Below are 55021 nucleotides of genomic sequence, written 5' to 3' on the forward strand. Positions count from 1 at the left end.
CGCGTCGGCGCTACACACTCTAACGCCTTACACGCCGCCCCTGGATGCGTCGCGAACTGCCATTCCATCTGAGAGCATGCCCAGGCCACGCAGCGGGGTGGCCGTGCCTCATCCGACATACCAGACTCCTCATCCGACATACCAGACTTAAGACATGGCCGCGGGAGCAAATACCAGGGTGAAGATGACTGGCCCGTACCGGCACATGACATTTCGTCAAATGTGACTGCAGGACGGTTCCCGCCATCAATTCAGGTGGATCATTCATTCCACAGCGCGTGTACGAGGTCGACTCGTCCGTCGCGCATGGGCGTCCCCTCGCTGCGCAGTAGGACGGCAGCTTTGTTTCCGTGACAGGAGGCGGGAGTGCCATCGGCGTAGACGACGCGGTGCCAATGTGTTTCGTCTGCCCAGTGGGTCATGACCCGGCCGACTTGACGAGGATGTGCGTCGAGGTGGGCAGCGATCAGCCCGTAGGTCATTACGCGACCTGCGGGGATACGGTCGATTGTGTCGAGGACGCGGCGCGCGAACGAAGGGGGTCCCTCGTCTGGTGTTCCCGTCGACGACTCAGGCATTGAAATACTTTGCTTCCGGGTGGTGCAGGACGAAAAAGTCAGTGGACTGCTCGGGATGTAGCTGCAGTTCCTCGGACAGTTCGACGCCGATTCGCTCGGGTTCGAGCAACACCACCAACTTGGCACGATCCTCGAGGTCCGGGCACGCGCCGTATCCTAACGAGCAACGAACGCCACGGTACTCGAGGCCGAGGAAGTCGTCCAGAGTGAGGTCCGCGGCCTGCAACATGGTGCCCATCGCTCCGTCGCCGATGACAACGCGCTATTTCAGCGCATCAAGCAGGGCAGAGTTAAATGGGGCAGACATGCCGCCGACAGCGGACTCCGAGGAATCAGTGGCGATCGGATCTTTGGTCTCGAAACGGTTCAATGCATTTACCTAACAGGACGATTGCCATCGACACATAGAAGTACCGCGAACCGTGCACGGGGGTGATGCGGGGCACAGCTCGCGACCGGAACATGGTCGATGACGAAGCAGAGTAAGAAATGACGGTCGTATCAGTGGCCGTGAAGACCTGGCCGATACTTTAGATTGTTTTAGCGACCGTCAGTAGTACGGACGAGGACTCCAGTGCTTCGAGAGAATGTCGAGCATTCGGGACGATCAACAGATCGCCGGATGATCCTTCCCACGCGTTTTCGGCTGCGCACAGGCGTATCCGGCCGGTGAGGACATAGACGGTCGCTTCCCCGGGGTTCTCGTGCTCGTCGAGTTTTTGCCCCTCTGCCAGCGCGATGACGGTTTGACGCAGGACGTGTTCATGGCCGCCGTACACGGTACGAGCGCTACGGCCACTCTTCGACCTTCCCGCCTTGTCGGCGAGTTGGCGAGTTGGCGAGCGAGCGCTGTCAATGACATCTTTTCCACGATGTTCGCCTTCTTTGCGTTTATACGGTGGCCAGGGATTTCACTCGTTCTCGACTGGTCCGGCCATGAGGAGGTTCCTCGGTTGGTTCATGGGCATTTCGGAGGGCGTTGAATCAGGGCCGCTGCGGCGGGGGTGGGGGGTGATCTCGTGCGGTGAGGAACTTGGAGGGGTCACTGCCGGCGCGGGCGCCGCTGTCTAACCATCGGGCGAATCCCCTTCGATCTCGACGTTCGATTTCGTCGAGATAAGCCTCGCGGGTACGCGCGAGGTGCAGGGCGTCCGTGGCCGAGGGCGATGTCGAGGGATCGCTCTTCAGGGCGGGAAAGCTCATTCGCCAACATCGGCACAGGGCTTCGTTCGACAGTTGACTGCAGTCGGGCAGCGGATGAAGCGGCACTTCGACGGGGCGTGGGTGGATGAGGGGACTCCTCGGCGAGCGCGGCGGTGACTGTGTGAACTCGACTCTGTCGCGAAGATAGCGGCATACCGGAGCAGAGGTGATGGCCATCAGCAGTATCAGCGGTAGGGCGGGAGCGCCGGCGAGGGTGATCAATCCGATGACAGTGACCACTCCTGCCGCCCACGTAGCGCCGTCTCGTAGCGCAATCGGAAGGAGATTTCGCGGTGGTGGGGTAGTACGACGTGTGATCGGTCGCAGCCAGGGTGAACCCCCTCCGATCAGCACTGCGGCAATCACCGCCGATACCAGAACGTCGGTTTGGACGGTGACGGCTGCGGCGATCCCCCCTGAAGCGGCCAGGATGACCGCGGTAATCCACCAGATCATGCGATAGATGTTCATGGAATGTAATCCGTTGTGGTGAGGAAGTTTCCGGCTGTTCATTTCTCGATGCGGTCCGCCGAAACGGGGAACATCTTCGATCGCGCGAGCACGTCAGTGGTCCAGCAATGCATGAGGGAGGGGAATGTGACTGTGCGAGTTCGATATTGATAGACACCGGCTGCATGTACCTGGGCATCATTGCCGCTCCAGTTGCGCGAGGCACGTATGCGCGGTGTCCCAGGGGGTGAGTGTGCTCTTGATCTGACGTGCGCCGAGTCGTGTCAGAACGCCGCGTATCAGACCGAGATGTAAGGAGCAGACAACGGAGGGGTTCTGTCGGGCGACGCTTTCGAACGGACAGGCGTGCAATCGGATACGCGTTCGGGAAGTCGAGGATTCGAGTTCCGGATCGAACCCCATCTCCGCGAACAAGGTGGTGACGACGACCGCCGCATCTTCTGCGGATCGACCGTTTCCGGAGGTTTCGCCGAGATCGTCCAGCGCCCACTGCCGACCCGCAGCCTCGGCGAGCTGTTCCGGATCACCGTCGGTGTGGCGTGCGAAGTGCGCCGCCAAAACGTGGGCCAACTTTTCGTATCCGGAGGTGATGCCGAATCCTGACCCGAGTGGATTCTGTGCCCGGTAAAGCTGGCGCGGACGCCCTCGGATGACGTTGCGCTCGGTCTCCTTCGCGATCAGACCGACTTCGATCAACGCATTGAGGTGGAACCGAACTGTGCTCACATGCAGGCCGCACAGATCCGCCAGTTCGGTGGCGGTCATCGATTCCGCGGCAGCCCGCAAGGCGTCCAACAGTTGAACTCGCCGCCCAGACGCCAGCACTGCATGGGTGCCGGCGCGCGCAGAACCGGTTCCCTTTCGTATCGCCATACTGTAAGACTTTAGAGGAAAGATTTCCTTAAAAATAGGCAGTGCCCCCGGAGGTCGCTCATGACATACGTGATCGCAGCACCATGTATCGACGTGTTGGACCGGGGGTGCGTCGAGGAATGCCCGGTGGACTGCATCTACGAAGGAGCGCGGTCGCTCTACTTCCACCCCGACGAATGCATCGACTGCGGCGCGTGCGAACCGGTCTGCCCGGTCGAGGCCATCTCGTACGAATCCGACGTCCCCGCCCGTTGGGAAGATTTCATCGATGACAACGCCCGCTTCTTCCATCGGCCACTGCCCGGTGCGTCCGAGATGGTGGGATCACCGGGAGGATCCATGAATCTCGGTCGCGTAGGTGTCGATACGGAATTGGTAGGCGGGTACCCGTACTCGAATCGTCCGGATATCGGACCGCCATCTCCCGCGCAGTGAGGAACGCCAATGACTCCCGTTGTGACAGAGCTCCTTCCTTCGCGGCCTTACCCGAAACGCCGGGGGTTCAAGGGCACGTTCCTCTATTCCGCTGCTGCTACGACTGATCCCAAACAGCTGGGCGTGATGTATCTGGTCACCTCGTTCGCCTTTTTCATGTTGGGCGGATTGATGGCCCTGCTGATCCGGACCGAACTTGCCGTCCCCGGTCTTCAGTTTCTCTCGAACGAGCAGTACAACCAGCTCTTCACCATGCACGGCACGATCATGTTGCTGCTCTATGCCACTCCGATCGTCTTCGGCTTCGCGAACTACGTACTTCCCTTGCAGATCGGCGCACCGGATGTGGCGTTCCCGCGACTGAACGCGCTCAGTTACTGGCTGTACCTGTTCGGTGCGCTCGTCACGGTTTCCGGATTCCTCACCCCCGGCGGGGCCGCTGACTTCGGATGGACGGGGTATTCCCCGTTGACCAGCGCCCTGCATTCGCCAGGTGTCGGCGGGGATCTGTGGATCATGGGACTCGCGCTGGCCGGCGTCGGGACCATCTTGGGTGGGGTCAACATGATCACCACCGTGATCTGTCTGCGTGCCCCCGGGATGACGATGTTTCGGATGCCGATCTTCACGTGGAATGTTTTCATCACCATGATCCTGGTGTTGTTGGCTTTTCCTATTCTCACGGCGGCACTGATGGGACTGCTCGTGGACCGACACTTGGGCGGGCATCTCTTCGATCCCGCCACCGGTGGTGCGATCCTGTGGCAGCATCTGTTCTGGTTCTTCGGACATCCCGAGGTGTACATCGTGGCGATACCGTTCTTCGGTATCGTCTCGGAGATCTTTCCGGTCTTCTCTCGCAAGCCGATCTTCGGCTACGCCGGACTTGTCTACGCGACGATCGCCATATCTGCACTGTCGGCGGCAGTGTGGGCACATCACATGTTTGCCACGGGAGCCGTTCTGCTGCCGTTCTTTTCGATGATGAGTTTCCTCATCGCCGTACCGACTGGGGTCAAATTCTTCAACTGGATCGGAACGATGTGGAAAGGACAATTGACGTTCGAAACGCCGATGCTGTTCTCGATCGGGTTTCTGGTGACTTTCCTCTTCGGTGGTCTCTCCGGGGTGATATTGGCGAGCCCGCCGCTCGACTTCCATGTCACCGATTCGTACTTTCTCGTAGCGCACTTCCACTACGTTCTCTTCGGGACGATCGTCTTCGCCACGTACGCCGGGATCTATTTCTGGTTCCCGAAGATAGCGGGACGTTACATGAACGAACGACTCGGTCGGTGGCATTTCTGGACGACCTTCGTCGGGTTTCACACAACCTTTCTGGTGCAACATTGGCTCGGCGCCGAAGGTATGCCGCGCCGATACGCCGATTACCTGCCCTCGGACGGATTCACCACGCTGAACTCGATCTCCACGATCGGTTCGTTCGTTCTCGGGGCGTCATTGTTGCCGTTCGCGTGGAACGTGTTCACCTCGTACCGGTACGGGGAAGTCGTGACGGTCGACGACCCGTGGGGGTACGGCAATTCACTCGAATGGGCCACAAGTTGCCCGCCGCCGCGGCACAACTTCACCGAACTTCCGCGGATCCGCTCCGAGCGTCCCGCATTCGAACTGCATTACCCGCACATGGTCGAACGAATGAGGACGGAAGAACATGCAGGCAGAAGGAAGACTGTCACCTCCGCAGTGAACGAAGCGATCTCCGTCCCGTCCGGTGAGGCCGATGGCCTATGACCGAAGCGGCACGCTACGCGCAAGTGATTGTGCCGGTGTTCTGGCTCGGGATGGTCGCTGCGATTTCCTTCCTGGAAGCACCGATCAAGTTTCGCGCTCCAGGAGTGAGCCTGGCCATCGGGCTCGGGATCGGCCGGAAGGTCTTCACCGCACTGAACGCCGTGGAGTTGGTTCTGGCACTGATGTTGGCGGCATCCTGCATCGTCGCGAAACCTGACACACCCGCGTTGACGTTCTTCGTGCTGGTCGCGATGATGCTCGTTGTTCAGGTTGTGGTGATCCGGCCGTGGCTGGGTAGACGGTCCGACCGGGTTCTTGCCGGAGAAGACCTACCGCGTTCGACGATGCATCTGGTGTACATCGCATTCGAGTTGGTGAAGGTGGTGTTGTTGGTCAGCGTGATCATGTCTCTGTTCCGGGTGTTGTCCGCATGTCTTCACTGACACCCGGACCACTTCGATGAAAGGTTTCCGATGAGCGAATGTATTTTTCACATAGCCCTTGCTGACGACTGGGAGGGCGCCAGGCGATTCGGAGAATATGAAGGATCAACCCGCGCAACGACTCTTGATCAAGTCGGCTTCATCCATGCTGCCACTGCTGCGGATCTCGACTATGTTCTCTCGACAGTGTACGAAGACCTCCGACTCCCACTGGTAGTGGTGGTTGTCGATCAGGATGCCCTCCTTGCTGCGGGGGTCTCGATCAGGTGGGACGAGCGCAACCCATCGCCTCCTGGTACAGGCACGCGGGTTCCAGGGATCTTGGGAGCACTACCGCTGGATCCGGACATCGTCCTCGATGTTCTCCCGATCGAGGAAGTCGACGAGAAATGGGTGGTTCCCGACGTGTCCGCATATACGCTCCGAGATGCGACGCGGTAGTCGACAAAAACCAGGTAAGCCGACTTTGCGGCTAATAGTGGTGCGTAGGGTCAGGTCATCGAACAATTTTTTGGTCACCGGTATCTCGCCGGTGTCGCTGACAGCGTTTGGATGTGACCGATGGTCGACTCCACCGATTCACCTACACCGCCGAGTGCGGCTCCCGATGCTGCGCGGACTCCTGCTGTGGCGCACAGCTTCCGCACACAATTGACCCCAGGTGCGGACGTCGTCGACCCCGTCACGTGGGCGGGTTCGGTACCATACGCCACCGACATCGCACCTCGCATGCGCATCGGCCACAGCAGATGGTTCAACCTGCTCTGGCTGCTCCCTCTCGGATTCGTCGTCCTGATCGGGGCAGTCGCAGCGGCGCAACACCTGCGCAGCATGTCGTCCGTGCAGGTGTTCATCGAGCAGCATCCCGGTGCGAGTGAGCCCGGCCCAGGCGAAACATCGGCCCTCCCCGCATGGTTGGGTGCGCAACACTTTCTCAATCTGTTTCTGATGGTCTTCATCATCCGGTCGGGAGCACAGATCCTCACCGACCACCCTCGGCTGTACTGGACTCGCCACAGCACACCTGGCCGGGAATGGTTCCGTATCCAGAAACCTGTTCCTGCCGATCCCTTTTGGACAGCGAAGAAGGACTCGATCAGCCTGCCCGCGTACGTGGGCTTACCGGGGATCCGGCACTCGATCGGCCTGGCCCGGTGGTGGCATCTCGGCACCAACACGCTGTGGCTGCTCAACGGTCTGATCTTCTACGTGTTGCTGCTCGCGACCGGGCAATGGCGGCACGTGATTCCGACTAGCTGGGACGTCTTCCCCAACACCATATCTGTACTTCTGCAATACCTTTCGCTCGACTGGCCGACCGAAGATCACTGGATGGCATACAACGGACTGCAACTACTCGCCTACTTCGTCACGGTCTTCGTCGCCGCTCCGGTCGCGATGATCACCGGGCTGGGTATGTCGCCGGCGTTGTCCACCCGTTTCAGGCGGGTCAGCAAGATATTGAGCATTCAAACTGCCCGCTCGCTGCACTTTCTCGTGCTGATCTGGTTCCTGGCGTTCATCGTGATCCACGTGGCGATGGTCTTCACCACCGGACTGCTGCGCAACGCCAACCACATGTACGCGTCGAGGGATGACAACAGCTGGATCGGCTTCACGATCTTCGCGGCTTCGATGGTGATCGTTGCTCTCGGCTGGGTTGCGGCAACCCCGTTCACGCTGCGTCATCCACGGGTGGTTCAGCGAGTGGGTTTCGCGCTCATCGGACCAGCGCAGCGCTTGTTCGAGCACGTCGACTCCAAGCCGGGCGAATACACCGAGAAGGACATCTCCCCGTACTTCTGGCACAACGGGCAGTACCCCGAATCCGAGGAGTACCAAGCTCTTTTGGCCGGCAACTTCGTCGACTACCGGTTGCGGGTCAACGGACTGGTCGAGCACCCGGTGGAATTGGACCTGGCTGACCTCCGCGCACTACCACTACAGGAGCAGATCACCCAGCATTTCTGCATCCAGGGATGGTCGGGCATCGCCAGGTGGGGCGGGGTGTCGATGCAGACGATCATCGACCTTGTGCAACCGAAACCGGGCGCGAAGTGGGTGGTGTTCTATTCACTCGGTGACGGACCGGACGGGGGTATCTACTATGACGCGCACCCGATCGAACAGATGGGATACCACCTGACGATGCTTGCCTACGACATGAATGGAGCCCCCTTGCCGTTCGGCCATGGTGCACCGCTGCGACTCCGCAATGAGACACAACTCGGTTTCAAGCAGGTCAAATGGCTCAAGGGCGTGGAGTTCGTCGCGGACTATTCCGACGTCGGTGGCGGCTTCGGCGGGTACAACGAGGATCATGAATTCTTCGGGTACCGGCAATCCTTGTAAACCTGTCCTGCAGACGACTGCTGTGATGTGAGATATTCGTCGACCGCAAAGGTCGATCAACGGACAACGCAAACACGACCCCGGAAAAGGAACAATGCGACAAGCGAAAAGTCAGCCGCACAGCGCTCGCTGACGACGCGGGCGGAAATGCGCGCGCTTCGGAGAGTACGAGGATCCACTCGGACCGATGTTCGACCGGACCGGTTCATCGCTGTTGTCACCACCGAGCACCTCGGCGAGGTGAATATTCGAGCTTACCGCGCCTTCAATTCTCCTCTGGTAGTGGAATTTCCATCGGATCCGGGATCGGCCTCAATTCCGTCGACTCTGAAAAAACGTTGCTATCTAACTCCTCCGCGACCTTCCGAGGAGAAGCCCGGTAATACAAGTGCCACAAAATCTTCGGCAGAAAAATCGTGGCAGACGGAACCGCACACCATGGAGCCGAAGCCTACGCGTGCGATCTCGGGCGTGACCGTTGGCGAGTCGCTCGACGCAAAAATATACGACGGACTTCGGCGGCGGACCGATTCCAGATCCAGTCCACCGTCGTTACCCCCGTTGACAGTTGCCGTTCGGGTGCGATGTACGGTGAGCGAACCGTCGGTAGCTTGAGGTTAGCGATAATCCGAATCGTACTGTTACGGTGAGTTACTTGAAAGTTGTTCGTTCTTCATGAGGTCGGGGCTGAATGGAGCTCCATCTGCAATGAGACTATGTAGCACAGTGCATTTCCGGAACGAAAGTCCCTGTACATCATTTGTTCGTCGTTGCGTTCGACGCATCGATCGAGCTCACCGAGATCCGATCGACGCTTGCGGGATCATTGCAGCACCGTTCCGCGTTGCCGGTATCAGCATCAAAGCGGTGGCACCATGACGAACAGATGTCGACGCGAAGCCGCATTGCTCGCCGTGTTTCTGGCCCAATTCGAACCCGCAGCCGAGGGACTGAAGCCGACGGTCACTCGCCTCACCGCACGTGAAATCGACCAGTGGCGAGAGGACTACGCGCAAGCGCTGCAATGGTCAGCTGCAACGAGGTTCAGCGCAAACGACGTCGTCGCTATCAAGGAAATGCGTCGACGGTACGGTTTTACCTCCGCCCTCTGAGCGTGCGCTACGGGACGATGTGCCCGGTTCGGCCTTTCGTCGACAAACCAATTTTGCGCGATCGGTGCCGCTTCACAGCGTTCTCGACTATGTCGACGTGGTGCGTTAAGGCTTCATTTAAGATCCCCCTCACATAAATAGTCATCTGAGATACGAATTATGTAGGTTCAGGTCATGCAACTGACGCAGTTCACCGATCTGGGATTGCGCGTCGTCATGCGGTTGGCCGTACTCGACGCGGATGCCTCCCCCAGTACCCGGGTAATTGCGGAGCAGCTCAACGTGTCGTATTCCCATGCCACCAAGGTGGTTACACGGCTCGGCGAGTTGGGCATCGTGACAACCAGGCGCGGCCGCGGTGGTGGGCTCTCCATCACCGAACTCGGCCGCACCGCCACCATCGGCTGGCTGGCCAGACGCCTCGAAGGGGCGGGTGAGGTCGTCGACTGCGAAGGCGACAAGCCGTGCCCACTGCGCGGGGGTTGCCTCCTTCGGAGCGCTTTGCGTGACGCTCAGGAAGCGTTTTTCGTTTCACTCGACGCGGTCACGATCGAAGACGTCATCCGGCAGCCGTCAAAAACTGTTCTGCTTCGCCTCACCACTCGGAGCGACGAAGCAAGCTGATCAACGTCAATTTCGACCGAACGGAGCAGCTCATGCTTTCCCCACAGTCAACCGAGGTCATTCGCGCCACCCTTCCCGTGGTCGGCGCCGCCATCGGCGATATCACAACCCTCTTCTACCGCACGATGTTCGACGCACATCCCGAACTCGAACGCGATTTGTTCAATCGCGGCAATCAGAAGCAGGGCGAACAGCAGAAGGCTCTCGCGGGCGCTATCGCGGCATTCGCGACGCTTCAGCTCGAACCCGACAGCGCCAAGGTCGATCTCATACTTTCGCGTATCGCCCACAAGCATGCGTCGCTGGGAATCACGCCCGACCAGTACGCAATCGTGCACGAACACCTCTTTGCCGCGATCGTCGAAATAATCGGCGATGCAGTCACTCCCGATGTCGCAGCAGCATGGGACGAGGTTTACTGGCTGATGGCGGAAACCCTCATCACGATGGAACGAGGCCTCTACCAACTCGCCGGCGTCGAGATCGGCGACGTCTGGCGCACGGTCAGAGTCAGCGAGCGCGTCCTTCAATCCGCCAGCACTGTCTCGCTGACTCTCGCCTCGCTCGACGGCAGCGTTCTCCCCACCTTCGCTCCCGGACAGTACCTTTCGGTCGGAGTTACGCTGCCCGACGGCGCTCGCCAGATACGTCAATACAGCCTCTGTTCCGTGCCGAGCAGCGCCGACTGGCGAATCAGCGTGAAGAGAATTTCGGGCACGCCCGACGGCGAAGTGTCGAACTTCCTCTACAACAACGTGTTCGAAGGTTCCGAACTGTTGGTCACCACACCGTTCGGCGATCTGATGATGCCGGACGACGACTCACCTCTCCTACTCGCGTCGGCCGGAATCGGTTGTACACCAATGATCGGGATGCTCAATCATCTTGCGGACACCGGTGCACAGCGTTCCGTCTCCATCATTCATGCTGATCGATCCATCGCCGATCATGCTCACCGAGCAGAACTCAGCACACTCGTCGAGAAGATTCCCGCCGCAACCTTGCACCGCTGGTACGAGGATCTCGGCACGCACGTACCGTTCGGATCTGTTCACGAAGGACGGGCCGATCTGCGCGATATCACTGTCGAACCGGATACCCAGGCGTTCCTCTGTGGGCCGATGCCGTTCATGTTGGCGATGCGCGCATCGTTGCTCCAACGGGATGTTCCGGCGCAGAATATCCACTACGAGGTCTTCGGACCGGACAGCTGGGCCAATACCTGAGCGGAGCCGACATGACGGAAGAGCAACCTGTGGAAACTCTTTCGCGATGGTCCGACTCGGGAGCGACGTGGCGGGTTCTACGGCGCACCCCGACATCGATCATGATCTCACTACGACGCTGCGACGGGGGCGAGGAAGTAGAGCGTCTGACGTCATCCGATCCCCATCTCCTCGCGTGGATCGGTGACCGTGTGAGCAGCGAGGACTGACTTGCCAACGCACCGCTACCTGGGGTGCGTTGGGCAAGTTATCCGTGGAATCGTTGTGCGATCAGCTCTCGGGGTAGTTCCTCTGGGCCCGGGTAAGCGATGATGACACGGATACCGTCCGGATCGCAGCCGTCGACGAAGGTCACTCCACCGACAACCTGGGTGAAGGTGGAGGCATCATATGTGCGTAGACGCTCACTGATCCGCGTAAGTTCCTCTTCTGTATCGGCGGACCACATGACGTAGTGGACGCCGATATTGCTCATGTTTCGCCGGGATGCGCCCTTTTGCACATACATGTAGATCTGAAAGTCATCCGGCGTCAGAAGGAGCGTCGCATCGCGTTCACGCAAGGCGACACGGCAGGAAAACACGTCGCAGTAGTAACTCACCGACCGATCCAGGTTGGCTACTTGCATCACCGACGAGGCAACTTTCGCGGCAGCACACATTTTTCTCTCCTACTCCCGAACAAGCCAGAGGTCTTCACAGTACCGGTGCACTCGGTGCATTGGCTTTTTCTGTGACTCAAAGTCCGCATGCACCAGAATTCGCTGCTGACGTTGATGATCGTTCGCCAACTCCCGCTCCGAGGCGCAGCATTTCCTCACCGAGCTCCAATAGGGCGTCCAATCCAACCTGCCGGATCAAACTCCGATAAGTCGACGGTTACCTTCGATTCGGTCCGTTGGTTCGGGCATCGAGGTGGTGGGCCCAGTCGCGGCGAGCGTAGTCGGTCCACCGACTGACGGAATGGATATGCAACCCGAGCAGGTCGGCGACGACCGGTGCGGGTAGATCTTCGGTGAGAGTACGGAGAGCGGAGTTGCGGCTGATCCTGACCGGGATATCAAGGTCGGTCATCGCGATCCCCACTGGGCGGGCGTGGCGAGCCGTTCCGGGCACGGTTCGGCTGGGAAACAAGAACGGTGAACCTGTCTTTGTAGCCAGAGGATGTGTGATGGCGGTTTCTACCAGTTCATTGACAAGTCCACTTTCGGCGGATGACAGTTATCAGTCTCGCTCGTGACCGTGTTCGCGTTTGGGTGTCTCCGCCGGCCGCGATGTTTCGGGTGTAAACACAGAACTCGATGATCTCCGACACCCGAGTCGCTTCCGAGCGGACCCTGCTCGAACGCTCGAATCGCATCCACTACGGCAACCTCCTGACGTTGCCGATCGCCGGCGGCGGCTTCCTGTACGTCGAACCCCTGTTCACCGAACGATTGAGCACCCAAGCCGACGGCTCGACCTTCCCCCAACTCTCCCGTGTCCTCGTCAGCTACCGAGAGCCCGGAACAGGCGGCGTCAGAGTCGGATACGCCCCCACCCTCGCAGAAGCTCTCGACCAAGTCTTCGGGCCCGGCACCGGAACAATCGCCACAGCCCCCGGCGGAGACGCCGCCGCACCACCCCCGGTTGATCCTTCCGCCGCCTCTCCCCCCCGCTGCGGTACCACCGACGCCAGCCGAGCCTGGATCCGATCTCACCACCGCAGTGACCGAACTCAACCGCGCCCTCGCCGACCTGCGCACCGCACAACAAAGCGGCTTCGGCACCTACGGGGACGCCCTCGACCGACTGCAACAAGCCATCGACGCATACCTCCAAGCAAGCGGACGCTGAATGCGCACCCGCCCACTCGGGTCAGGAGGCAATCTCACACGACAACCAGAAACAGCCGGAGGAACAGCCGGAGACAGAACTGATGCATCACCGCACAGCGGCGTGTCCGCATGGTGTCGGATGCCTGACTTTTGATGATCGTCGGTTACTGTGGCGCACGGTGTGCCGGGAAGTCTGGTCGGCGGCAGCTCGATGCTGTCCCGTTCAACCAGGAGAGCCATGAACCACCCCACACCTCATACCTCGATCGTTTCGCATGACGTGCCCCTCGAATCCGGGTTCCGCTGCCCCGGCGACGAACTGCAACTGCACACCTCCGCGCGCCAGATCCTGCAGACCTGGACACTGCCCTGGACACTGCAGCGACTGCGTACGTCATTGAGCGATACCCTTGTGCTCGCAGTCGGCTCTCCATCACCGCTACCGGCAGCTGTGATCATCCCCGGCGCCGGATTGAGCGCCGCACTGCTCGAACCCGCGCTCGCTGAGATCGCCCGCACCCGAAGAGTATTCGTCGTCGACCTACCCGGCGAACCAGGGATGAGCGCCGCCCGCCGCCCACAATCCGCCGACCTCGATCACTACGGCCGCTGGCTCGACGAGGTCACCGACACGCTCGGCGAGAAATCCATCGTGCTGATAGGTCATGCCTTGGGCGGCGCCATCGTCCTTTCCTCCACACCCCACCCTCGTGTCGTCGGAACAGTCCTGATCAACCCGGAGTGACTCTGTCGCTCCCGCTGGTATTCCTGGGGCGCCCTGCGACGGTTCCTGTGGCGCAGAAGCACCGACATCGACGCAGCGCAGCACTATCTCGAACACGTCACCGGACCACAGTTCATGCCCTCCCCCGAGCTGGTGACCTGGTTCTGCAACGTCGGCGCCTACTGCCACCCCACCCGATCGCGACCACTGCTGAGCAAGGACAGATTCACCATCTGGACCCGGCATGCCCCGATGACCGTCGCGGCCGGCGCTGACGACCCCGTCTCTCGCCGCCAGGCCGTGTACCACGTGGTGAAGGACCACACCGCCTCGGTGATCCTTCTCCCGAAGACCGGACACCTGGCCCCGGTCGAAGATCCGCTCTGCCTCTCGCAGATCTTACGAAAGCACGAACTCCCCGCCCCGCGGTCTGCCCCCGGAGAGTGATATTCGCCCTTACCCGGCAGGTCGAACTGCCTTTGAACGATCTGTCCGGGGGCGGCGGGACTGTTTCGTAATCGGTGTTTTGGCCCGAGACGCTGAGTGAATGCTTGGCGAGGAGGTGCCGAGATGACGACACTGGAAGATGTGACGAAGAAGAGGGCCGAGCCCTCCGCGGAAGCTGCGGCGGCTGCGGAGCTGGTCAGGTTGGCGAAGGAGCAGGGTCTGTCGCTGACCGGTCCGGACGGTTTGCTCAAGCAGTTCACCAAAACCGTTCTGGAAACTGCATTGAACGAGGAGATGACCGAGCACCTCGGGCACGACAAGAACCAAGCCCCGCCGGAGCGGGAGTCGACGAATATTCGCAACGGGACTCGGTCGAAGACTGTGTTGACCGAGGCGACCGGTCATGTTCCGATCGAGGTCCCTCGTGATCGGGAAGGGACGTTCGAGCCGCAGATCGTCAAAAAGCGACAACGTCGATTGAACGGGGTCGATGAGATCGTGTTGTCGTTGTACGCCAAAGGATTAACGACCGGTGAGATCAGTGCTCACTTCGCTGAAATCTACGGCGCTTCGGTCTCGAAAGAGACCATCTCACGGATCACCGACAAAGTGCTCGAGGAAATGCAGGACTGGGCTGCCCGTCCGCTCGACGAGGTGTACGCAGCGATCTTCATCGATGCGATCGTGGTCAAAGTTCGGGATGGGCAGGTCGCGAACCGCCCGATCTACGCGGCGATCGGTGTCAGCCTCGACGGGCACCGGGACGTACTCGGTTTGTGGGCCGGGACCGGCGGTGAGGGCGCCAAATTTTGGATGTCCGTGCTGACGGATATCCGTAATCGGGGTACTCGGGATGTGTTCTTCCTGGTCTGCGACGGATTAAAAGGTCTACCGGAGGTCGTCGAGAATGTGTGGCCGGCGACCACGGTCCAAACGTGTGTGATCCATTTGATCCGCAATACGTTTCGGTTGTCGTCGCGGCAGCATTGGGATGCGCTCAAACACGATCTCAAGCCGATCTACACTGCCCCGACCGAGGCCGCCGCGAGTGCAGCGTTCGACGATCTCGCAGACCGTTGGGGCAAGACGTATCCGGCGATCATTCGATTGTGGAACAACGCCTGGCAGGAGTTCATCCCGTTCCTCGATTACGACACCGAGATACGGCGAGTGCTGTGCTCTACCAACGCTATTGAGTCCTTGAATGCCCGGTATCGGAGGGCTGTCAAGGCTCGTGGGCATTTCCCCACCGAGGCTGCTGCGCTCAAGTGCCTCTATTTGGTGACGCGTTCGCTCGACCCGACAGGCAAAGGGCAGGCACGATGGATTACACGGTGGAAGCCTGCTCTGAATGCGTTTGCGATCACGTTCGCCGATCGTTGGCCGGGATCGGAAACTTACTAATGGATACCGGCCGAAACACCCTTAACGAGATAGACCCGTCAGCGCCGAATGGCCGGGTCAATTATATGTGCGCTTGGCGGGTAGGGCCGAAGTGTCAGTCCTTCGGGTCCGTCGTGGGTTCCGGAGCGGGTTCGGTCTTCCTGTAGGCGCGGCGCAGTTGCCAGATCCGCGCACCGCCTACGGAGGCCATCACCAGTACCCCGCCGATAGCGGCGAAAAGCAGAGCCACCCCGAGCGGCAGTTCGAAGTCCCAGGCGAAGAACGAGATGGCGACCTGCTTGGTGTTCTGCAGGATGAAGATCAACAAAATGATGACGACGATGGCGCCCATGGCAACTGCTATCCACATTCGACCGGCATTGGTGTGCTCGATGTCCGCCTCTGCCGGAGACGTCGACGAGTGAGGTACCTTTTCCCGCTTCGGTTTGTGGAAGGGCGTGGCGGATGCCGACGCGATGTGGGGATCTTGTGTGCTCATAGCGCTCTCCTTGATCTCCAGACCTACCGGAGCAGAGGGTGAACTCGCTGTTCGCCTACCTTCGAGGATATATCTGGCTGCGCGACGGTGCACGGGCGAAATCGCTGAACAATTGAAGCAAACTTCGTCTACACATCAACCTGGTGCCCTCGTCTTCCTGTGTGGGATGCTCGAAGAACAGTCGATAAATGGGGCGATGCGCCATGGTGTTCATTCGCGGAATCCGAGCGACGGCGGTGCTGGCGCTTCTGATCTGGGTGGGAGCCTGCTCATGGTTCTCCGACGACGGGGCGAACTGTTGTCTCCCACATGGGGCGATCGGCGCCCGATACATCTCGATCGGCGGGGAAGACGGTCCGCTCGGTCGCTGCGTCAACGGCGAAGAGGAACGCAATGGTGGACAAATCCAGCAATTCGCCGATGGAGCCATCTACTGGACGGAGTCCACCGGTGCCTGGGAGGTCTACGGGCAGATCGGGGAAAAGTACGCCGCGGTCGGAGGTCCGACGTCGGGAGTCGGTTGGCCCATCAGCGGTGAGCTGAGCACACCCGACAATTCGGCACGGTTCAACAGGTACGAGCACGGCAACATCTACTTCTCGGAAGCCGGTACCCATCCCGTCTACGGGGCGATCTTCGACGCGTGGGGCGTCAAGGATTCGAGAGTGGACGCTTCGGGCTACCGACATCCGACGAGTTCGAGGTGCCGGACGGTCGGCAAACCAACTTTCAAGGTGGATGGATTCGCTGGGTGAGCGGCACCGGTCAGATTCTCACCTCGTAGAAAACCGGCTGCATGAGGCCCATACCGCTTGTTGGTGTTGGCCCAAGCTCAGACGCGACCGTCTCCGTTCCACAACCACGGTGCGGGTCCGCGCACAACGGCATGACCACCGCGGGCGGACGCGTGGCTCGCACACAGGCTGAAGACAAATCACAAACGGACACTTCTTCCGAGCAAAAATGCCGCAATTCGCCATGAACAACGCTGCGCGGAAAAACTTCTCAATCTCGATCAGACCTCAGTTGGCCTCCATGCACGTTCAGCGTGCCCACCACTGGCGCTGTTGCTCCCAGGCATTGATCTCCCCGCTCTTGAAGGTGACGCATTGGCAGCGCTTGTCCTTCTCCCGCGGCACGCTTGGCAGGTTGCTCACAGCTCGAACGGAAGTCGACGGGGTGCATCAATTGACATCGAGGTGGCCGAACGCCGCAATCGCGCTCCACGACAACACCACCGCGATCGCGGTGAGGACGACGAACGCAGAAACGGACACACCTTCGACGAGTTGATTGTCCCCGACCGCGTAGAAGAACGGAGAGACCAGTCTGGCCGGACGAAGCCAGACCACAACGGGCGCAAGCGAATTGATCAGATACGCAGCTGCAGCGATCATCGATGCCACGCCCAACGCTATCGGACGACTTCCTGTCGACACGCCGATCAGCATCGCCAGCGCCCCGAAATCGATACCCAGCAACAGCAGGGACACCGTGACACCGATCAGCGCACCTGTGCCGATCCGTACGTCGAATCCGCGTCCGGCGAACACACAGAACGCGATCACCAGCGACACCGGCACCGCGACCAGCCACATTGCCGCGACCTTCTGCAGCGCGATTCGGGTGCGGCTCAGCGGCAGGGTCACGACCAGTCCGAGGGTCCCGTCTTCATTCTGACCGGCGATGCACGACGCTCCATAACCTATGTTGAGCAGCAGAATGATCAGGGGCAAGAAGTTGGCGTACAGATTCGCATTCAACCATCCCGATGCCGACGTCAGCGGTCCACTGATACCGAACAGTGCTGCAACGGTGGAGTTTTCCGAGGTGAACTGATCGAGTCCGGTTTCGTGCTGAAAGGCCGGGTACAGCGCGACGATGACGAGGGCGTAGACAGCCATTCCGAGCGAATAGCCGACGATGGATCGTCGCCGGAGCAGTAGATCGAGCCGGACGACGTCAGTGGACATCCGGCATCCCAGAATCGGGGGTCCTGCGGTAGTAGCTCAAGAAAAGTTCGTCGAGGTCCGCATGCCCCGCGGCGATGTCCACCGCACCCTGATCGGCTGCCGTTCGCAGCAGCGGCGCCACCGGGCCGGTGACCGTCACTGTGATCCGGCCGCCCTCGTAGGCGCGCACCTCAACGCCGTCGAGCCGGGCGAACACCTCCGGGCGGGCATCGTGGTCGAAGCGCAGTTCGATCGATCGCGGCGAACTTCGACGCAGGCTCTCGACGCTGGCGGTAATCACCACACGCCCTTCTCTCAGGATGCACACTCGCTCGACGAGCCGCTGCACCTCGTCGAGGTCGTGTGAGGAGAACAAGATGGTCCGCCCTTCCTTCGTGGTCTCGTGCACCAGGTCCGCGAATTCGTCCTGCATGAGTGGATCGAGCCCGGATGTCGGCTCGTCCAAGACCAACAGCTCGGGTCGGTGCATGAACGCCATCACAAGCCCGATCTTCTGTCTGTTTCCTTTCGACAAGGTGTGGGTCGGCCGGTCGAGCTCGGCACCGAACCGATCCACCAACTGGTCCCGGTACCCCAGATCAGCCATTCCTCGGATGTGTGCGAATCTGTCGAGGTGCTCGCCTCCGGTGAGACGGGGATGCAACGTCACTTCGCCCGGTAGATAACCGATCCGGTGCAGGATCTGTGCGGCTTCGCGTGTCGGATCGAGCCCGAACACCCGCGCCAGCCCCGACGTCGGTCGATACAAGCCGAGGAGGATCCGAATGGTCGTGGACTTACCTGCACCGTTCGGGCCCAGGAACCCGAACACCTCCCCGGTCTCGATGCCGAAATCGACATCGACGATTCCTCGGCGAACACCGAACTTCCGGGTGAGGTGCTCGACGCGGACAATCGGTGCCCCGCTCGCGGTCACTCTCGAATGATACTGCTCCGAACCCGCCACTCGAACGAAACATCACCCTCGTGTGCAGCATTCGACGACGCGGCGAAGGCTGAAGTTCTTGATGCGTTGACCCCGCGCCATCTTGCGTCGCGCCGAGAAGCGAGTGCGATCGGCGAAACCTGACCAGCAGAAGAGCTGATTCGGAGATACTCCTGTCGTCACCACCAGTGAGTGAAAATCCCATTCGCGCGTGCACCTACCTGCCACGGCCGGGTTCTGGCGTCAGTTTGCTGGTCCCGAGTGGAAGGGAACAGCACACGTGTCCACGGGCAGTACATCGACCTCATAGAGGACGGCAGCTGTTCTCATCGGCGGTTTCTGATATCACCAACCCTGAGGTGGCCCGCCGGGTTCGCCGCGAGGTACGTCATCCGGCGGGCCGTGCATGTCGCCGGCCGCCACGGATGGCGACATGCGTTTGGGAGTGCCCACCCGGCGTGCCGTCGGGGACGCCGGGTGGGCTGGTGCGCGCCGCAGTCCGGGGAGACGGACGCGCAGTTCAGACGGCCCGCCGGCTCCTACAGGTGACGAGACTCCGACGGACCGATACACACCCGAGCTGAACAGGCACCGGGCATGCAATCCAGGTGGTCCGCTGCAAGCACGCAACTGCGGGGGGTGTACTCACTGCGGACCGTGGGCAGCCTAACCCGCCACCACCGCCGGGTAAAGGCAATCAAAAGGCGCGGCGGCTCCAGAGCGCGGGATTGACGTTTATCGTTCCTGGTCAAGCACTTTCGGTGTTCAGCGAACTTTTCCGTGCCCTAGCGGCGCGCCGGACGGATGCGTCAACGTCGCAGTCCAGGCGATGACGGCGATGACAGAGCCCAGAATGGCTGCGGGCACGATGTACTTCGGCCAACGGTCCATGCACGTCAGCGTAGCGGCGCAACCCTGGGCGGCGCGAGCGAGAAAATTCGTAAGCCTGCGCAAACACTGTCACTACTAGGGCGACCCACCCCCGGCGAGTGACAGCCGGTAGGCAGGCCGTGCGCGGCAGCCCCGAACTCGTATGACTGTCTTGCCGCACCGTACGAGTAGCCGGATATCGGAAATCGAAACTCCGGCCGAGAAGTATCTGGTCGGGGTTTTCCTCGAACATCGTCGACGCCGAGCACACAGCCCATGACGCATGGGCCCTTCTGCTGAATCGAAAATCGGCGAAGAAGATTCACGGAGGCGGGCTTCGTTTCGACCAGGGATCTAGAGCAGGTACGGACTGCCCCAGGCCCGCCACCCGGTCCCGATCGGTCGTCACCAGCAGCCAGACGTGTCGGTGCAAGCACTGGCCGGGCCGCCGTCTCGCCCGGCGGACGGGTACAGCCCGGTCAGCCAATTCCCCGGGCAGCAAGACATTCGGCGCAGACCGCCTGCTCCTTGGATGCTCAGCATTCACCACTCGCTGCGGCACGCAGCGCTGCGATGATTGCTGCTTGTTCGGGAGGGGTGGCGTTCTTCCACGATCTGACGGCGGTTGCTTGGATCATTGCCAGCACCGCGTCGACATCGCCGCCGAATGTCATCACCGTGGGTCGGACGTCGGTGCAACTCTGGGCGAGTTCTGCCGCCGAGATCTCGAGCGGGACGTTGACTGCGGTTGTCAGTCCTTCGGGGGTGACTTCGTAGGTTTCTGTACCGGGAGATGGATGAGCGATTCGCGAGTGCGGCGCAGCAGGTTGCATCGATGCCACCACGGTAGGCCGACTTCTTGTCATCTGGCCGGTCTCCGCGCCAGCAACCTCGTTGTTCGGATCGCCGCTCGTCGAGCACGACATCGTCAACGCTGCTGGAATCAGAAGCGCGCTGAACAGTCGGACGATGCGTCGCCGGACGAGAGTGCCGCGGTGTGCTGGAGGAAGTGTTCGGTCCGATTTTCTGTTCACGGTCGGTTCCCCGTCATGTCTTGCCCTCGGGAAAGGGCGTGCAGGTAGCGGCGTTCCCACATGCTTTCGCGCCGATACGATCGAATGCGCTTCGGCCAAGGGGTGAAGATAGCGGACGAGTGAAATCCGAGGATCGGGCAGCAACGCGCAAGCGACCCGACGAGTGGACTCGTGTCTCCGCTACAGGATGAGAAACAACATCGCCACAAGGACAACGCATGACATTGCTGCCGCTAGCGGCACCAGGATAGGCGCAGTGTCGTGATCATTCATGCGTTCTCTGCCGCTGCCTCATCAGAGCCGAAACTCTATCCCGGCAGGAGAGTGTCCGGCAACATATCCCGGCTGTGGGCATCTCGTCTGTCGAAGTCTGGCGAGACCACTATGAAGAAATGAGAAGTACCTGTCCTAGCATCCCATTCTCGTATCGCAACGAAGGCACTTCCTCACCGGATCCATCGGCTGCGATTTGAGCAATCGCCGTACCAGCCTCTACGGTCGGACAAGCTCGAGCACGCCTACTAGTCGACATCCGTCGCCATGTCGGGTGAGCGCGATACACGGCTCCTGCGGGTGTTGTGTTCGTGCCGTGATCGTCCGATGTGGTGGCTTCCTGAGGAGGACACGTGAGCGCACTGAAAGAAGCGTGGCAGGGAATCCGAAAACCGGTTTTCGTTCCCGCGTCAATCGTCATCGTGGCCATGATCGTGTTTTCGGTGGTCTATGCAGGTACCGCGGAAGATGCGTTCGGATCCCTGAATTCAGCGATCAGCGACGGCGTCGGATGGTGGTACATCCTCACCGCCACCGGTTTCGTGATTTTCGCGCTGTACTGCGGCGTCAGCCGTGTCGGCAACATCCGGTTGGGACGTGACGACGAGCAGCCCGAGTTCGGGATGCTCTCGTGGTTCGCGATGCTCTTCAGCGCCGGTATGGGTATCGGCCTGGTGTTCTACGGAGTGGCAGAACCGCTTTCGCATTACGTGAACCCGCCGGTCGCGGGCGGGGTCGCTGGATCCACGGACGCCGCGGCCAATCAAGCGATGGAACTGACCCTGTTCCACTGGGGTCTGCACGCATGGGCCATCTACGTCGTCGTGGGTCTGGGTCTGGCGTACATGACCTACCGAAAGGGTCGCCCGCTCTCGATCCGTTGGCTGCTCGAACCGCTCCTCGGACGCGCTCGCATCGAAGGCGGTATCGGGCATACGATCGACGCGATCGCGATCATCGGCACGTTGTTCGGTGTCGCGACCTCGCTCGGTTTCGGCGTACAACAGATTTCGGCCGGCCTGGACTACCTCGGCTGGGTGGAGACCGGAAACGTGCTGACAGTCGTCCTGATCACCTGTGTCACCGGCCTGGCCACGTTCTCCGTTGTCTCCGGAGTCTCCAAGGGCCTCAAGTGGCTCTCGAACATCAACATGGTTCTCGCCGCGAGTCTCGCGATCTTCGTCCTCGTACTCGGCCCGACCCTGTTTCTGATGCAGTCCTGGGTGCAGAACCTCGGTGGATATGTCCAGGCTTTGCCTGAGCTGATGCTGCGCACGTCTCCGTTCGCCGAAGACGGTTGGGCTGGAGCGTGGACGATCTTCTACTGGGGCTGGTGGATGAGCTGGGCACCGTTCGTCGGCATGTTCATCGCGCGCATCTCGCGCGGGCGCACCATCCGCGAATTCGTTTTCGGCGTACTGCTCGCCCCCACTGTCATCGGATCTCTGTGGTTCACGATCTTCGGGGACTCCGGCATCCTGCGTCAGCGCAACGACGGCGACATGCTCACAGCGGACGGGGCAGTCGACACCAACACGACCTTGTTCCATCTTCTCGACGGTCTTCCCTTGTCCACGGTGACCAGTGTCCTCGCCATCGCAGTGGTGGTGTTCTTCTTCGTCACCTCCTCCGACTCCGGCTCTCTGGTCATCGACATCCTCTCCACCGGCGGCGATTTGGAGACACCGAAGATCACACGGGTCTACTGGTCGGTGCTCGAGGGAGTGGCCGCAGCGGTGCTACTCCTCGTCGGCGGAAGTGGCTCGTTGACAGCGCTGCAAACCGCGTCGATAGCGACCGCGGTGCCCTTCTCCATCGTGTTGGTACTCGCATGCGTATCCATGCTCAAAGCATTCCGCTACGACGTGGCCACCACCCCGCGATACCTGCGCGTCTCCTCACACGGTTCGGGCGCCACCACCGGCGAGGAACCGCTGCCGACAGAGAAAGCCCGCGGAAAACGCCACCACAGCGGCATCTCGGCCACCTTCGCCGGCCTTGCTCCCTCGACCCGGGATCTTCCGAAGCAGGACACCGACGAGCATCTCGTGCTCGCAGTACACGAGGTGTCCTCGCACTCCATCGACGTGAACCCGGCGACCGGTGCGATCGCATACTCCGGCAACGGAGTACTCGACGATCCGCTCGGCGGCGAAATCTTCGATACCCCCGAATTCGCGCAATCAGCAGAAGGACACGCCCAGGCAAACGGCCGCGACGAGACCGTCTAACTCTCCAGCTGGGAAACGAGAGAGTGCTCTCGCCAGTGCCCACCGAAAGCAGGCTGCACCCATGACGCAACAGCCGCCCCGCCCTCCTGCCGGCAAGCGGGCGCTCTTCGCACGTGGCTCCTGGACCGAAACGGCGCGTATCGCTGCCCTGTTGCGCGGAGAAACCGTCGGAGGCGCTCTGTTGCTGGCGGCCACGGTCGTGGCGCTCGTCTGGGCGAATTCGCCGTGGTCGAACGCCTACGACGCACTCTCCGAATTCCGGATCGGCCCCAGCGTATTGGGGTTGAATCTGCCGTTGGAGACCTGGGCAGCAGATGGACTATTGGCGATCTTCTTCTTCGTGGTCGGGCTCGAACTCAAACGTGAGTTCGTCGCCGGCGATCTGCGTGATCCTGCCCGCGCAGCGCTTCCGATAGCGGCCGCGGTCGGCGGCATGCTCATGCCGGCACTCATCTTCGTCCTGGTCAACCTTCGGACCGGGGACGGGGCGCTGTCCGGGTGGGCCATCCCGACAGCAACCGACATCGCGTTCGCCGTCGCGGTGTTGGCAGTGGTGAGCACGCACCTTCCCTCGTCCCTGAGAACATTTCTGTTGACCTTGGCTGTGGTGGACGATCTTCTCGCCATCACTGTCATCGCGATCTTCTACACCGACGATCTCGATGTCGCGATGTTGGGGGCAGCCCTGATTCCGCTGACTTTGTTCACCGTGGCAGTGCAGAAGAAGGTGCGGTCGTGGTGGGTTCTCCTACCGCTCGCCGCCGCGACCTGGGTACTGGTACACGAATCCGGTATCCATGCCACCGTGGCCGGAGTGCTCCTCGGGTTCGCAGTCCCAGTCGTTCGCAGCAGGGCTGCCGGGGGCCCGGATGCGGGACCGGGCTTGGCGGAACACTTCGAACGCCGCATCAGACCTGTCTCGGCGGGTTTCGCGGTACCGGTGTTCGCGTTCTTCGCGGCCGGAGTCACAGTCGGCGGAATATCCGGACTGACCAGTGCTCTGACCGATTCCGTTGCGCTGGGCATTATTGCAGGATTAGTGGTCGGCAAAACGGTCGGAGTGTTCGGCACGACCTACCTTCTCTCCAGGTTCACCCGGGCCGTACTCGATGAAGGTTTGTCCTGGATCGACGTCTTCGGGGTGGCGATTCTGGCGGGCATCGGCTTCACGGTCTCGTTGTTGATCGGCGATCTCGCCTTCGGTGCCGGCTCTGTGCGCGATGACCATGTCAAGATCGGTGTTCTCGCCGGCTCCGTTCTGGCTGCTCTGTTGGCGTCGATCGTGCTTCGTCTGCGTAACCGCGCATACCGGATCATCGCCGAGAACGAGGCGCGCGACGACGACGGTGACGGTATCCCCGACGTATATCAGTCGACCGATTGAATTCGGCTACCACAACGGCATCGGGGGAATCACCGGTTCATGACCGAAATTTCTTGCGCCACTGGATCGGGTAAGCGGTAGCATCGATCAGTTGCTGCCGCTGCCGCGCGCGAAGACCTCCGAGGCGGCGTGCACTGTCAATTCCAATACCCTCCAGCATATGCTGTGCGCCAACAGGTCCCACGCCGGGCAGCGATTTCATCAGGTCCACGACTTTGATGCGGGCGATGATCTCGTCACGACCTGCGGCATCGAGAATATCGCGTACATCGATTTCGCTGCATTTGAGTTGTTGAAGCATTCGTGCACGCGTACGGCGGGCGTGTTGGGCGTTGACGACCCCGAGGCGGCGTTGTCGATCGGTCAGCGGTGGCGGTCTCACAGTTATCCTCGGTGTGCGGCTATTCTCGTACCGCCGGAACCCCATCTCGCGGGTTCTCGAAAATTCGAACAGCTTGCGCGACAACTGAATAGGCAACAGAGGGAACCTGGGCTTCAGTAGGCAGTGCCGACAGCTTCTCCTTGGTCAATGCCGAATTCAGTGCCCGCAGCGGTGTCGCCGCCCGACCCATCCAGGGCGAAAAGACCTCCACTGCGCTCGTATGAGGAACACCGAGACGCCCCACTTCGTCGACGACCTTGTCGAAGGTCAACCACACCTGTTCGTCGAGCTGTTCGGCGAAGAGGGTGTAAGCACCCCAGGTCCATTGAGCACGTTGAAGATTCGCACTCACGCTAATGAGTCCGTCAGCGGTACGACCGTGCAACTGCCCGTCCTCCCACACCCAGTCGATCACGGGGTCGGGTTCGGTTGGCCTGTGCGGTGTGGACATGTCGATCGCGTTCGCTCTCATCGTTTCCTTGCGCTCATGCAGGTGCTTCGGGAGCGCAGAAGGTTGGCGCTGCGCCCCTCGGACTGGCGATCATGCAACCACGTTTGACGGTCGGTGTGAACCGAGGAAACGCGCTCTGAGGCGCACGCGTCCGACGTTTGCGCAGGTATGCCCGATTTTCGTACAGCTCAAATCGATATCCGACTGTGACATTGTCACCCATCGCATGTCCCTTCGCGGTCAACATCGTTGCCGGGAACAGCATTTGGACGGAATGGATGTGAACTACGGCGGCCGTGGGGCCCGATGCACGGCCCGTGTTAGGTTCGAACCGAAGATCGCCTGTCTCCGTCGAGCAGCAGTGCACAATGCTCGATCGGCGGCAACGGCGTCACGAGAAACACCGACCTGGGCGCAACGGACCTCGGCACAACGGGAAGGCTCGATTCATGACACGTATGCACTTTCGCGGCACATCTGTGCGACGATCGTCGCTCGCACTGGCCAGTGGTGCGATGATTTTGACTGCCGTCACGGGGTGCACTTCGACCGATAACACCGACAGTGCCGATCATCTGCAGTCCTTGCAGGACAAAGGCGCGATCACGGTCGGTTTTGCGGGTGAAGCCCCGTACAGCTTCGAGGAGAACGGCCAGCTCACCGGCGCAACCGTGGCGTTGCACCGCGAAATATTCTCCCGGTTGGGCATCGACACGGTCGAAGGAGTCAACGCCGACTTCGGCTCTTTGATCCCGGGACTGCAGGCGAACCGCTTCGACGCCGTGAGCGCCGGCATGTCCATCCTTCCCAAACGGTGCGAGCAGGCCGCGTTCGGCGACCCCGAATTCAACTACACGACGGCGCTGATGGTTCCCACCGGCAACCCGAAGAACCTCACGGACATGGAATCGGTCGCCGCATCCGGTGCGAAACTGGCCACCATGACGGGGGCGATCGAGTCCGACTACGCCGACACGTTGGCTATTCCCGCCGTCCAGGTGGCATCGCCGCAAGACGGGATGGACGCCGTTACCTCCGGCCGTGCGGACGTGTTCGCGTTGACCGCCATCTCGTTGAACTGGATGAAAAACAACAACCCCGGCGCCGCCGTCGACGTCACCGATTCCTTCGTCGCTACGATCAACGGAAAGCCGCAGGTCGGGGCAGGTGCGACCGTCTTCCGTACCGATGACACCGAACTTCGCGAGGCCTACAACGCGGAACTGGCGAAAATTACCTCGGACCCGCAGAAATATCTCGAGATCGTCGGTCCCTTCGGTTTCACGGAAAAGGAACTCCCGGACCCGGAACTGACCACCGACAAACTGTGCTCGGGTACCGCCTGAGATAGACGGTAGTTCCCGGTGAGTACGAATCTCGATGCTCTCGTCGAGGCGTGGCCTCGTATCATCGGCGGTGTCGTCGTCACCACCGAACTGACTCTCGGCGGCGCAGCCTTGGCCTTCGGGCTCGCACTCGTCCTCGGCTACGCCGTAGGTGCGCACAGTCGGTGGATCAGGTATCCGGCGCGGGTGGTGATCGAGTTCTTCCGCGGCACTTCCCTGCTCGTACAACTGTTCTGGCTTTTCTACGTACTTCCGTTGTTCGGGTATCAACTCGAACCGATGTTGTGCGGAGTTCTGGCGCTCGGTCTGAACTACGGCGCGTACGGCGCCGAGGTGGTTCGGGGAGCGATGGCGGCTGTACCGATCGCGCAGAAGGAAGCATGCATCGCCCTGGGTTTCTCACCGTGGCTGCAGGTACGCAAGGTCCTCTTCCCTCAGGCTTGGGTACAGATGGTCCCTCCGCTGACGAACCTGCTGATACAGCTCCTCAAAGGAAGCGCCCTGGCCAGTTTCATCCTGCTTCAGGACCTGACTTATCAGATCGAGCAGCTGCGCCGCGGGACCGGCGACACGATCTTCGCGTTCGGCGTGGGACTGATCATCTACTTCGTTCTTGCGTATGCGTTGACGTTGGTGATGAACGTGGTCGAGATCCGTGCCAAACGCCGACTCGGTCTCGGGCCGTCGCTGCGAGAAGTACTCAGCATCAAGCCCGACCGAGGCGATGAACTCGTAGGAGTGGGGCGATGAGCGTCGAATGGAGTTGGCAACGCGCCGCTGACGCACTCCCGCTCCTGATCGACGGCTTCACGATCACTTTGCTGGCGACAGTGCTCGGAATGGCAATCGCATCGGTTCTCGGTTTGGTGATTGCGGTCACTCGCCGCACCTGCCCTGCGTACGTGCGAGTTCCCCTGCGCTGGATCACCGAGTTCATCCGGCTGACCCCGCTCGTCGTCCAACTCCTGTTCGTGTACTACTTGCTTCCGCAATTTTCCGCGCTGCAGATCGGTATCGCGGTTCTGGGTGTCCACTATTCGACGTATATGGCCGAGGTGTACCGCGCAGGAATCGAAGCGGTTCCCGCCGGACAATGGGAGGCTGCGCGAGCCCTGTCTCTTCCGACGACGAGAACGTGGCGAGCTGTGGTTCTTCCGCAGGCGGTACGCGCCACCCTACCGGCGCTGGGAAACTACGCGATTTCCATGTTCAAGGACACACCGTTCCTCTTCGCCATCACGGTGGTCGAATTGGTCACCGCTGCACAGCAATACGGAGCAAGAACCTTTCAATATCTGGAGCCGATCACGATGGCAGGAATGATCTTCCTCCTCGCCAGCTACCCCACGTCCGTGCTCATCCGACAAGTGGAGAAACGTCTTGCCTACTGACGAGAACACCCGCTCGGCGATTTCGTTCGAGCACGTGGTCAAACGATTCGGCACGCACACCGTGCTCGATCACCTCGACATCGCGATCGAGCGCGGGGAACGCGTCGCATTGATCGGGCCGAGTGGATCGGGGAAGACCACCATACTGCGGATCCTGATGACACTCGAGAAGATCGATTCCGGACTCGTACGTGTCAACGGCCAACCGTTCTCCCACGAAATCAAAAACGGCAAGTTGGTGCCCGCCGGTGAACGACACCTACGCGCCGCTCGGTCCAAAATCGGGATGGTGTTCCAACAGTTCAACTTGTTTCCGAACATGACTGTCCTGGAAAATATCACCGAAGCACAAATACACGTTCTGCGCCGAAGCAAGGCCGAAGCAGATGCCCGCGCCCGTGAACTCCTCGCCCTCGTCGGGCTCGCCGACAAAGAACACGCCCACCCGAACACACTGTCGGGAGGTCAACAACAACGCGTGGCCATAGCCCGAGCATTAGCCATGGACCCCGAAATCCTCTTGCTTGACGAAGTCACCTCGGCTCTCGATCCGGAATTGGTCGCCGACGTCCTCGACGTACTACGAACAATCGCTGCCACCACGGACATCACCATGCTCATCGTCACCCACGAAATGGGGTTCGCGCGCGATGTCGCCGATCGAGTACTGGTCTTCGACGCCGGAAAGATCGTCGAGGAGGGCCCACCGGAACAGATTTTCGACTCCCCCACCCAGGACCGCACGCGCACGTTCCTCAAAGCGGTCCTCAAGCATTGATCGCCCGGTATGCCGTCACCGCAATCCACAGCTCCGGCCGTGGGCGGGTCATCTCGATATCGTCCAGACCGCAAGAACCACCAACGCCACCACGACCAGGACGATCGCCGTTGTCGTTTCGGCGGGATGCGCGTTGATCCACTCGCTCATCGCACGATTCGACATTGACGACGTATCGACCATGTGCGTATCCCTTCGAACGGAGATCAATCGGTCAGAGGCAGAACAGGATCCACCCGTGCAGTATTTCCGTTGATGTCTGTTTCACCGTATCGCTGACACCCGCACACGCGAGAATCTCAACGCCAATGACCACCCGTGGAGCGTCTCACACCATCGACGCCGTATTCCTCACGGATCGACCTTCAGGTGCCATGTTGCGAAGTGAATTGCTCCAAAGGGAAAAAGTGCACAGGTCCACGAGATGCTACCGAGGAGGAGAACGTCATGCAGCTCGCTCTCGCAACGCCAACTCAACGAGCACGCACGTACCGCGTCGAAACCTCTTCGATCGCAAGCTTTCTCGTGATCGCCGCAGTGGTCATGGCCTCCCTGGCTGTTGTACTCGCGCTCGACGTCGGCGAACCCGATCATGACACGACCGGCGCGCAGCCATGGCTGCGCTGGCCGGCAACGATCATCGTGGGCGGCCTCGCCGCAGTACTGCTGGGTGCATGCTCGCGGTACCTGTTCGTGCGCTTACACCCAGTACCGACACTGGTGAACACACCGTTGCATGCGGTGGTGACACGTCCGCCCGGCGGCCAGGCAAGGAGCCGGAGTCGAGGTGTTTCACATCGACGTCGCCCTGGACAACGACCGCTCGGTCGCATCGATTGCGGATGCCGTAGCGCCGAGCTCGATCGGCCAGTTTTCGGTCGGCTCTCGCTGGCAGGTCTACCCCCTCTCAGACGACGCCCGCTGGGTTGCATTGAGTGAGAGCCACCACGAGATCATCCGCTACAGGTATCTGATCCACACCCCCACCAGCAGGAACCGACCTCACCTGTTGGTCGAGCGCCCCGGCCCATGTTCGGACCTCGCACACCGTGATGCGACCGACGTGAGTTGACATCGCCCGGGCAGTATCGACTACCTGCGGGCGGCGAGAAACTCCGGTCTCGGTGCAGCACCGCAGTAAGGCGGCGCGAGCGCATTGTCGACGCTGTTGAAGACCACGAAGATGTTCGCACGAGGTACGGGCGAAATATTGCCCGCGGACGCGTGGAGCAGATTGCTGTCGAACAGTGTCATCGAACCGGCAGGTCCGGTGACGACCTCGATGCCGTGCTGATCGTACTGCTCGGAGATCATCTGCTCGTTCGGGACACCGACTCGGGGGATCTCGTCGACCAAGGATTCTTCGAAATACCGTGGCGGGGTGGCGCCGGCGCATTGCAGGAAGGTGCGGTGCGAGCCGGGCATGACCATCAAGGGGCCGTTGAAATGGTGGTTGTCGGTCAAGGCGATCGAGGCGCTGACCGCGCGCGGGGAGGGCATCCCGTCTTCGGCATGCCAGGTTTCGAAATCGGCATGCCAGTAAAAAGCGCCACCTCGGAAACCTGGCTTGTAGTTCAGGCGACTCTGGTGAACGTACACCTGCGATCCCAGAATCTCTGCTGCGATGCAGGCGGCCCCGGACTCCTCGATCGCGTCGGAGACCACCAAGCTCAGATTCGCGATGTCGAAGATGGACCGCACTGCTGATGAACCCTTTTCGCGAACGATCCGCTCGTCCCCGCGCAACTCCGGTTCTTCACCGAGTCGCACGACCTCGCTCAGACATCCCCGCACCTGGCGGTCGTCGAGCACTCGGTCGCGATGTGTGAACCCGTTGGCCTCGAAGTCTGCGTACCGAGTACGCATCTTCGGATCCCAGAGAACAGGGTCGGGGCGTTGATACGCACTCGGCGACGCCATCACCCGCGTGTGGTACCGGTCGGCGGCAACAGCCATCAGTACGAACTCCCATCCTCGCGCTGCTCGAATCCCGTCTCCGGCATCGGCGGACACCGACACTGTAGGTGATGCCCACGGCGCAGACACCGGCCGGACAAGCGATTCGCGTACTGCCTCATCGTTTATAACACCTACCCGCGGTAGTTCTCAAATCGCTTGGACTCCAACGACTTTCTCTGCTATTTCAAAGCATCCGTCGAGCCGGCTCGGGTCTCGGCTACGCCCGGAGGATCCGATCGAGTTGGATTGTCTAGGGTAAATGGGGGGTGAGTCGGGTGTCTGGTCAGCAGGTAGGTCAGTGCTGCCCGAACAATCCAGGAGAACGCGATGCATCACCCCATTCGAAGCCGAACCTGCACCCGGCCAGCGTCGAGCGAGCCCTCGAACGTGGACGAGAGTTGAAGCAGATCGACAGCGACACCCATCGACCTTCAACAACAGATACTTATTGCCGTCGTCAGGGAAACTGGCCGATGGGTGCTCGCCCACAGTTCCGATACAAAATCTGCTGCGGTCGCATTCCTCGTAGTCGAACGGCTACTCGCCCCCGCCTCTGGTCGAAGATTGTGACCGCCACATGGGCTCCGCGACCATGACGTCGACACGGCCGAGCGCCGCCACCTGAACGTCCGGCGGTCAGGAGACTTCGCAGACGGCCCACGCGGCTGGAAATCCACAAGGCAGCAAAGGCCGGCCCCTGGCCTTACCATCTCACCCACACCAGCTCTCTCACCACTGACCGACCGGGCCTGACCTCGGCACTGCGATCTGGAATCCGATCACCGGGTCCGGGTCGGCGCCGACCGCCTGAAACGATGTCCCCTATGAGTCACTTCGGTTCATGGGTGCAAGCACAAATTGATCTCCGCGGATATGGGAGCGTCAAGGAAGCCGCCCATGCCCTCGGTATATATCCATCGGTGTTACGTCAGTGGATGTCGATTGTTCGACGGCCCTCACACGGCGTCGTGCGCCGTGCGGCCGACGCCTTCGACGTCCACATCCAAGAGGTCCTCGTAGCCGCCGACTACATGACCGAGGAGGAGTCAGGGCTCGTGGACGCAGTTCCAGCATCAGTGCGACACTTCACCATCGGGCAAATGCTCGAAGAAATCGGCCGCAGAACCGAAGGACGGTAGTTCACCTACCTGTCGGGTACGAATAGCGCAGCAGATGCAGCCGATTTCAGAATCCAGGCGAAACTGCTGAGCACCAGTACATTCCGAAGACAAACCGCACAGCCGGATCTTTGATCCAAAGTCCTAGTACCTCCAGAGCGACCTCGTTCGATGTCCTCACTGGATCGGTCCACGAAATTCCAGGTCAGCGAAGAAGATGAGACAGTCGAGGGACGTGGATACACCCGACCCCGGATTGGAATAACGCCAACGATGACCCTCACCGAACAGCTACACAACTGTCAGCATCTGCTGGAACGAGCACAACTGGCGGGTGATGCCGACGCCGTGCGCCGCTTCTCTGAGCACCGACGCACACTGGTTCAGCAAATAGCTGACGAAAGTACACACACTCGACACAGTCAGGGCTCGTCTCTGGACTGAGATTCGCGCGAAACGGGGCGCCAGAGCAGGTGGTGCGCTGAGCGTGACAGACCACCAGAATCCGTCTCAGCATCGCCGAATGCTGCTGATCCCGATTTACGTTCAGATAAGTTGACAGAGCCGTTGCGGGTATACCGCGAGTGGTGCTTGATCGACGAATGAGCACTGCCACGAATCTCAAGGATGCGGCGGCGTTCGATGGTGTCGTGACATCTGGACCGGTTGGGTCGTTCGCTCCCCCACCTGCTGCAGACCGTCGAAGATCTCGCCGCCCGCACCGTCGGCTTCAAATCGTTGACCGAAGCGATCGACACCACCACCTCCGGTGGCAAACCCTTCTTCTCCATCTTCGGTGCTCTCGCGGAATTCGAACGCAACCTCATCCGGGAACGGACTCGAGTGGGTCTCGCCGCCGCCAGGACGCGTGGCCGTACCGGCGGCCGGCCACCGAAGAAGACGTCGACGAAACTCGCGCAGGCACGCTGGTTCCGACATCACCGAATCTTCGACAAGGAAACATGAATCTTCTTGTGCAGAAACAGGGTTGAAAACAGCGACCACGGGGGCATGGGGACGCAGCTTTCGTCTCTGAATCCCCTGACGGATATTGTCTGCGTGGCAGATCGAACCCGTCCGTAAGGTTTCACGAACCCGCTCAATACGAGAAGTTGGGCTAGAAAACTGCGACTGACCGCACCGTCACGGACCAGACGCGACACGTTGCCAACCGGGAGGGGCAACTCTCGCCGCCACCCGAATCGACATGTAGCTCGTTGCGCTCGCTGACAGGCGCACCCGTGTTCGAAGATGCTCAGGGCTCGAACGGCAATAGAAGTTCGGATTCGAGTTCCAACCTCCAGTACGGATCATCGGTGCGCGTTCCGAATTCCGCGCCTTGAGGGCTGCTTTCCAGGATCTGCGCGTCGTCGCCGCCCACCGCAGAAATCACCGCAGACGATTGATTCTCACGCGGATCGAACACAACTTGGACTTGCACCAGATCGGAGACCCGGATCTGTCGTTGCGCAGGTTCACCGGCGTTGTACGCCTCGGCGAATGCTCGGGCCTTTCCTTGGTCATCCACGAGAGTGGCAGAGAATCGCCCATCGGTCACTACCGCGCTGCCCGATGCGGACTGTCCGTAGTGCTTCTCATCGCCAAATCCGAAGTATTCGATTCGAGAGAGTGTTATCGCCAGGCGAGCCCCGTCTGGTAACGGGACGGCACCGGACACGTTCACCGTCCGACCCTCCGCAGCGACGGCGGCAGTCAACACAACAGGTGGAGCGTCGGTAGCCGCTGAAGGTTTTCCGGCAGCAGGCGCCGGCGCCTCGTCACGGACATGGGGACAGAACTCGGTGCGCGCATAGTCGTTGAGACGCTGAGCATCCGATAATTCTGCGCCACTGAATACGTCCTCGTTGACGGAGTTTTCCCACGACGTTTCGCCGGCACCGATATCTCGGCAGAGCAGCACGATCGCGTAAGCGAAATCCTCGCGCTGTTCCTGATTCATCGGAACCGACTTGCTGATTCCGTACCCGGCTTCGTCACCGACGATCCCGAGAGCTGTCACCATCCCTGGTGTCACGCCGGCACGCTCGAGCGCCGCGCGCACCGAACCGTCACTGCCCGCGGAAGTTATTGGGGAAAAAGAATTTTCGCTAACGGTGTCGGCCGGAGCGGTCGAACCCTCCTGACTGTGTCGATCTTCGTTTCGGGCCGTCGACCACGCGTTGAGGAGGTATGCCGCCACCACGACCGCGGCGGCCAGCCACAGGAGCCCTCGCCAGTTGACCTTTCCCGCGGATGTGGGGGACGGAGCGTGCTGCGCAACGTAGGCTGGATTCCTGTCCCACCCCCGCCTCTGCTCATTCCACAACCATTCCTGTTGTGGTCGCTGCCCGCCGGGACTCTGCTCCGCGCTCATGAATTCCGTTCTATCTGCAACGCCTACTGATTCCTCGAGCGTCATGTTATTTCTTTACGACTCAGTGTTCCTATTCGGGGAATGATGCCATTGTCGGCTTACTACAGCTCCGCGAAGGCAAATATTGGTTTCAGAGTGTTCGGGTCGAAATCCGGTAAAAGGTGCGTTTGCCCAGTGAGCCTGCCGATGACATGTCCATCGGTATGCGCCCACACTGTACGGTCTTCATTTACTGAAGCTCGCTCAGATGCACGAATGAAGTTTTGATTGATTGTCGGGCTTCTTCGGTAGTGTCTTCCCCGTTGTCTCCATTCGCGCAGAGGAAAAACCCTTGACCGATGTCTCCGCAGATCAGATTGCTCGCGAACTTCGATTGACCCCAGAGCACATGCTCACCTTGCGGGCGCTACAAGCGCGGATGCTGCGCCGCGATTGGGAAGACGCACGCAAACCCAGCGCCCGCAGCACAAAGCAGGATCGACTGCAGCGTTTCGTCGCCGCCGCAATCAACGAGGTGCTCACCTCCGGCGCGCTACCACCAGCACTGGCAGAGGAGTTAACTGCCTACGCGCACAAGCATTTTCTCGACCAACTCCACGGACTCACCTCACTGGCACCCACGCTCGCGCAGAAAGTACACCCTCGATCCGCGTCGGTGGTGATCCTCGCCGAACTCATCACCTTCAGCCCCTGGACCGACGCAACGACATGGGGACCCGGAGTACGAAAAGCCGAACTCCGCACTGCAGCCGACGATCTCACCGCTCTACGCACAACCGATCTCGAGACGATGACCGAAGAGTTCGAAAGTTTGATGAAAGCGCTGCGCCGCAAGTCGATCAAATGGGGCAGGGTCGCCGCCGTCTCCGTCATCGGAGTCGGAGCCGGCGCTCTCACTGCCGGGTGGGCGGCTGCACCGATCGGTGCAGCCATCGGCGGCACGATGGGACTGACCGGCGCCGCTGCGGTCTCAGCAGGGTTGGCGATGCTCGGCGGCGGATCCCTCGCCGCCGGCGGCTTCGGCGTCGCAGGCGGGACACTACTGCTCACCGGTGTCGGCGGGCTCGCCGGCGCCGGTGTCGCCGCCGCCGGAGTGCGCTACACCCCGTTAGGTTCGCAAGCGATCGCAGGCGAAGCCGTCAAACTCGACCTGGTTGCCCGCATGGTCCTCGCCGATGCCCCGGACCGGGACGAGAAGATGCGGCGCGTCGTCGAAAGCCTGCAGGAGCGACTCAACGACGTCACCGACCGCATCGGGCTGCTGGTCGAGACGATCAACACACTCAAACAGGAAAAAGCAGCCACCACCGCCGAAAACACCGAACTACGCGCACGAGTGAAAGACCTCGAAGCCGAACTGATCGAGACCAAACAGGCGCAGACGACCCTGGAGTTGGTCCGCGAGCGTCTACCCGAAAAGATCATCGCGTGAGCGAGGACATCGAGCGCAATCTCGACACCCAGTCACGTCGACTCACCGACATCGAAAACCTCATCCGGGCAACCCTCGACGATCAGGAACCGTCAGCACCACTCACACCAGGTCCCCGGCGCCAAACCTATGACGAACTCACGACATTCAACGACGAACTTCGCGGACGACGCGATTGGACCGACGTCGACCTTGACGCGGCACTGACCGAGGGGCTCTGTCAACTTAACTGGGCCGTGAGTCAGGGATGATGGTCGCATGAGTCGTGGAGACGAAACGCGGGTGGATTCGACGCGGTCGCCGTACAAACGGCACCGCTATTCCGCGGACATCATCGCGCATTGCGTGTGGCTGTACTACAGGTTCGCCTTGAGCTTGCGCGACGTCGAGGAGTTGATGCTCGCCCGCGGCATCGTCGTCTCGCACGAGACGATCCGCACGTGGTGCGCGAAGTTCGGACCCGAATACGCGCGTGGCCTGCGTCGACGCGCTCCCGAACCTGGCGATAGATGGTTTCTGGATGAGGTGTTCGTCAAGATCGGTGGTATCCGGCACTACCTGTGGCGGGCGGTCGATCAGGACGGGAACGTCCTCGACGTCCTGGTCCAGTCACGACGCAACGCGAAGGCAGCGAAACGCTTCTTCGGCAAGCTGATGCGCAAGCAGGGCCGGGTGCCGAGGGTGCTGGTGACCGACAAGCTCGCCAGTTACGTTGTGGCGCATCGGGAGTTGATGCCATCGGTCGAACACCGGCGCTCGAAGTACCTCAACAACCGGGCCGAGAACTCGCACCAACCCACCAGGCAGCGCGAACGGGCAATGAAGTTCTTCCGCTCGCCCGGTACGGCGCAACGGTTCCTGGCGGTGTTCAGCGCGATCTCGCCGCACTTCCGACCCGGTCGGCACAAACTCGCCGCGAGCGATTACCGTTCCGAAATGACCGACCGATTCGCCACCTGGAACGACGTGACTGGCGTACCCGCCGCCTGAACTCGGTGTCCCACCAACAGAACCCGCCCAAGCGTGAACGAATGCTGTTGATTCCCAGTTGCGTTCAGTTAAGTTGACAGAGCCCTCCACACGACGAACGGTCGACGACGACAACCCTCGCTGCTGTATCCATCGGCCGACGCTCGCCCACCCGAGAGCGGCGCAAGCCTCGACGACGATGTAGAGGCTTCCCAGGACCGCGAGTTGGTATGCAACCGGAGCGGCCGATTCGGTCGTGAACTGCGGCAAGAACGCGGTGAACAGAAGCAGTGCCTTCGGATTGGCTGCTGCTGTGGTGAACTCCTGAATCACCAACCGAGAGCGACCACTCACCGATGACACAGGGCTGGCCTCGATCCATGTCCATCGACTGGGCCGGGTCTGCCAGATCACCCAGATACCGAGTGCCAGAAGGTAGGCGACGCCGAGCCACTTGAGTACCTCGAACAGGTGTTGTGATTGCGCGAGCACGGTACCCAAGCCGGCCACGACCAGAGTGAGCATGATCGCGAAGGCCACGAAGCGGCCAACCAATGCTGCTGTCGCCGCGCGGACACCGGATCGGAGACCGTTACGGAGCGCGAGAAGGTTGTTCGCCCCGGGCGATGCCGCGACCACGAGCGCCGCAGGAATAAAAGCTAGAAGCTGGCCGGTGGACAACATGGCTCAGGACGCACTTTCGTGATCTTCGAGCCCGACCGCTAGTCGTAATTCTTTGAGGTCTTTGTCGAGTTCGGGGTGCTCTTTCGAGAGCTGCTTCATTAGGTCGGCGAGGCCGTCTGCGATGGCATTGAGTTTGTGCTGAACGGCGTCGTCGGAGCGTTTCTGTGTGTTTTGGAGCAACGCCACGAGGAGGAATGTGACGATGGTGGTGACGGTATTGATGATCAGTTGCCAGGTGTCGATAGTGCCCAACAGGAAGAATGAGGGAGCCCAGAGCACCACGATCACCACGAAAAACCATGCCTGCGAGGTGCGTGCACTGACGTAGGTGGCGAATCGGTCGAAGACGGAGAGTTTCGTCGATACCTCGGATGGAAATATCACCTCCGCTTTCGCCGGCGAGTTCTCGCTCGTTGCCTTCTCGTTCCCACTGTTCATCTGATTGTCCTCTCGCCGGAACATCTTCGAGCACCGCTCACCATCGTCCCGGGGCGCTCGTCCTCTATGTCTACATCGCCGCTCATCCGGTCCATCAGCCTGGGGTGGCCCTGGCATCGTCAAATCTTGCGCTACAGAACGTAGTTCAGGAGTTGCTGGCGGCGGGTCGGACCGGCACGATTGTCCATGGCAGCCCAGACATGCGACCGGGTGCCGGTCCATGCGCGACGGTGAGCCCACCAGCTCCGACGCGCAGCATCCGCGCTGCGCCTGCGCTCGGTGGTGATGCCCAGGCAGTTCGGAGGGCAAACATGGCACCGCGGGCGCATCTTGCTGCAGGTTCGCTTCGTCGTCGAGATCATCGTCGTCGAGGGCATTGAGCACCGGCCGGGATCTGAAGTGACGCTTTCGGCTATGTCCGATATAGCTGCTGTATAAAGCCCAGAGTTGGGTGAAGAACGAAAGGGACATGCTGCGCCGGACGACATGGGTGTGGGGCCGACGACGAAATCCGGTGCACTGCAACGATTGGGAGGATTCCTCTCTTGCCGCGCCGGCGATCAGTGGAAGTCGTCGAATGCATGGCGGCGAACCCGGCGCCATTGCCCCGACCTCGGAATTGCGTCTCTCCCATAACCTTTCCGGCGACCGGCCTCATGTCGCCGAGACGTTGGAGGTGATCCGCACTTCGGTCGGCTCGTTCGGTAGCCGGCACCGCATGGTCGACACCAGGGGAACGACGCGCTGGGTGGTGGTAGTCGGCGAACGATCGACGAGTCCGGCGAGATCATCGGCAGTTCCGGGTTCTACGTCGATGCCACCGAAATTATCGGTGACACGGTCAAGGAATCGGTGGACGAGCTGGTCGCCCGAAATCGCGGTCTCCCGCGTAGCCATCGAGCAGGCCAACGGCATGCTGATGCTCGTCTGCGCGATCTCGGCGGACCGGGCATTCGACGTCCTCACCTGGTATTCGCAGGAAACGAGCGTGAAAGTTCTGATGTCGAGGAAAGGCTTCTCCCGGGGCTGGCAACGGACTTCCACATGCCCGACGCCGCACGAAACACACTGCGACCACGTCCTGTTGGGTCTCTGACAACGGCGTTAAGCTCGATGTTTGGCGGCACTTGCGTTGGGTAGCTGAGTGCTGATCATCTTTCTCGAATGCGGCTACCAAGATCCCACTAATGGGGTTGGCTGTATCCGATCAAGTACAGGAGCAAATCTCACGTGACGTCCTTCGCGCGGGCGATCGTTTCCCCGGTCGCCGTTTCACCTTCACTGTCCGTCTCTGCATCACCGGATCAACTGCTGGTGCTGCGATCGCTGGTGCGAACCGTGGCCGCGCACTATGCGCTCTCGTTGGACGGGTTGTCCGATCTCGTACTCGCCGCCGACGAAGCAGCGACCATCCTCATCGGCCACGCCCTCCCCTCCAGCGCCCTGACGTGCACGTTCGGCGGCGACGATACCGCCGCTGTGCAGGTGATTCTCTCTGCGGCAACAACGGGTCAGATCACCACGAGCACTTCGTCCTTCGGGTGGCGCGTCCTCGAGACCCTGGCCGACGAAGTGGTCCTCGAGGAGCTCCCGCCGACCGCACCCGAGGAGAAGTGGGATGTGACAATCACACTGACCAAGGTCTTGCAGGTAAATTCTTGATCCCGCGCGCGGAGGAGGCAACGAGTAAGCGCCGGCCACCGGACAGTTGGCGTGTCTCGTCGCCGTAACCGACGACGCGTCCGATCACGAGTTGCCTTGTACCGGGGTCAACACGAGTCCACTTTTCTTGGCATCCAGCTCACGCTGCGACGGCGGTCTCGAGCGCTGCGAGGGACTGCGTCCGTCGGAGCGCTTTGAGCGATTGCGCGAGCAGTCGGGAGACATGCATTTGCGAGAGACCAACCTTCTCGGCAATTTCCGCTTGGGTCAGTTCGCCGAAGAATCGGTAAAGCACGATTGTGCGTTCTCGTTCAGGAAGTGCGAGTAGTGCCGGTCGGAGCGTTTGTTGGTTGTCAATGCCTTCGAGGGCAGAGTCGAAGTCTCCCAAGGTGTCTGCGATCGTCCGTCCGTCGTTGACGGTTGCGGCATCGAGGGACGCCGCGTGATAGGAATCGCCGGCGGCGACGATCTCCGCGATCTCGGCAGGTTCCACTTCGAGTTCTTTTGCCAGTTCCGGCACGGTGGGTTCGCGTCCGAGGGCTTGGGTGAGGGAAGAGCGGGCCTTGTTGAGCGCGAGATAGTTTTCCTGCAACGAGCGCGGAACACGGACGTCCCAGCCGCGGTCCCGGAAATGTTTGCGCACTTCACCCACCATCGTCGGAATCGCGAAGGCTAGGAAGTCTTTGCCCTTGGCGAGATCGAAGCGGTTCACCGCACTGACCAGACCGACGCTGGCGGCCTGTACGAGGTCCTCGTGGGCTTGTCCGCGACCGCGGTATCGCAAGGCGATGTTCCGGGTCAGTGGTAGACACGACTCGATGATCTGCGCACGTAGACGCTCGCGGTGCTCGTCGTCATTCGCTATGGAAGCCATCTGTTCGAAAAGGGCCGCAAGGTACGTGTAGTCGGCGTCTCGCGTGTGGGTGCTCATGAGAATGCCAACCCCTTTCCCCTTGTCATCGCCCCGGCAGAGTGCCGAGGGACAGCGGCCCCTCGATGAGGTGAAGACACCGTCATGTTGCCGGAACGGCGTACAGATCGTGTCGCCGACATCGTCGTCTCCTTCATTTTCGGGTGTTGATCGGCAGAACGCTCCAGAAAACCATTGCCGCGGCCCGAGCGAACACAGGCCCGGAGAACGGCCCTCCGAGCGCTGAACCGACTACCTCGCCCAAGATCGCGGCAACGACAGTCACCACGACGCCATCGATCGCCTCCCGCCGCGACGTGCGAAAAACGCGGATCATCGCACCGAAAGCGCACTTTCAGCTCAGCGATTCCCAGCGCCGGGCAGGTGATGCCGTCGCCGTCGTGGGCGGTGGCCATGGCAGTGGTCATTCGCGCTCCCGAGGTGCAAGTGCTCCAGCATGCATCTAACTAACTGACTGTGGTAAATCTATATCAGCCGATGCAGATAAATGGCAACAGGGGAAACAGTGATCGACCGACCGCAATGCGACGTCCGGGCCCGTACGTGCCCATGTATGCGCGAAACCAGCATGTACGGGATCTAGGAGGCTCCTTTCCTCTGCGAATGGGGTTCGCAAGTCAGATGAAATCTGCAGCGGTAGAGATCAGGTTTTAGGTACGGGATAGCAGGGGGCGGCGCACCGATATGTTAAAGTCGAGATATATTCGGCTGGGTTGAAGGAGAGTGCTGGGGCATTGAAGGATGCAGCGCACGCCCACCGAGGGGTCTACGGAATTTCCGTGATGTCGGAACTGTCCGGAGTCGGCCCACAGACATTGAGACTCTACGAACGTCGCGGACTGTTGACTCCCGCACGCACCAGTGGGGGAACGCGGCGTTACAGCGCGGCGGACGTCGACAAACTGCGCCGTATTACCGCGTTGATCGGCGACGGAATCAACTTGACCGGAATCGGTGTCATTCTCTCACTTGAAACCGAGAACGCGATCCTTGCTGCGCGGATCGCTCAGCTGAGCGAGACGGCCGGGGACACACCACCGGAAGTCACTCCCGAGACTGTTCAGCCCAGTTCGCTGGTGTGACGAATGCTGCCGAATTCCGCATCGGCAACGATGATGTTTCCGTCAGATTCGAGCTGTTCGACCGCGGAATCGAATGCGTCGATGAGCCACGGCTTCTTCGCCTCGCCGAGCAGCGTGTCCATGCCGTCGTCGCCGGTTTGAAAGATGCGCACCAACCAGGATTCGCTGGCGTCAGGTTCGTCCCATAGTCCTCGCGCGGCGTTCGTGGCCAGGACGTAGCGGTTGTACTCGAGGTCGACGCGAATAGCGTAGTGGCCGTCCACATTCACGACGTTGGCAGGCCGTTGGGACGCCGCGGCCAGTGCAGTCAACGCGTCGTCGTACATCTCGGATAGCTTCTTCGTGAGAGGCATGTCGTCCTACCCGTGCTCGACAGCGCCATGCACCGGGCACGGCGTAAACGGTCAGTTGCCCCGGCAACGACCGGAACTGAAATGCATCCTAACCCTGAGCTGCTCACGCCACTGGATTCGTCTCAGTCGGTGACGATCGGCAGTCGTCACATGGCGTCCTTCGGTTGCGTGTCGATATTGGCATCAAAGGAAACCGGCCGCGGTGCCTGAACGATATACGAGTAATTTTTCGCTCGAAGTCATCGAGACGAAATCAACCTGCGACCACAAGGAACCATGGCAGAAAGCATTGTTCGGTTGCAGCGACAGCCGAGAACAGGAAGGGCCTGCCCGAACTCAGGGGGTGCGTAGCGTCGTCCCCGCTCCTGTAGACCCATCTCCGTTCTCCACTTGACGTTGTGCGCGTACAACATCACGATGACTGCGCATTGACAACCGTCCCACCGCCGCGGCTCCTAGGAACAAGATCACCGCGCCGAGGCTCTCGAAGAAAGCCAACTGCTGCACAGCCCTCATCGCGGGTTCGGTCGCCGACGGCGTCCCCTCCTCCCCGAGATGCAGCACCGGCGCCAGTGTCGGGCCAACGATGAACCATGCGCCCCCGACGACCGCCAACCACGCCCCGAGGCTGGCGACAGCGCGATTGGCACTGAACAACAGCAAAACCCCGCCGATGACGGTGACCACCCCGGGGAGCACTTCGAGCCAGCCCCGACCCGAGGTCCACGTCCATGCTTGATCCGGCAAGAAGGAGAACGAGAAGTACGGTCCCACAAAGGGAATGAGCGCTCCCCAGAGTCCGAGCGCAATCAGCAAGATGCCGCTGACAGCGCCCCGGCTGCGCGGCACCCACATCCGACCGGGCGGTCTCACATCGTGAACCGTTCCGGTCACGGGTTCCCGACCTTCGCCATCCTCGAGGCGAGCGTCCTCGCGATTTTCTCGAGATATTTTCCGATCAAACATGTTCCACTCCTCAGCCGTGACATGTGAGATGCGCGACGGACGTGGGATGCGCGATAGCCGAGACCGTTAACTGCGGATCACTTGTGTGTCGCGGCGGCCATACGCGAAGTACTCCCTCGTTTCGGCCGTGTGCCTAGCGGTGAGACAAATCGGGTGTCGCGGCCGGCCCTGGTGCCCGGGGCCCAGGCGTCAGTAGTAGTGCCGCCGACCGCCTACGGCATGTCCTGCAGCGCCAGGCGCGAACAGAATGACCCCGACGACCACGAGAATGATGCCGATCGTCCACAGAATCGAGATTCCAGTCAAGAAACCGACGATCAACAAAACAATTCCAAGATCCGATCACCTTTGAGGTCGACGTACCCGCTGGTCACGGCCCTCAAACAAGGTGGCTGGACTGCGCGCAGGTACGGCCACTCCTCACTCGACTGTTTTCGTGTGATGGCACAAGGCGTCCTAGTTTGCCGTTTGATCGTGGTAGGACGCCAATGGTTTGCCACGTCTCATAACACCCACTCAAAGATCAAGACCTCTACCAAGACTACGAAGAAGGTGATTCGAGCAAAAGGTGGACGAAGAGTTGGTGCATCGGGGGGTAAGTCTTCGCCGTACGAAGCATGGACGGTCGAAGAATTGACGCATCGAGCCAAAGAACTTGACCTTCAGTGTGATTCGAATCTCGAGAAGAGCGAACTGATCGATGCTCTCCGAAATCACTGAACCTCACCGTTGGTGTGAGGTCGGCATGGACATTCGGTCCCTGTGCATGCGGCATAGGTTCACGGGCAAGGGCTTGTAGTCGCGAACAGCCCGCAGATTCCCCGTTCTCTCTGCGGGAACGGAAATCTGCGGGCTAGCCCATCGCGGTCCGAGACGCAGATCATGCGAGTATGGCCACCGCGGCGATGAGGAAAACGATGACAACCAACGCGACCGCGACGATCGCTGCGATCCCGGTTACTGGAAAGCGTTTGACGGTCGAGGGTTCGGGTTCGGACAATCCCGACGTCTGTGGAGCGTCGGGTGGGGTGCTCCCCGGCTTGACCCCGCCTCCGGGTTCCAGGTCAGGGGTATTCTCCGGATCTGGTTCGGGCGGTGTAGAAGTCACGATCTACCTCCCGGTCAACTTCCCTCGGAAGTCCTCGTCGATGCCTCAGGCTGCCGGAGCGCGTCGGTAAGTTTCGCACAGAACGCCGGCAAATCATCGGGCTTGCGGCTCGATATCAACGTATTCGGGCCAGAAGTACAGACGACCACTTCCTCGTCAACCCACGTGCCGCCGGCGTTCGTGATATCGGTACGCAAACTAGGCCACGACGTCAGCGTACGACCGGCCACCACGCCGGCTTCGACCAGCGTCCACGGTCCGTGGCAGATCACTGCGACAGGCTTCCCAGCATCGAAGAAACTCCGGGCGAACGCCACCGCCTCTGGATTCATGCGGAGAAAATCAGGGTTGGCCACGCCCCCCGGCAGGACGAGAGCGTCGTATTCGGACGACTTCGCCGACTCGACCGCCGCGTCCACGTCGAAGACGTCAGCTTTGTCGAGATGGTTGAACGCCTGGATGGTGCCGGATTCTGTCGAAACAATCGACGGCTGAGCGTGTTCGGCAACCAATGCATCCCAGGGATCTGTCAACTCGATCTGTTCGACTCCCTCCGTCGCCACGAGGAATGCCACCTTCTGTCCTGCGAGTAATTGACTCATGCTTGAACGTCCTTCCTCATCTTCGTCACACCCGTCGAGCGACTGCTCAGCTGGATGTGCCCTCGGTGTCGTCGAAGAACGACCATTCGCCATCATGGTGAACTTCCATACGCCATCCCAGTTCCGAGTTGTCCGCGCGGGCATCCACAAACCAAGCATGCGCATCGTCAGCGCTCTCGATGTCGCGCGTCGCGGTGACGTCGCCCGCAGGATTGATCACTCTGTAAGTAGCCATTCCTCTCACCTTCCCCAGCCGACGTTTCTTCAATCATCGACCGTGACGACGAATCAACGCTGCACCGCATCAATTACGTCAGGTGCCGGCCGAACGCGTCTTCACTCCGACTGTCCGGTTCGCACCCGAGGGATCGGGGATACCGCTGATGGAGACCTGGGTCGACATATATGGATCTACGACTGGATCTACGACTTGGTGATCCCCGAATGCCCCCGATGGGCAAACCGTCGGCGATCATCTCGCACGGAGGGGCGAAGCCATCGGAAGTCGAGACACATCACCACACCCATGCCGATACTCAGCATCACAAGCAACAGAACAACATTCAGCACCGTGTTTCCACCCTTCTGTCGGGCCGGCAGTCAGGCTGCGGTCACGCCGCGAACCTCTATGGGCAGCGATTCACGCCTTGCCGAGGCCGCGGAAACCTTGGCACGCGGCAACTCTCCGACATCTCTTGCCACACAACGGTCTCCGGAAGGCGCGATTCCCACGATCTCGCGCCACCACCTTTCGCGCTCTTCGGATTCCGTCCACACCACGACATCCACCACGAGTCCTCCTTCACCGACCCCCGATTTGTTACCCATCTCACGCACTGAGGAAACGTGACGTCACCTGCGACGGGTCCACGCGGTTCCTGCGTCTTTCTGAAGGTGAGCGCGAGAGCATCGGGTTCCGCAATGTCCGCCCGGAGGCAGTTTCGTGGGCAGCAATCGACCACGATCGTCGTAGCGCTGAACATGGAGCCCTTGACTGGTTCCGCCGTTGGCGGCGGTTGCAGCGAGAATCGCCTGGTTGTCCGACTCGAAGAACTCGTCACCGCTCGATCCGTCCGCGAGCGTTATCTTGTATCGCTCCATCACGCCACCACCGTTTCGATACGAAACCATCTCGTAGGCAATGTGTTTCAATTTCTACACGTACATCGGCTGCCATGTAGGCAGTGACCGAATGTTCGAGTCGGCGCCGCATCCACTCAGTATCTATCGCGTACACCGTAGATTTGGTATACCACCGAGGTAAGATCAGTTCAAGATCCTGCAGAGAAATTTGCAGACAGGAGATACGGTCTCGCACACGTCCGGACATCCGGTCTCCCCGCCCGTCCTGGCCTCTACGGAAACTCGGTGACCGGCGTAAACCATCGGCAGTTCCGGCTTCTACGTCGACGTCACCGACGACCGAGCCTTCGACATCCTGGTCTGTCACTCACGACGAACGCGGCGACCTCACCGATTAGGCCGCGCACGGTAGCAGGCGATTCGACGGCTATACCACCCTGCGCGCACCCTTCGATCACCTACATTTACTCAACGGACCCATGCCCTGAAGTGGCACCATGTGGGTCTTTGGATATTGCTCCCGCTCGCGCCGACAGTAGTGCGATAACCTGGTGCCACTCCGGGCATTCTGTGCAGTGCCCACTCGCCACCTGGGAATACGATGCTCACGACCCCGACGGGAGCAACGCCGATGACATCGCCTGAGCAGGCAGGGCGTGCCGCGTCTACGGCGTCCCTCTCGGTTCCAGCTTTCCCTGATCAACTCCGTCTACTTCGAGCCATGGTGCGGGCTGCGGCCGACCATCACGGCCTTTCGATGGACGCACTGGCCGACCTCGTCATCGCAGTCGACGAGGCCGCCACCACCCTCGTCAGTCATGCTCGCCGCTCCAGCACACTGGTGTGCACATTTGACGCCGTCACCTGCCCGAGCCGGCTCCGAGTGATCCTCGCTGCAACGACATCGTCTCCGGTCGACGCCAGCACTTCGTCGTTCGGTTGGATCGTTCTGCGGACGTTGGTCGATGACGTCATGTTTGAACAAACACCAGCAGCGGCCCCTACCGGCGACCGATCTGTGACGATCACCTTGGAGAAAGCTCTCCCGGCGAGCTCATGAGCGCTGCCCCGAAAGAGAACAATGCTTACACGCACCTCACCGATCTGTTCGCTGAGATGACAGCGCTGGCGGACGGCGATCCCGAACGGGAACGGCTCCGGACACAGATCATCGAGTCAAGTCTGCCGATTGCCGACAACATCGCTGCCCGGTACCGCGGACGCGGGCAGTCCCACGAAGACCTCGTCCAGGTCGCACGTCTCGGCCTGGTGAACGCCGTCGACCGCTTCGACCTCGGCAAGGGCCGCGACTTCCTGTCCTTTGCCGTCCCCACGATGATGGGCGAAGTGCGCAGATACTTCCGGGACAAAGGCTGGGGAGTCCGGGTTCCTCGCTCGCTGCAGGAGAACTACCTCGCACTCAACAAAGCGCACACTTCCCTCACCCAAAGCTTCGGACGCGAACCCACCACCTCCGAGCTCGCTCACGAGATCGGCGTCGAACCCTCCGGGGTCGGACAGATCGCCGCCGCCGGCGACTCCTATCAAGCAGCCTCCCTCGAAGCGACAACAGTCGGCGACGGACGGTCCATCGGGGACACACTCGGCGACTTTGACGCCGCACTTGACGGCATCGACAACCATGAAACTCTCCGTCCTGCGCTACTCGCTCTCCCCGAACGAGAAGGGATTATCCTGCTGTACCGATTCTTCGGCGGACTTACTCAAGCGGAGATCGCGGAGAAAGTCGGCATCTCGCAAATGCACGTCTCCCGATTGCTGACCCAGTCGCTGAAAACATTACGTGCCGAAACTCGGAAAACTCAGCTGAACCTGCAGTCAGGCCTTACCTTTCAAATCCCCACACTGACGCGCTGACACATCCGCAATGACGATGCGGATGTTTGGACTGCCCCTCCGACGGGGAAGTTGTGGTCGGTCCGCCGGACAATGCACCCCACTCTGGCCCGGCGGACCCCTCAGATACGAGGAGGGTCCGATTGCCGTGGACGGGAGGCCGTGTGGGCTGCGTCGATTCCTGCTCGGACGCGGTCGAACTGGGCACCGATCAGCCAGCGAAGTTCATCGTCACCGATACCGTTGTCCCCGAAAGGAATTGCATCCACCGGGATGCCGTCGATGACCACCTTGCCGACCGTACCGATCACCGAATCATCCTGACGGCGCACGATCACCCGACCCGCAGCGAGCACCTGGTCGATCACCGACGCTCGATCAAAACCTTCACCGCCGCGGTACACATGAACGCCCATGCCCTCGTCCCACACCGATACGAACCAGTCCACCGCATCCTCCTCTGCCCTGCCGAGATACACGCCCCGCGTTCACCGCTTGGGAAATGTTTCCACTAACTCCGTTGCGAGTGCTGAGAGCCGGATTTTCCGGCGCTGGGACTGTTCCACCAGCACCTCGAACGCGCGATCCTCGTCGCCCCCGTGCGCGGCCATCCACATGCCCTTCGCCCACTCGATGATCCCCTGTGTCTTCATCGCCTCCCGAAGTCCTTCGAGTTCCACTCGCCACTGCTCTGCACGGCGCGCCTACCAGATCGGCCCATCGACCGCGACGACGAAAACCTTCAAAAAAATCTCGTCGACCTCGCTGAGCTGTAGAGGTTCAACGCACCCACCAAGTGGCCGTCGGTCATCAGCGGTGCAGAGAAATAACTTGCCACTCCTATTCCGGCGACATTGCTCGTTCCGGCGACATTGCTCGCGAATTCGGGCCACCGCTGCGCGGCATCATCGAATCGGACCCGAACCACTGGCCGTGTGCGTGCCGATTCCAGGCACGGGCCCTCGCTCGCCCGGTACTGATCGACGTCGACATCGAGCGCACGCTCGTCGGTGCATGCCACCGTCTCCGGCCTATTACTCATCGTCACCCCAGCCGTGTCCGCAGTAGGGATCGTCGCCACGACCTGCGAGCACACCGACTGCAGCAGCGCGGACAACTTCATCGGGGTCCGCAGAAGCGCCCCGAAATGTTCCACCGCAGTGGCGATTTCGTCGGGATCGTACTGTTGCGCGGCCCTCGTGCCGACGAACGGGGACAACGTATCCAGCGGAGCGGAAATATCGTCGCAATCCATGGTGGTCCTGTCTCGCAGGCACCAACCTGCGCACACTCGAAGGTGGCGGCGCTGGCTTCACCGATACCCTGACCTTACCCGGAGGGATACCGCGAGTGCATTTCCCATCACTATGCAGGCGGGGACTGCCCGGTGTCACACGTCGGTGCCGAGGTGGGCGCCGCGATCATCTCTCGTGCGATCTCGGCTATTCGACGTTGCTGCGAGAACGCTTCAGCGCGCTACCGAATGAGTGCCTCATCCACCGGGAGCCCCCATTGCGCTGCCAACATGCCGCGCCGACACCGTGTCGTCCATCGCCATACTGGGGCATGCACGGGACCGAGTTCGGAAATCACCACCCGCCCGATCGAGGCTGCATACGGTCGGCACGTCAAGTACTCGTGCTGTGCCATCGCAACCGGAGCCCGCCCGTATATCTCGAACACCCCGAACGGTTCCCCGCCGGCATCGACAGGGTAGGCATAGACGCTCGCAGCTCCCCACGCTGCCGCTTGCGTCGAGAACATCGGCCACCGCCCGAGCGCCTCGCCGCTGACGATATCGTCATGCAATTCAGGGCGGTGAAAGCACTGCGCCCACACTGCCCTTCACCGAGTGTGAACTGCATTTCGTCAGTTCCTCAGCAAGGGTTCCGGTGGTGCAGATCAGATCCCGTGTCGTTTCGGACACGAACAACGCCACGACCGCCCCGTCGACACCGGTGCACTCCACCAAGGCGCGAGACAACTTTTACGTGTCCACAAACGGTTCCGACGGAACCTGCTCGCCGCGAGCGTGGTTACAGCAGCGAAGTCAAGCGGTCCGTACTTCACGTACTCGACGGCCCAATCGTGAGCGAAGAGGCCGCGCGCATCATGGCACGGCACGGCTACTTTGATGGAGCAACGCTGGCGCTTGCCGTCACCGGCGAGGCCGGTCCACATCTGCATGAGGACGTGCCGCCGGGGACCGTGTGGTTTCGGAATTGTCAATCGCCGGGTATCCGCTGCGAAGCCAGTCGAGCACGGATTTCAGTGGGTGATGCACCTGTCACCTCAGTTCAGGAGACAACAACGCCGATACAAAGTGGTCTCCCTCGACCTCACCTCTGTCCGAAAGTCGTTTATCCCCTCTGTTGATTGGGAATCGCCCCACGCAGAGACCGAACCCCGGGCCCGCGGAGCGCGCGTCATACCGGTAGCCCGGAAGCGACTGCGGGACCGAAAGAACGAGAGAACCATCATGGCACAGCGAAATTATCGTCGCACCTGTCGCACCTATTCCGCAGTGCAGATAGCCGCGGCAGCCGTCGGTGCGGTGTTTTTCCTAGTCGGAATCCTCGGCTTCATTCCCGGTGTGACAACCAATTACGACATGCTGACCGGCGCGGGTCATCATTCCGGTGCGAAGCTCCTCGGGATCTTCGAAGTCTCCGTTTTGCACAACGTGGTTCATCTACTCTTCGGTGTGGCAGGTCTGGCAATGGCACGTATGGCTCGCAGCGCGCAGGCGTATCTAATCGGGGGCGGAATCATCTACCTGGTGCTGTGGATCTACGGCATGCTGATCGATCAAGACAGTTCCGCCAACTTCGTTCCGGTCAACGATGCCGACAACTGGTTGCACTTCGGGCTCGGAGTAGGCATGGTGGCAGTCGGATTCTTGATTCCCCCTCTCGCGCAGCGGGAAAGCCACACGGACAGCCCAATTCGGTGACGTCCCCGCAACTACGGCGAGATGCCGGCAGCCACGTTTCTCATACGACCACCCTAGGCAACCGTAGGTCATGACCTCCCTGTGGCTCGAAGGGGCGCGCCCCGAATACTCATCCGAATTCTCCGAGCGTGAGTACGACACCATTGTCGTCGGGGCAGGTATGACAGGTGTGGTTACGGCATTGTTGTTCGCCCGGGCCGGTCGTGCGGTGGCGTTACTCGAATCCAGGACCGTCGGAGCTGTCACAACCGGCAATACGACTGGCAAGATCAGTTTGCTCCAAGGCACTCGACTGTCGAGCATTGCAAAGAAGCACTCACCGTCGGCAGTGCGCTCGTACGTCGAGGCCAATAGGGAGGGACGACAGTGGCTGCTGCGATACTGCGCCGACAATTCTGTTGCAGTACAACGTGAATCGGCTTTCACGTATACCACCAGCACTGGCGGTACCGTCTCCTTGCGGGAAGAATTGGATGCAGCACGTGCGGCGGGACTCGATGCCCACTGGACCGACGTGGTCGATTTGCCGTTCCCGGTGGTTGGCGCGCTCCGCTTGGATGATCAAGCACAATTCGACGCAGTCCAGGCACTCGACGCGCTGGTCCAGGATTTCGTCCAGTGCGGTGGAACAGTGCACGAAGGGACCCGGGTCCGGACCGTGCACGGTAATCGTCATCGACGTTCGGTGCATACCAACCGCGGTGTAGTGACCGCTGCTCGAGTCGTGATCGCCACGGGAACACCAATACTCGATCGAGGTGCATTCTTTGCCCGCTTGGAACCACAACGCAGCTACGCTGCTGCCTTCACAGTTCCCGGCGATATTCCACGAGGAATGTACATATCTGTCGACAAACCGGAACGGTCGATTCGTTACGCTCCGCGCAACGACAGCAACTTGCTACTCGTCGGTGGTAACGGCCACCCAGTCGGGCGCGCAGCATCGCCATCACAGTGTCTGCAAGAGTTGATCGATTGGACTGGCAAGACCTTCCCCGGCGCCGAGCTGACGCATTCCTGGTCCGCACAGGACTACCGGCCTGTGAACGAACTCCCTTATGTCGGAGAGCTTTTGCCGGGCGACCCCTCGATCCTCATTGCCACTGGTTACGCGAAATGGGGGATCACCAACTCGGTCGCTGCCGCGCTGACACTGGTTGCGAGTGTCCTCGGCACCCGAGCACAGTGGTCAGCAATCTATACCCCATGGGATTGGAATCAAGTGTCCGGAGTGCCCCATGCTGTTCGGGTCAATGCTGGAGTGGCCGTTCACCTGACGAGCGGCTGGATAAAGCCTTTGTTTGAGCGACTCGCGCATAAGGACCCAGAGTCCAGCAGTCATGGCCAGGTCGTATGGGAAGGGCTTACGCCTGTCGCCCGAAGCACTGTCGGCGGCGTGATGCAGGAGGTTTCCGCGGTGTGCCCGCATCTTGGCGGCATAGTGAGTTGGAACGACGCCGAACGATCTTGGGATTGTCCACTGCACGGATCACGCTTCACTGCGAGCGGTGAGCTTCTGGAAGGCCCTGCAACCGAAGATCTCTCATGACGTGGACATCTCAGCTCGTTCCATGGCCTCGAGCTCTAACGGTGTGGTGCTTTCGGACGGTTCCGCGATACCCGCCATTCGGCAATTTCGTCGGATCGAGCGTTCCGTCGCCAGCATAACGCTCGACTTTGTTCCCCTATTCACACCATGATTGGCTTTCGTGCCCTCCAGGATGGCCTCATTATCCGATCCAAAATACTCGTCGAGAGTAGATCCGTCCGGCATCGTGACCCGAGGGGCCCATCTCGTCACCCTTGCTTCCGCATCGTGGTCGAAACGGGATAGGAGGGCACCCGTCACGGCTCGCGCTTTCCTGTGAAATGTTTGCGCGCGACTACGAACGCGACTGCACCGACCAAGACAAGAATCACCAATATCTCCATGCCGCACAACTACCCGATGCCAGCTGATCGCAATCGGCGGATCCTGCGACTCGTTCATGGCCGCAATTCAGCCCCGGTTCTCGAGCCAAAGAGCTGTGGACAAAACCGTCGCAAATGCACACCAGACCGGGTACGGCGCCAATGCCACTCCCGCCGTTCGTCTGACCGGAAGTGTCCGTCCCGTCAAGTCTGCGCTGCTTACAGTCAGGATGGCTGCGACGACGGGTGCTGTACGGAGTCGATGCGAACGAAAGAACACCCAACTCCAGCCGGCGTTCACGAGGAGGTTGGTCGTCAGGGCTCGGGTGTAGTCGCGAGCAGCGGTCTCGTCCCCGTTCTCGGTCAGGCGCTCAAGAGTCAGGGCGGTGCTTACTGCGATGTCGGCGTACAGAACGGTCCATACGACAGGGAAGGTAATAGGCGGCGGCTGAAATGATGGCTTGCGCAGCTTCTCGAACCATGGGCTTCGATCTGGCCATCTCGATGCAACTGAACCGGCAACGGCGGCCGCCGTTGTCATCGTTCCAGTGCGCGGGAGCCATTTCCGAAGGAAAGAGCGGCTTTCGGGCATCGGGCAACTCCTCATATTTTGGGCGGGTGTTTCACCTGGTGGCACAATCAGCGCGTGTTCGCGTGTCTCCGAATGCACTGCCGGGACTCGCGACTTCCAGCCGAAACGGCTCGTTCGGGCGCGCCTGAGCTTTGCGCCCGACTGCAGCCAGCTCACACTTATGCCTCGGCGAATACTCCGGACTCCGCCGACTCGATCTGTTCGACTCCCTCCGTCGCCACGAGGAATGCCACCTTCTGTCCTGCGAGTAATTGACTCATGCTTGAACGTCCTTCCTCATCTTCGTCACACCCGTCGAGCGACTGCTCAGCTGGATGTGCCCTCGGTGTCGTCGAAGAACGACCATTCGCCATCATGGTGAACTTCCATACGCCATCCCAGTTCCGAGTTGTCGGCGCGAGCATCCACAAACCAAGCATGCGCATCGTCAGCGCTCTCGATGTCGCGCGTCGCGGTGACGTCGCCCGCAGGATTGATCACTCTGTAAGTAGCCATTCCTCTCACCTTCCCCGGCCGACGTTTCTTCAATCATCGACCGCGAAGACGAATCAAGCTCTACCACCGCAGTTCACGGAGCTCGAGTTCCGAATCTGCACCCAGCGTTGAATGTGTGGTCGGTACTCCACAAGACCCATCTCTTGGAATGCGTCGATCCATCCTTGCATCGGCCACTGTCCCCACCTCTGATGAAACACCCACGCATTCGCCAGAATGCTCTCAAGGTGCTCGACGGGTGGATCCGACACGGGATGGAATTGATGGTAGGCGTCCGCTCCTCCGACCCAAATCAGTTTCACGCCTTTTTCGCGGGCGGACCAGGCAAAATCGGTGTCCTCCCCGCCATACCCGACGTAATCCTCGCAGAAGCCTTCCAAGGTTTGCCATGTCAGTTCAGTGACCGCGAAGGACAACGACCAGAAGAGGTCGAAGTCGTCCCCGCGGAGAACCGTCCTGTCGGGGGGCGCCGGCCTTGCTGGATGTGGATTGTGGAGCAGTGCCATCTCATCCGGCGTAATCGGGGAAGACAACGGCTGCGTCAAATAGGTGACGGGTCCGCAGAAAAGAGAGGCAGTAGAGTTCTCTGCACATGCAGTCTCGTGATATCGAGCGAGAAGAGTCGGTGCTGGAATGCAATCGACGTCGAGGAACACGAGCAGCTCGGCGCCGCGGCATCGAGCTTTTGCTGCTCCGATGTTTCGGGCAAGGGCGAGCGGGAGAGGGTCCCCTTCTGGAACGTCGATTTCCACAACGTGGGCAGAGCTTCCCTCCTGCGCGACGACGGTTTTCACCGTCTCGTCGCCCATCGCGACGACGACGTGCGAGTACGGCAGCTTCGCACTCGCAGCGAGACCACGCAGGTGCATCCGCAAGTGCGCGTGACGCCCATGCACAATCGTAATCACCGCTGTCCTCACGTCAGCGGGCCTTGTGCCGTCTCGCGACTGACTCGATGACTCGCGCTGCACGGGCAGCGGCACCCGAAGTCCGCCACTTTGACCAGCCTTCGCGATCGAGAGCCTGTGCCTGGGTGATCAAATCGGGCCAGGATTCGAGTGCCGGCCATTCTTTCAGCGTCACCGCGAGATTGTGCAGGGACAGGGCTCCGGCGGTCGCGACCTGTTCTCCGAACGGACGTTCCTGTGCGATCACTATGGCGGGCTTACCGGCGATCGCGATGTCGGCCACCGCGTTCTGGCCTGCGTGCGAGACTACGACGTCGCTCGAGCAGATCTCCGGCCAGGGATCTGCGACCCACGTCCCTCCCGGCAATCCGAGTCCTTTCCAGTGGAAGGAATGATGCTGTGCCGCAGCAGCTTGAACGTCAGCGTTCGAGACCGCTGACCCACCGGCGCCGCTCAACACCAGAACTCGCGGAGACGAGGAATTGTCGACGGTACGAGATGCGCTCTCCCGGCCTTCGAACCGGCTGATACCTCCCGCATAAGTCGTCTTGTGCTCATGGGGGCG

66 protein-coding genes and 5 pseudogenes (1 of these 71 only partly in view) are annotated in these 55021 nt (G+C 60.7%); 35 read left to right on the top strand and 36 right to left on the bottom strand.

From position 1 onward, the window contains the following. Window positions 1-260: 260 nt before the first annotated feature. The 5 genes and pseudogenes from PCS43_RS20165 to PCS43_RS20185 all read right to left on the bottom strand — a co-directional run bounded on the left by PCS43_RS20165 (window position 261) and on the right by PCS43_RS20185 (window position 3125). Window positions 261-578 (bottom strand): MGMT family protein, encoded by a 318-nt coding sequence (locus PCS43_RS20165; RefSeq protein ID WP_064073787.1) that lies wholly within the window; start codon window positions 576-578, stop codon window positions 261-263. Then, window positions 571-777: pseudogene (locus PCS43_RS20170) on the bottom strand (vitamin B12 dependent-methionine synthase activation domain-containing protein); the annotation flags it as partial. The pseudogene PCS43_RS20170 and the gene PCS43_RS20165, both read right to left, overlap by 8 nt. A gap of 331 nt (window positions 778-1108) precedes the next feature. After that, window positions 1109-1449 (bottom strand): annotated as a pseudogene (locus tag PCS43_RS20175) (cupin domain-containing protein). A 113-nt stretch (window positions 1450-1562) separates the two neighbouring features. Further along, the gene (locus PCS43_RS20180; protein ID WP_064073799.1) at window positions 1563-2252 is read right to left on the bottom strand and encodes a hypothetical protein; all 690 of its coding nucleotides are present in this window, start codon (window positions 2250-2252) and stop codon (window positions 1563-1565) included. Window positions 2253-2429: 177 nt separating this feature from the next. After that, window positions 2430-3125, bottom strand: a complete 696-nt coding sequence (locus PCS43_RS20185) for a helix-turn-helix transcriptional regulator (protein ID WP_064073785.1) — start codon at window positions 3123-3125, stop codon at window positions 2430-2432. Between the two features lie 60 nt (window positions 3126-3185). On the opposite strand from PCS43_RS20185, the gene fdxA reads away from it, so the two are divergent. The 9 genes from fdxA (at window position 3186) to PCS43_RS20230 (ending at window position 11281) form a co-directional block, all read left to right on the top strand. Continuing rightward, window positions 3186-3560, top strand: a complete 375-nt coding sequence (gene fdxA / locus PCS43_RS20190; RefSeq protein ID WP_064073784.1) for a ferredoxin — start codon at window positions 3186-3188, stop codon at window positions 3558-3560. A gap of 9 nt (window positions 3561-3569) precedes the next feature. Continuing rightward, on the top strand, window positions 3570-5315 hold the full coding sequence (ctaD, locus tag PCS43_RS20195; RefSeq protein WP_064073783.1) for an aa3-type cytochrome oxidase subunit I: 1746 nt from the start codon (window positions 3570-3572) through the stop codon (window positions 5313-5315). After that, on the top strand, window positions 5312-5758 hold the full coding sequence (locus PCS43_RS20200) for a hypothetical protein (RefSeq protein ID WP_054801243.1): 447 nt from the start codon (window positions 5312-5314) through the stop codon (window positions 5756-5758). Before ctaD ends, PCS43_RS20200 begins: the two co-directional genes overlap by 4 nt. A 30-nt stretch (window positions 5759-5788) precedes the next feature. Beyond that, window positions 5789-6199, top strand: a complete 411-nt coding sequence (locus tag PCS43_RS20205; protein ID WP_064073782.1) for a DUF952 domain-containing protein — start codon at window positions 5789-5791, stop codon at window positions 6197-6199. A 120-nt stretch (window positions 6200-6319) separates the two neighbouring features. Beyond that, a complete protein-coding gene (locus PCS43_RS20210; RefSeq protein WP_082893114.1) occupies window positions 6320-8110 on the top strand; it encodes a molybdopterin-dependent oxidoreductase in 1791 nt (596 codons plus the stop codon). Between the two features lie 875 nt (window positions 8111-8985). Then, complete coding sequence (locus tag PCS43_RS20215; protein ID WP_054801252.1) at window positions 8986-9222, top strand: hypothetical protein; 237 nt, start codon at window positions 8986-8988, stop codon at window positions 9220-9222. A 174-nt stretch (window positions 9223-9396) separates the two neighbouring features. Next, window positions 9397-9846, top strand: coding sequence for an RrF2 family transcriptional regulator (locus PCS43_RS20220; protein ID WP_064073781.1), 450 nt, complete (start codon window positions 9397-9399; stop codon window positions 9844-9846). Between the two features lie 32 nt (window positions 9847-9878). Beyond that, a complete protein-coding gene (locus PCS43_RS20225; RefSeq protein ID WP_064073780.1) occupies window positions 9879-11072 on the top strand; it encodes a globin domain-containing protein in 1194 nt (397 codons plus the stop codon). Window positions 11073-11083: 11 nt separating this feature from the next. After that, window positions 11084-11281: a hypothetical protein gene (locus PCS43_RS20230; protein WP_082893113.1), complete on the top strand. Its 198-nt coding sequence runs from the start codon at window positions 11084-11086 to the stop codon at window positions 11279-11281. 38 nt (window positions 11282-11319) lie between these two features. Here PCS43_RS20230 and PCS43_RS20235 read toward each other — a convergent pair whose 3' ends face one another. Together PCS43_RS20235 and PCS43_RS20240 are read right to left on the bottom strand one after the other, a co-directional pair. Further along, on the bottom strand, window positions 11320-11733 hold the full coding sequence (locus PCS43_RS20235) for a VOC family protein (RefSeq protein ID WP_064073779.1): 414 nt from the start codon (window positions 11731-11733) through the stop codon (window positions 11320-11322). 217 nt (window positions 11734-11950) lie between these two features. Continuing rightward, window positions 11951-12145 (bottom strand): hypothetical protein, encoded by a 195-nt coding sequence (locus PCS43_RS20240; RefSeq protein WP_152687986.1) that lies wholly within the window; start codon window positions 12143-12145, stop codon window positions 11951-11953. Window positions 12146-12360: 215 nt separating this feature from the next. Here PCS43_RS20240 and PCS43_RS20245 point away from each other — a divergent pair. From PCS43_RS20245 to PCS43_RS20260, 4 genes and pseudogenes are all read left to right on the top strand, one after another. Next, window positions 12361-12907: pseudogene (locus PCS43_RS20245) on the top strand (UPF0182 family protein); the annotation flags it as partial. A 219-nt stretch (window positions 12908-13126) separates the two neighbouring features. Then, a complete protein-coding gene (locus tag PCS43_RS20250) occupies window positions 13127-13633 on the top strand; it encodes an alpha/beta fold hydrolase (protein ID WP_064073776.1) in 507 nt (168 codons plus the stop codon). 114 nt (window positions 13634-13747) lie between these two features. Beyond that, complete coding sequence (locus PCS43_RS20255; RefSeq protein WP_064073775.1) at window positions 13748-14059, top strand: hypothetical protein; 312 nt, start codon at window positions 13748-13750, stop codon at window positions 14057-14059. A gap of 123 nt (window positions 14060-14182) precedes the next feature. Continuing rightward, complete coding sequence (locus PCS43_RS20260) at window positions 14183-15463, top strand: IS256 family transposase (RefSeq protein WP_064073797.1); 1281 nt, start codon at window positions 14183-14185, stop codon at window positions 15461-15463. 94 nt (window positions 15464-15557) lie between these two features. Here the strand turns inward: PCS43_RS20260 and PCS43_RS20265 are convergent, their stop codons facing one another. Continuing rightward, complete coding sequence (locus PCS43_RS20265; RefSeq protein WP_231915126.1) at window positions 15558-15941, bottom strand: LapA family protein; 384 nt, start codon at window positions 15939-15941, stop codon at window positions 15558-15560. Window positions 15942-16144: 203 nt separating this feature from the next. Here PCS43_RS20265 and PCS43_RS20270 point away from each other — a divergent pair. Together PCS43_RS20270 and PCS43_RS20275 are read left to right on the top strand one after the other, a co-directional pair. Then, window positions 16145-16531 (top strand): annotated as a pseudogene (locus PCS43_RS20270) (LGFP repeat-containing protein); the annotation flags it as partial. Between the two features lie 113 nt (window positions 16532-16644). After that, entirely contained in the window at window positions 16645-16725 is an 81-nt protein-coding gene (locus PCS43_RS20275) for a hypothetical protein (protein ID WP_231915129.1), read from the top strand. Between the two features lie 400 nt (window positions 16726-17125). Here the strand turns inward: PCS43_RS20275 and PCS43_RS20280 are convergent, their stop codons facing one another. The 4 genes from PCS43_RS20280 to lpqV all read right to left on the bottom strand — a co-directional run bounded on the left by PCS43_RS20280 (window position 17126) and on the right by lpqV (window position 20743). Then, window positions 17126-17914: a hypothetical protein gene (locus PCS43_RS20280; protein WP_064073774.1), complete on the bottom strand. Its 789-nt coding sequence runs from the start codon at window positions 17912-17914 to the stop codon at window positions 17126-17128. Next, window positions 17904-18830, bottom strand: a complete 927-nt coding sequence (locus PCS43_RS20285) for an ABC transporter ATP-binding protein (protein ID WP_064073773.1) — start codon at window positions 18828-18830, stop codon at window positions 17904-17906. The genes PCS43_RS20280 and PCS43_RS20285 overlap by 11 nt, the downstream gene beginning before the upstream one ends. A gap of 774 nt (window positions 18831-19604) precedes the next feature. Continuing rightward, window positions 19605-19730: a hypothetical protein gene (locus PCS43_RS20290; RefSeq protein WP_269454952.1), complete on the bottom strand. Its 126-nt coding sequence runs from the start codon at window positions 19728-19730 to the stop codon at window positions 19605-19607. 515 nt (window positions 19731-20245) lie between these two features. Further along, window positions 20246-20743: a lipoprotein LpqV gene (gene lpqV, locus PCS43_RS20295; protein WP_064073772.1), complete on the bottom strand. Its 498-nt coding sequence runs from the start codon at window positions 20741-20743 to the stop codon at window positions 20246-20248. Between the two features lie 626 nt (window positions 20744-21369). Here lpqV and PCS43_RS20300 point away from each other — a divergent pair. Together PCS43_RS20300 and nhaA are read left to right on the top strand one after the other, a co-directional pair. After that, entirely contained in the window at window positions 21370-23247 is a 1878-nt protein-coding gene (locus PCS43_RS20300) for a BCCT family transporter (protein WP_197486146.1), read from the top strand. Window positions 23248-23308: 61 nt separating this feature from the next. Continuing rightward, window positions 23309-24631 carry a Na+/H+ antiporter NhaA gene (gene nhaA, locus PCS43_RS20305; protein WP_064073771.1) on the top strand — a complete coding sequence of 441 codons (1323 nt, stop codon included), beginning with the start codon at window positions 23309-23311 and terminating at the stop codon, window positions 24629-24631. 37 nt (window positions 24632-24668) lie between these two features. On the opposite strand, the gene mihF is transcribed toward nhaA, so the two are convergent. Together mihF and PCS43_RS20315 are read right to left on the bottom strand one after the other, a co-directional pair. Continuing rightward, complete coding sequence (mihF, locus tag PCS43_RS20310; protein WP_064073770.1) at window positions 24669-25058, bottom strand: integration host factor, actinobacterial type; 390 nt, start codon at window positions 25056-25058, stop codon at window positions 24669-24671. Further along, the gene (locus tag PCS43_RS20315; RefSeq protein ID WP_054801232.1) at window positions 25033-25464 is read right to left on the bottom strand and encodes a hypothetical protein; all 432 of its coding nucleotides are present in this window, start codon (window positions 25462-25464) and stop codon (window positions 25033-25035) included. Before PCS43_RS20315 ends, mihF begins: the two co-directional genes overlap by 26 nt. 449 nt (window positions 25465-25913) lie before the next feature. Between PCS43_RS20315 and ehuB the strand changes: the two genes are divergently transcribed. The 5 genes from ehuB to PCS43_RS20340 all read left to right on the top strand — a co-directional run bounded on the left by ehuB (window position 25914) and on the right by PCS43_RS20340 (window position 29918). Beyond that, entirely contained in the window at window positions 25914-26810 is an 897-nt protein-coding gene (gene ehuB / locus PCS43_RS20320; protein ID WP_064073794.1) for an ectoine/hydroxyectoine ABC transporter substrate-binding protein EhuB, read from the top strand. Window positions 26811-26828: 18 nt separating this feature from the next. Further along, the gene (gene ehuC / locus PCS43_RS20325) at window positions 26829-27560 is read left to right on the top strand and encodes an ectoine/hydroxyectoine ABC transporter permease subunit EhuC (protein ID WP_064073767.1); all 732 of its coding nucleotides are present in this window, start codon (window positions 26829-26831) and stop codon (window positions 27558-27560) included. Next, window positions 27557-28201: an ectoine/hydroxyectoine ABC transporter permease subunit EhuD gene (gene ehuD, locus PCS43_RS20330; protein ID WP_064073766.1), complete on the top strand. Its 645-nt coding sequence runs from the start codon at window positions 27557-27559 to the stop codon at window positions 28199-28201. Before ehuC ends, ehuD begins: the two co-directional genes overlap by 4 nt. Beyond that, a complete protein-coding gene (ehuA, locus tag PCS43_RS20335) occupies window positions 28191-28979 on the top strand; it encodes an ectoine/hydroxyectoine ABC transporter ATP-binding protein EhuA (RefSeq protein WP_064073765.1) in 789 nt (262 codons plus the stop codon). The genes ehuD and ehuA overlap by 11 nt, the downstream gene beginning before the upstream one ends. A 447-nt stretch (window positions 28980-29426) precedes the next feature. Further along, window positions 29427-29918 (top strand): hypothetical protein, encoded by a 492-nt coding sequence (locus PCS43_RS20340; RefSeq protein ID WP_141695798.1) that lies wholly within the window; start codon window positions 29427-29429, stop codon window positions 29916-29918. A 153-nt stretch (window positions 29919-30071) separates the two neighbouring features. Here the strand turns inward: PCS43_RS20340 and PCS43_RS20345 are convergent, their stop codons facing one another. Continuing rightward, complete coding sequence (locus PCS43_RS20345) at window positions 30072-30935, bottom strand: phytanoyl-CoA dioxygenase family protein (protein ID WP_058227917.1); 864 nt, start codon at window positions 30933-30935, stop codon at window positions 30072-30074. Window positions 30936-31873: 938 nt separating this feature from the next. Here PCS43_RS20345 and PCS43_RS20350 point away from each other — a divergent pair. Continuing rightward, a complete protein-coding gene (locus PCS43_RS20350) occupies window positions 31874-32077 on the top strand; it encodes a hypothetical protein (protein ID WP_231915127.1) in 204 nt (67 codons plus the stop codon). Window positions 32078-32722: 645 nt separating this feature from the next. Further along, complete coding sequence (locus PCS43_RS20355; protein ID WP_434784314.1) at window positions 32723-33022, top strand: recombinase family protein; 300 nt, start codon at window positions 32723-32725, stop codon at window positions 33020-33022. 289 nt (window positions 33023-33311) lie between these two features. Here PCS43_RS20355 and PCS43_RS20360 read toward each other — a convergent pair whose 3' ends face one another. Beyond that, window positions 33312-34430 (bottom strand): hypothetical protein, encoded by a 1119-nt coding sequence (locus tag PCS43_RS20360; protein ID WP_156525002.1) that lies wholly within the window; start codon window positions 34428-34430, stop codon window positions 33312-33314. 331 nt (window positions 34431-34761) lie between these two features. Here PCS43_RS20360 and PCS43_RS20365 point away from each other — a divergent pair, with 331 nt between their 5' ends. From PCS43_RS20365 to PCS43_RS20375, 3 genes are read left to right on the top strand one after another with little or no spacing between them, the layout of a single operon-like run. Next, window positions 34762-35862: a hypothetical protein gene (locus tag PCS43_RS20365; RefSeq protein WP_156525001.1), complete on the top strand. Its 1101-nt coding sequence runs from the start codon at window positions 34762-34764 to the stop codon at window positions 35860-35862. Beyond that, the gene (locus PCS43_RS20370; RefSeq protein ID WP_064073760.1) at window positions 35859-36113 is read left to right on the top strand and encodes a hypothetical protein; all 255 of its coding nucleotides are present in this window, start codon (window positions 35859-35861) and stop codon (window positions 36111-36113) included. The genes PCS43_RS20365 and PCS43_RS20370 overlap by 4 nt, the downstream gene beginning before the upstream one ends. Window positions 36114-36120: 7 nt before the next feature. Beyond that, on the top strand, window positions 36121-36852 hold the full coding sequence (locus PCS43_RS20375) for an IS6 family transposase (RefSeq protein WP_156525000.1): 732 nt from the start codon (window positions 36121-36123) through the stop codon (window positions 36850-36852). A gap of 117 nt (window positions 36853-36969) precedes the next feature. Here the strand turns inward: PCS43_RS20375 and PCS43_RS33500 are convergent. From PCS43_RS33500 to PCS43_RS20385, 3 genes and pseudogenes are all read right to left on the bottom strand, one after another. Beyond that, a pseudogene (locus PCS43_RS33500) lies at window positions 36970-37515 on the bottom strand (LysE family translocator); the annotation flags it as partial. 3 nt (window positions 37516-37518) lie between these two features. Continuing rightward, entirely contained in the window at window positions 37519-37953 is a 435-nt protein-coding gene (locus PCS43_RS20380) for a low affinity iron permease family protein (RefSeq protein ID WP_064073792.1), read from the bottom strand. Between the two features lie 654 nt (window positions 37954-38607). After that, complete coding sequence (locus PCS43_RS20385; RefSeq protein ID WP_231914993.1) at window positions 38608-38919, bottom strand: hypothetical protein; 312 nt, start codon at window positions 38917-38919, stop codon at window positions 38608-38610. Here PCS43_RS20385 and PCS43_RS33505 point away from each other — a divergent pair. Beyond that, the gene (locus PCS43_RS33505) at window positions 38873-39049 is read left to right on the top strand and encodes a hypothetical protein (protein ID WP_442972512.1); all 177 of its coding nucleotides are present in this window, start codon (window positions 38873-38875) and stop codon (window positions 39047-39049) included. The two genes, PCS43_RS20385 and PCS43_RS33505, sit on opposite strands and share 47 nt — an antisense overlap. 134 nt (window positions 39050-39183) lie before the next feature. Next, on the top strand, window positions 39184-39615 hold the full coding sequence (locus PCS43_RS20390) for an ATP-binding protein (protein WP_064073759.1): 432 nt from the start codon (window positions 39184-39186) through the stop codon (window positions 39613-39615). Window positions 39616-39754: 139 nt separating this feature from the next. Here the strand turns inward: PCS43_RS20390 and PCS43_RS20395 are convergent, their stop codons facing one another. Together PCS43_RS20395 and PCS43_RS20400 are read right to left on the bottom strand one after the other, a co-directional pair. Then, window positions 39755-40546 (bottom strand): SigB/SigF/SigG family RNA polymerase sigma factor, encoded by a 792-nt coding sequence (locus tag PCS43_RS20395; RefSeq protein ID WP_054802395.1) that lies wholly within the window; start codon window positions 40544-40546, stop codon window positions 39755-39757. A 133-nt stretch (window positions 40547-40679) separates the two neighbouring features. Beyond that, entirely contained in the window at window positions 40680-40811 is a 132-nt protein-coding gene (locus PCS43_RS20400; RefSeq protein WP_270923089.1) for a hypothetical protein, read from the bottom strand. A gap of 469 nt (window positions 40812-41280) precedes the next feature. Here PCS43_RS20400 and PCS43_RS20405 point away from each other — a divergent pair, with 469 nt between their 5' ends. Continuing rightward, window positions 41281-41628 (top strand): MerR family transcriptional regulator, encoded by a 348-nt coding sequence (locus PCS43_RS20405; RefSeq protein ID WP_270923095.1) that lies wholly within the window; start codon window positions 41281-41283, stop codon window positions 41626-41628. On the opposite strand, the gene PCS43_RS20410 is transcribed toward PCS43_RS20405, so the two are convergent. The 8 genes from PCS43_RS20410 to PCS43_RS20450 all read right to left on the bottom strand — a co-directional run bounded on the left by PCS43_RS20410 (window position 41607) and on the right by PCS43_RS20450 (window position 45788). Beyond that, entirely contained in the window at window positions 41607-41981 is a 375-nt protein-coding gene (locus PCS43_RS20410; RefSeq protein WP_054802388.1) for a hypothetical protein, read from the bottom strand. The genes PCS43_RS20405 and PCS43_RS20410 overlap by 22 nt on opposite strands. Before the next feature lie 336 nt (window positions 41982-42317). Next, entirely contained in the window at window positions 42318-42947 is a 630-nt protein-coding gene (locus PCS43_RS20415; protein ID WP_064073758.1) for a hypothetical protein, read from the bottom strand. Between the two features lie 189 nt (window positions 42948-43136). Further along, complete coding sequence (locus tag PCS43_RS20420) at window positions 43137-43277, bottom strand: DUF6131 family protein (protein WP_231914995.1); 141 nt, start codon at window positions 43275-43277, stop codon at window positions 43137-43139. 550 nt (window positions 43278-43827) lie between these two features. Further along, window positions 43828-44055 (bottom strand): DUF6480 family protein, encoded by a 228-nt coding sequence (locus PCS43_RS20430; protein WP_064073757.1) that lies wholly within the window; start codon window positions 44053-44055, stop codon window positions 43828-43830. A 14-nt stretch (window positions 44056-44069) separates the two neighbouring features. Beyond that, a complete protein-coding gene (locus PCS43_RS20435; protein ID WP_064073756.1) occupies window positions 44070-44657 on the bottom strand; it encodes a type 1 glutamine amidotransferase domain-containing protein in 588 nt (195 codons plus the stop codon). Between the two features lie 46 nt (window positions 44658-44703). Continuing rightward, on the bottom strand, window positions 44704-44892 hold the full coding sequence (locus PCS43_RS20440) for a hypothetical protein (protein ID WP_064073748.1): 189 nt from the start codon (window positions 44890-44892) through the stop codon (window positions 44704-44706). Between the two features lie 365 nt (window positions 44893-45257). Continuing rightward, window positions 45258-45449: a hypothetical protein gene (locus PCS43_RS20445; RefSeq protein ID WP_231914992.1), complete on the bottom strand. Its 192-nt coding sequence runs from the start codon at window positions 45447-45449 to the stop codon at window positions 45258-45260. Between the two features lie 60 nt (window positions 45450-45509). Further along, the gene (locus PCS43_RS20450; protein WP_231914991.1) at window positions 45510-45788 is read right to left on the bottom strand and encodes a hypothetical protein; all 279 of its coding nucleotides are present in this window, start codon (window positions 45786-45788) and stop codon (window positions 45510-45512) included. A 583-nt stretch (window positions 45789-46371) separates the two neighbouring features. Here PCS43_RS20450 and PCS43_RS20455 point away from each other — a divergent pair. Next, window positions 46372-46800, top strand: coding sequence for an ATP-binding protein (locus PCS43_RS20455; RefSeq protein ID WP_152688384.1), 429 nt, complete (start codon window positions 46372-46374; stop codon window positions 46798-46800). Then, complete coding sequence (locus PCS43_RS20460) at window positions 46797-47618, top strand: SigB/SigF/SigG family RNA polymerase sigma factor (RefSeq protein WP_082893109.1); 822 nt, start codon at window positions 46797-46799, stop codon at window positions 47616-47618. The genes PCS43_RS20455 and PCS43_RS20460 overlap by 4 nt, the downstream gene beginning before the upstream one ends. 101 nt (window positions 47619-47719) lie before the next feature. On the opposite strand, the gene PCS43_RS20465 is transcribed toward PCS43_RS20460, so the two are convergent. The 3 genes from PCS43_RS20465 to PCS43_RS20475 all read right to left on the bottom strand — a co-directional run bounded on the left by PCS43_RS20465 (window position 47720) and on the right by PCS43_RS20475 (window position 48852). Then, window positions 47720-48046 (bottom strand): hypothetical protein, encoded by a 327-nt coding sequence (locus tag PCS43_RS20465; protein ID WP_054802362.1) that lies wholly within the window; start codon window positions 48044-48046, stop codon window positions 47720-47722. A gap of 39 nt (window positions 48047-48085) precedes the next feature. Beyond that, window positions 48086-48277, bottom strand: coding sequence for an ANTAR domain-containing protein (locus PCS43_RS20470; protein ID WP_064073755.1), 192 nt, complete (start codon window positions 48275-48277; stop codon window positions 48086-48088). 62 nt (window positions 48278-48339) lie between these two features. Then, window positions 48340-48852, bottom strand: a complete 513-nt coding sequence (locus PCS43_RS20475; RefSeq protein ID WP_064233723.1) for a GAF domain-containing protein — start codon at window positions 48850-48852, stop codon at window positions 48340-48342. Window positions 48853-49400: 548 nt separating this feature from the next. On the opposite strand from PCS43_RS20475, the gene PCS43_RS20480 reads away from it, so the two are divergent. The 3 genes from PCS43_RS20480 to PCS43_RS20490 all read left to right on the top strand — a co-directional run bounded on the left by PCS43_RS20480 (window position 49401) and on the right by PCS43_RS20490 (window position 52099). Further along, entirely contained in the window at window positions 49401-49973 is a 573-nt protein-coding gene (locus PCS43_RS20480; protein ID WP_231914990.1) for a CinA family protein, read from the top strand. A gap of 103 nt (window positions 49974-50076) precedes the next feature. After that, window positions 50077-50550, top strand: coding sequence for a DUF4383 domain-containing protein (locus tag PCS43_RS20485; protein WP_064073752.1), 474 nt, complete (start codon window positions 50077-50079; stop codon window positions 50548-50550). Window positions 50551-50620: 70 nt separating this feature from the next. Next, a complete protein-coding gene (locus PCS43_RS20490) occupies window positions 50621-52099 on the top strand; it encodes an FAD-dependent oxidoreductase (RefSeq protein ID WP_064073751.1) in 1479 nt (492 codons plus the stop codon). A gap of 450 nt (window positions 52100-52549) precedes the next feature. Here the strand turns inward: PCS43_RS20490 and PCS43_RS20495 are convergent, their stop codons facing one another. The 4 genes from PCS43_RS20495 to PCS43_RS20510 all read right to left on the bottom strand — a co-directional run. Then, on the bottom strand, window positions 52550-53053 hold the full coding sequence (locus tag PCS43_RS20495; RefSeq protein ID WP_231914989.1) for a TspO/MBR family protein: 504 nt from the start codon (window positions 53051-53053) through the stop codon (window positions 52550-52552). 306 nt (window positions 53054-53359) lie between these two features. Next, complete coding sequence (locus PCS43_RS20500) at window positions 53360-53548, bottom strand: hypothetical protein (RefSeq protein ID WP_064073748.1); 189 nt, start codon at window positions 53546-53548, stop codon at window positions 53360-53362. A gap of 53 nt (window positions 53549-53601) precedes the next feature. Beyond that, a complete protein-coding gene (locus PCS43_RS20505; protein WP_231914988.1) occupies window positions 53602-54456 on the bottom strand; it encodes a glycosyltransferase family 2 protein in 855 nt (284 codons plus the stop codon). A gap of 13 nt (window positions 54457-54469) precedes the next feature. Beyond that, window positions 54470-55021, bottom strand: the 3' portion of a protein-coding gene (locus PCS43_RS20510) for a glycosyltransferase (protein ID WP_064073746.1). It continues 456 nt past the right edge of the window; 552 of the gene's 1008 nt are visible here — the last part of the coding sequence; its start codon lies beyond the right edge, outside the window — the gene reads right to left on this strand; it ends in the stop codon at window positions 54470-54472.

Origin of the sequence: Rhodococcus sp. C-2 (assembly GCF_027854095.1) — a bacterium.
GTDB lineage: Bacteria > Actinomycetota > Actinomycetes > Mycobacteriales > Mycobacteriaceae > Rhodococcus_F > Rhodococcus_F qingshengii.

Coding starts and splice junctions, on each gene's coding strand:
- PCS43_RS20220 (WP_064073781.1), top strand. CDS start 9,397: ATGCAACTGACGCAGTTCACCGATCTGGGATTGCGCGTCGTCATGCGG.
- PCS43_RS20360 (WP_156525002.1), bottom strand. CDS start 34,430: ATGAGCGCGGAGCAGAGTCCCGGCGGGCAGCGACCACAACAGGAATGG.
- PCS43_RS20450 (WP_231914991.1), bottom strand. CDS start 45,788: ATGGTTTCGTATCGAAACGGTGGTGGCGTGATGGAGCGATACAAGATA.
- nhaA (WP_064073771.1), top strand. CDS start 23,309: ATGACGCAACAGCCGCCCCGCCCTCCTGCCGGCAAGCGGGCGCTCTTC.
- ehuD (WP_064073766.1), top strand. CDS start 27,557: ATGAGCGTCGAATGGAGTTGGCAACGCGCCGCTGACGCACTCCCGCTC.
- PCS43_RS20265 (WP_231915126.1), bottom strand. CDS start 15,941: ATGAGCACACAAGATCCCCACATCGCGTCGGCATCCGCCACGCCCTTC.
- PCS43_RS20495 (WP_231914989.1), bottom strand. CDS start 53,053: ATGCCCGAAAGCCGCTCTTTCCTTCGGAAATGGCTCCCGCGCACTGGA.
- PCS43_RS20200 (WP_054801243.1), top strand. CDS start 5,312: ATGACCGAAGCGGCACGCTACGCGCAAGTGATTGTGCCGGTGTTCTGG.
- PCS43_RS20350 (WP_231915127.1), top strand. CDS start 31,874: ATGTCGATTGTTCGACGGCCCTCACACGGCGTCGTGCGCCGTGCGGCC.
- PCS43_RS20375 (WP_156525000.1), top strand. CDS start 36,121: ATGAGTCGTGGAGACGAAACGCGGGTGGATTCGACGCGGTCGCCGTAC.
- PCS43_RS20460 (WP_082893109.1), top strand. CDS start 46,797: ATGAGCGCTGCCCCGAAAGAGAACAATGCTTACACGCACCTCACCGAT.
- PCS43_RS20480 (WP_231914990.1), top strand. CDS start 49,401: ATGCAATTCAGGGCGGTGAAAGCACTGCGCCCACACTGCCCTTCACCG.
- PCS43_RS20240 (WP_152687986.1), bottom strand. CDS start 12,145: ATGACCGACCTTGATATCCCGGTCAGGATCAGCCGCAACTCCGCTCTC.
- PCS43_RS20230 (WP_082893113.1), top strand. CDS start 11,084: ATGACGGAAGAGCAACCTGTGGAAACTCTTTCGCGATGGTCCGACTCG.
- ehuB (WP_064073794.1), top strand. CDS start 25,914: ATGACACGTATGCACTTTCGCGGCACATCTGTGCGACGATCGTCGCTC.
- PCS43_RS20345 (WP_058227917.1), bottom strand. CDS start 30,935: ATGGCTGTTGCCGCCGACCGGTACCACACGCGGGTGATGGCGTCGCCG.
- PCS43_RS20260 (WP_064073797.1), top strand. CDS start 14,183: ATGACGACACTGGAAGATGTGACGAAGAAGAGGGCCGAGCCCTCCGCG.
- PCS43_RS20215 (WP_054801252.1), top strand. CDS start 8,986: ATGACGAACAGATGTCGACGCGAAGCCGCATTGCTCGCCGTGTTTCTG.
- PCS43_RS20340 (WP_141695798.1), top strand. CDS start 29,427: ATGCAGCTCGCTCTCGCAACGCCAACTCAACGAGCACGCACGTACCGC.
- PCS43_RS20180 (WP_064073799.1), bottom strand. CDS start 2,252: ATGAACATCTATCGCATGATCTGGTGGATTACCGCGGTCATCCTGGCC.
- mihF (WP_064073770.1), bottom strand. CDS start 25,058: ATGGGGTTCCGGCGGTACGAGAATAGCCGCACACCGAGGATAACTGTG.
- PCS43_RS20475 (WP_064233723.1), bottom strand. CDS start 48,852: ATGGATTGCGACGATATTTCCGCTCCGCTGGATACGTTGTCCCCGTTC.
- PCS43_RS20490 (WP_064073751.1), top strand. CDS start 50,621: ATGACCTCCCTGTGGCTCGAAGGGGCGCGCCCCGAATACTCATCCGAA.
- PCS43_RS20210 (WP_082893114.1), top strand. CDS start 6,320: ATGGTCGACTCCACCGATTCACCTACACCGCCGAGTGCGGCTCCCGAT.
- PCS43_RS20380 (WP_064073792.1), bottom strand. CDS start 37,953: ATGAACAGTGGGAACGAGAAGGCAACGAGCGAGAACTCGCCGGCGAAA.
- PCS43_RS33505 (WP_442972512.1), top strand. CDS start 38,873: ATGCTCGTCTGCGCGATCTCGGCGGACCGGGCATTCGACGTCCTCACC.
- PCS43_RS20415 (WP_064073758.1), bottom strand. CDS start 42,947: ATGTTTGATCGGAAAATATCTCGAGAAAATCGCGAGGACGCTCGCCTC.
- PCS43_RS20225 (WP_064073780.1), top strand. CDS start 9,879: ATGCTTTCCCCACAGTCAACCGAGGTCATTCGCGCCACCCTTCCCGTG.
- PCS43_RS20395 (WP_054802395.1), bottom strand. CDS start 40,546: ATGAGCACCCACACGCGAGACGCCGACTACACGTACCTTGCGGCCCTT.
- PCS43_RS20455 (WP_152688384.1), top strand. CDS start 46,372: ATGACATCGCCTGAGCAGGCAGGGCGTGCCGCGTCTACGGCGTCCCTC.
- PCS43_RS20165 (WP_064073787.1), bottom strand. CDS start 578: ATGCCTGAGTCGTCGACGGGAACACCAGACGAGGGACCCCCTTCGTTC.
- PCS43_RS20255 (WP_064073775.1), top strand. CDS start 13,748: ATGCCCTCCCCCGAGCTGGTGACCTGGTTCTGCAACGTCGGCGCCTAC.
- PCS43_RS20485 (WP_064073752.1), top strand. CDS start 50,077: ATGGCACAGCGAAATTATCGTCGCACCTGTCGCACCTATTCCGCAGTG.
- PCS43_RS20435 (WP_064073756.1), bottom strand. CDS start 44,657: ATGAGTCAATTACTCGCAGGACAGAAGGTGGCATTCCTCGTGGCGACG.
- PCS43_RS20410 (WP_054802388.1), bottom strand. CDS start 41,981: ATGCCTCTCACGAAGAAGCTATCCGAGATGTACGACGACGCGTTGACT.
- PCS43_RS20315 (WP_054801232.1), bottom strand. CDS start 25,464: ATGTCCACACCGCACAGGCCAACCGAACCCGACCCCGTGATCGACTGG.
- PCS43_RS20250 (WP_064073776.1), top strand. CDS start 13,127: ATGAACCACCCCACACCTCATACCTCGATCGTTTCGCATGACGTGCCC.
- ctaD (WP_064073783.1), top strand. CDS start 3,570: ATGACTCCCGTTGTGACAGAGCTCCTTCCTTCGCGGCCTTACCCGAAA.
- PCS43_RS20185 (WP_064073785.1), bottom strand. CDS start 3,125: ATGGCGATACGAAAGGGAACCGGTTCTGCGCGCGCCGGCACCCATGCA.
- PCS43_RS20235 (WP_064073779.1), bottom strand. CDS start 11,733: ATGTGTGCTGCCGCGAAAGTTGCCTCGTCGGTGATGCAAGTAGCCAAC.
- PCS43_RS20280 (WP_064073774.1), bottom strand. CDS start 17,914: ATGTCCACTGACGTCGTCCGGCTCGATCTACTGCTCCGGCGACGATCC.
- PCS43_RS20500 (WP_064073748.1), bottom strand. CDS start 53,548: ATGGCTACTTACAGAGTGATCAATCCTGCGGGCGACGTCACCGCGACG.
- PCS43_RS20205 (WP_064073782.1), top strand. CDS start 5,789: ATGAGCGAATGTATTTTTCACATAGCCCTTGCTGACGACTGGGAGGGC.
- fdxA (WP_064073784.1), top strand. CDS start 3,186: ATGACATACGTGATCGCAGCACCATGTATCGACGTGTTGGACCGGGGG.
- PCS43_RS20440 (WP_064073748.1), bottom strand. CDS start 44,892: ATGGCTACTTACAGAGTGATCAATCCTGCGGGCGACGTCACCGCGACG.
- PCS43_RS20290 (WP_269454952.1), bottom strand. CDS start 19,730: ATGGACCGTTGGCCGAAGTACATCGTGCCCGCAGCCATTCTGGGCTCT.